Origin of the sequence: Peribacillus sp. FSL H8-0477, from assembly GCF_038002765.1 — a bacterium.
In the GTDB taxonomy this organism is placed as follows: domain Bacteria; phylum Bacillota; class Bacilli; order Bacillales; family DSM-1321; genus Peribacillus.
Window position 1 is genome coordinate 1497129 of record NZ_JBBODE010000002.1, and the last position, 57671, is coordinate 1554799.

At 39.7% G+C, this 57671-nt stretch carries 50 protein-coding genes (1 of these 50 only partly in view); 49 read left to right on the forward strand and 1 reads right to left on the reverse strand.

The window, feature by feature from the left end:
• Positions 1-158 precede the first annotated feature (158 nt).
• The 28 genes from MHI18_RS19045 to MHI18_RS19180 all read left to right on the forward strand — a co-directional run bounded on the left by MHI18_RS19045 (position 159) and on the right by MHI18_RS19180 (position 33997).
• Entirely contained in the window at positions 159-932 is a 774-nt protein-coding gene (locus MHI18_RS19045) for an isoprenyl transferase (protein WP_340849703.1), read from the forward strand.
• A 26-nt stretch (positions 933-958) separates the two neighbouring features.
• Positions 959-1747 (forward strand): phosphatidate cytidylyltransferase, encoded by a 789-nt coding sequence (locus MHI18_RS19050; protein ID WP_340849705.1) that lies wholly within the window; start codon positions 959-961, stop codon positions 1745-1747.
• Positions 1748-1819: 72 nt separating this feature from the next.
• The gene (gene dxr / locus MHI18_RS19055; protein ID WP_340849707.1) at positions 1820-2977 is read left to right on the forward strand and encodes a 1-deoxy-D-xylulose-5-phosphate reductoisomerase; all 1158 of its coding nucleotides are present in this window, start codon (positions 1820-1822) and stop codon (positions 2975-2977) included.
• A 7-nt stretch (positions 2978-2984) separates the two neighbouring features.
• Positions 2985-4253, forward strand: coding sequence for an RIP metalloprotease RseP (gene rseP, locus MHI18_RS19060; protein ID WP_340849709.1), 1269 nt, complete (start codon positions 2985-2987; stop codon positions 4251-4253).
• Between the two features lie 194 nt (positions 4254-4447).
• Positions 4448-6142 carry a proline--tRNA ligase gene (locus MHI18_RS19065; protein WP_340849711.1) on the forward strand — a complete coding sequence of 565 codons (1695 nt, stop codon included), beginning with the start codon at positions 4448-4450 and terminating at the stop codon, positions 6140-6142.
• A 204-nt stretch (positions 6143-6346) separates the two neighbouring features.
• Positions 6347-10666, forward strand: a complete 4320-nt coding sequence (locus tag MHI18_RS19070; protein WP_340849712.1) for a PolC-type DNA polymerase III — start codon at positions 6347-6349, stop codon at positions 10664-10666.
• Positions 10667-10865: 199 nt separating this feature from the next.
• Complete coding sequence (rimP, locus tag MHI18_RS19075) at positions 10866-11336, forward strand: ribosome maturation factor RimP (protein WP_040374837.1); 471 nt, start codon at positions 10866-10868, stop codon at positions 11334-11336.
• A 58-nt stretch (positions 11337-11394) separates the two neighbouring features.
• The gene (nusA, locus tag MHI18_RS19080; RefSeq protein WP_340849715.1) at positions 11395-12516 is read left to right on the forward strand and encodes a transcription termination factor NusA; all 1122 of its coding nucleotides are present in this window, start codon (positions 11395-11397) and stop codon (positions 12514-12516) included.
• A gap of 17 nt (positions 12517-12533) precedes the next feature.
• Positions 12534-12809 (forward strand): RNase P modulator RnpM, encoded by a 276-nt coding sequence (gene rnpM / locus MHI18_RS19085; protein ID WP_040374839.1) that lies wholly within the window; start codon positions 12534-12536, stop codon positions 12807-12809.
• 5 nt (positions 12810-12814) lie between these two features.
• The gene (locus MHI18_RS19090) at positions 12815-13117 is read left to right on the forward strand and encodes a YlxQ family RNA-binding protein (protein WP_340850333.1); all 303 of its coding nucleotides are present in this window, start codon (positions 12815-12817) and stop codon (positions 13115-13117) included.
• Between the two features lie 20 nt (positions 13118-13137).
• Entirely contained in the window at positions 13138-15312 is a 2175-nt protein-coding gene (infB, locus tag MHI18_RS19095; RefSeq protein WP_340849717.1) for a translation initiation factor IF-2, read from the forward strand.
• Positions 15309-15590, forward strand: a complete 282-nt coding sequence (locus tag MHI18_RS19100; RefSeq protein WP_040374841.1) for a DUF503 domain-containing protein — start codon at positions 15309-15311, stop codon at positions 15588-15590. The genes infB and MHI18_RS19100 overlap by 4 nt, the downstream gene beginning before the upstream one ends.
• Positions 15591-15608: 18 nt before the next feature.
• A complete protein-coding gene (gene rbfA / locus MHI18_RS19105) occupies positions 15609-15977 on the forward strand; it encodes a 30S ribosome-binding factor RbfA (RefSeq protein ID WP_040374842.1) in 369 nt (122 codons plus the stop codon).
• 79 nt (positions 15978-16056) lie between these two features.
• Positions 16057-16974 (forward strand): tRNA pseudouridine(55) synthase TruB, encoded by a 918-nt coding sequence (gene truB / locus MHI18_RS19110; protein WP_340849720.1) that lies wholly within the window; start codon positions 16057-16059, stop codon positions 16972-16974.
• Between the two features lie 35 nt (positions 16975-17009).
• The gene (ribF, locus tag MHI18_RS19115; protein ID WP_340849722.1) at positions 17010-17960 is read left to right on the forward strand and encodes a bifunctional riboflavin kinase/FAD synthetase; all 951 of its coding nucleotides are present in this window, start codon (positions 17010-17012) and stop codon (positions 17958-17960) included.
• Between the two features lie 127 nt (positions 17961-18087).
• Complete coding sequence (gene rpsO / locus MHI18_RS19120) at positions 18088-18357, forward strand: 30S ribosomal protein S15 (RefSeq protein WP_340849724.1); 270 nt, start codon at positions 18088-18090, stop codon at positions 18355-18357.
• A gap of 287 nt (positions 18358-18644) precedes the next feature.
• Positions 18645-20759 carry a polyribonucleotide nucleotidyltransferase gene (gene pnp, locus MHI18_RS19125; RefSeq protein WP_340849726.1) on the forward strand — a complete coding sequence of 705 codons (2115 nt, stop codon included), beginning with the start codon at positions 18645-18647 and terminating at the stop codon, positions 20757-20759.
• A 247-nt stretch (positions 20760-21006) separates the two neighbouring features.
• Positions 21007-21984: a polysaccharide deacetylase family protein gene (locus tag MHI18_RS19130; RefSeq protein WP_340849728.1), complete on the forward strand. Its 978-nt coding sequence runs from the start codon at positions 21007-21009 to the stop codon at positions 21982-21984.
• Between the two features lie 42 nt (positions 21985-22026).
• Positions 22027-23253, forward strand: a complete 1227-nt coding sequence (locus MHI18_RS19135; RefSeq protein WP_340849730.1) for a M16 family metallopeptidase — start codon at positions 22027-22029, stop codon at positions 23251-23253.
• A gap of 367 nt (positions 23254-23620) precedes the next feature.
• Entirely contained in the window at positions 23621-24523 is a 903-nt protein-coding gene (dpaA, locus tag MHI18_RS19140) for a dipicolinic acid synthetase subunit A (RefSeq protein ID WP_340850334.1), read from the forward strand.
• The gene (locus MHI18_RS19145) at positions 24520-25116 is read left to right on the forward strand and encodes a dipicolinate synthase subunit B (RefSeq protein ID WP_340849731.1); all 597 of its coding nucleotides are present in this window, start codon (positions 24520-24522) and stop codon (positions 25114-25116) included. The genes dpaA and MHI18_RS19145 overlap by 4 nt, the downstream gene beginning before the upstream one ends.
• Before the next feature lie 163 nt (positions 25117-25279).
• On the forward strand, positions 25280-26335 hold the full coding sequence (gene asd / locus MHI18_RS19150) for an aspartate-semialdehyde dehydrogenase (RefSeq protein WP_340849733.1): 1056 nt from the start codon (positions 25280-25282) through the stop codon (positions 26333-26335).
• A gap of 58 nt (positions 26336-26393) precedes the next feature.
• On the forward strand, positions 26394-27638 hold the full coding sequence (gene dapG / locus MHI18_RS19155) for an aspartate kinase (protein ID WP_340849735.1): 1245 nt from the start codon (positions 26394-26396) through the stop codon (positions 27636-27638).
• Between the two features lie 24 nt (positions 27639-27662).
• Complete coding sequence (gene dapA, locus MHI18_RS19160) at positions 27663-28532, forward strand: 4-hydroxy-tetrahydrodipicolinate synthase (RefSeq protein WP_340849736.1); 870 nt, start codon at positions 27663-27665, stop codon at positions 28530-28532.
• 212 nt (positions 28533-28744) lie between these two features.
• The gene (locus MHI18_RS19165) at positions 28745-30418 is read left to right on the forward strand and encodes a ribonuclease J (protein WP_340849738.1); all 1674 of its coding nucleotides are present in this window, start codon (positions 28745-28747) and stop codon (positions 30416-30418) included.
• Positions 30419-30538: 120 nt separating this feature from the next.
• Positions 30539-31273 carry a ClpP family protease gene (locus MHI18_RS19170; RefSeq protein ID WP_340850335.1) on the forward strand — a complete coding sequence of 245 codons (735 nt, stop codon included), beginning with the start codon at positions 30539-30541 and terminating at the stop codon, positions 31271-31273.
• Complete coding sequence (locus MHI18_RS19175; protein ID WP_340849740.1) at positions 31270-31494, forward strand: YlzJ-like family protein; 225 nt, start codon at positions 31270-31272, stop codon at positions 31492-31494. The genes MHI18_RS19170 and MHI18_RS19175 overlap by 4 nt, the downstream gene beginning before the upstream one ends.
• A gap of 160 nt (positions 31495-31654) precedes the next feature.
• Entirely contained in the window at positions 31655-33997 is a 2343-nt protein-coding gene (locus MHI18_RS19180; protein WP_340849741.1) for a DNA translocase FtsK, read from the forward strand.
• A 41-nt stretch (positions 33998-34038) separates the two neighbouring features.
• On the opposite strand, the gene MHI18_RS19185 is transcribed toward MHI18_RS19180, so the two are convergent.
• Positions 34039-34365, reverse strand: a complete 327-nt coding sequence (locus MHI18_RS19185) for a DUF6509 family protein (protein WP_445670020.1) — start codon at positions 34363-34365, stop codon at positions 34039-34041.
• 355 nt (positions 34366-34720) lie between these two features.
• On the opposite strand from MHI18_RS19185, the gene MHI18_RS19190 reads away from it, so the two are divergent.
• The 21 genes from MHI18_RS19190 to tdh form a co-directional block, all read left to right on the forward strand.
• Entirely contained in the window at positions 34721-35446 is a 726-nt protein-coding gene (locus MHI18_RS19190; RefSeq protein WP_340849743.1) for a GntR family transcriptional regulator, read from the forward strand.
• A gap of 90 nt (positions 35447-35536) precedes the next feature.
• Positions 35537-36628 carry a BMP family lipoprotein gene (locus tag MHI18_RS19195; protein ID WP_340849745.1) on the forward strand — a complete coding sequence of 364 codons (1092 nt, stop codon included), beginning with the start codon at positions 35537-35539 and terminating at the stop codon, positions 36626-36628.
• Positions 36629-36789: 161 nt separating this feature from the next.
• Complete coding sequence (locus MHI18_RS19200; protein WP_340849747.1) at positions 36790-38325, forward strand: ABC transporter ATP-binding protein; 1536 nt, start codon at positions 36790-36792, stop codon at positions 38323-38325.
• Entirely contained in the window at positions 38318-39364 is a 1047-nt protein-coding gene (locus tag MHI18_RS19205; RefSeq protein ID WP_340849749.1) for an ABC transporter permease, read from the forward strand. Before MHI18_RS19200 ends, MHI18_RS19205 begins: the two co-directional genes overlap by 8 nt.
• Before the next feature lie 39 nt (positions 39365-39403).
• Positions 39404-40324, forward strand: coding sequence for an ABC transporter permease (locus MHI18_RS19210; protein WP_445670047.1), 921 nt, complete (start codon positions 39404-39406; stop codon positions 40322-40324).
• A 178-nt stretch (positions 40325-40502) separates the two neighbouring features.
• Positions 40503-41780 (forward strand): EF-P 5-aminopentanol modification-associated protein YfmF, encoded by a 1278-nt coding sequence (gene yfmF / locus MHI18_RS19215; protein WP_340849754.1) that lies wholly within the window; start codon positions 40503-40505, stop codon positions 41778-41780.
• The gene (gene yfmH, locus MHI18_RS19220) at positions 41780-43066 is read left to right on the forward strand and encodes an EF-P 5-aminopentanol modification-associated protein YfmH (RefSeq protein ID WP_340849756.1); all 1287 of its coding nucleotides are present in this window, start codon (positions 41780-41782) and stop codon (positions 43064-43066) included. Before yfmF ends, yfmH begins: the two co-directional genes overlap by 1 nt.
• A 54-nt stretch (positions 43067-43120) precedes the next feature.
• On the forward strand, positions 43121-43843 hold the full coding sequence (ymfI, locus tag MHI18_RS19225) for an elongation factor P 5-aminopentanone reductase (protein WP_340849758.1): 723 nt from the start codon (positions 43121-43123) through the stop codon (positions 43841-43843).
• A 78-nt stretch (positions 43844-43921) separates the two neighbouring features.
• Positions 43922-44179, forward strand: a complete 258-nt coding sequence (locus MHI18_RS19230) for a DUF3243 domain-containing protein (RefSeq protein ID WP_340849760.1) — start codon at positions 43922-43924, stop codon at positions 44177-44179.
• Positions 44180-44468: 289 nt separating this feature from the next.
• A complete protein-coding gene (locus MHI18_RS19235; protein ID WP_040374102.1) occupies positions 44469-45260 on the forward strand; it encodes a DUF3388 domain-containing protein in 792 nt (263 codons plus the stop codon).
• A 17-nt stretch (positions 45261-45277) separates the two neighbouring features.
• Positions 45278-46174, forward strand: a complete 897-nt coding sequence (locus MHI18_RS19240; protein ID WP_340849763.1) for a helix-turn-helix domain-containing protein — start codon at positions 45278-45280, stop codon at positions 46172-46174.
• Positions 46175-46238: 64 nt separating this feature from the next.
• Complete coding sequence (pgsA, locus tag MHI18_RS19245) at positions 46239-46823, forward strand: CDP-diacylglycerol--glycerol-3-phosphate 3-phosphatidyltransferase (protein ID WP_340849765.1); 585 nt, start codon at positions 46239-46241, stop codon at positions 46821-46823.
• A gap of 19 nt (positions 46824-46842) precedes the next feature.
• Complete coding sequence (locus tag MHI18_RS19250) at positions 46843-48090, forward strand: competence/damage-inducible protein A (RefSeq protein ID WP_340849766.1); 1248 nt, start codon at positions 46843-46845, stop codon at positions 48088-48090.
• 453 nt (positions 48091-48543) lie between these two features.
• Positions 48544-49590 (forward strand): recombinase RecA, encoded by a 1047-nt coding sequence (gene recA / locus MHI18_RS19255; RefSeq protein WP_340849768.1) that lies wholly within the window; start codon positions 48544-48546, stop codon positions 49588-49590.
• A 320-nt stretch (positions 49591-49910) separates the two neighbouring features.
• Positions 49911-51473 carry a ribonuclease Y gene (gene rny, locus MHI18_RS19260; RefSeq protein WP_340849769.1) on the forward strand — a complete coding sequence of 521 codons (1563 nt, stop codon included), beginning with the start codon at positions 49911-49913 and terminating at the stop codon, positions 51471-51473.
• Between the two features lie 96 nt (positions 51474-51569).
• Positions 51570-52367, forward strand: coding sequence for a TIGR00282 family metallophosphoesterase (locus MHI18_RS19265; RefSeq protein WP_340849771.1), 798 nt, complete (start codon positions 51570-51572; stop codon positions 52365-52367).
• Positions 52368-52563: 196 nt separating this feature from the next.
• Positions 52564-52824: a stage V sporulation protein S gene (locus MHI18_RS19270; protein WP_040376540.1), complete on the forward strand. Its 261-nt coding sequence runs from the start codon at positions 52564-52566 to the stop codon at positions 52822-52824.
• 75 nt (positions 52825-52899) lie between these two features.
• Complete coding sequence (locus MHI18_RS19275) at positions 52900-53823, forward strand: dipeptidase (protein WP_340849773.1); 924 nt, start codon at positions 52900-52902, stop codon at positions 53821-53823.
• 211 nt (positions 53824-54034) lie between these two features.
• Positions 54035-55786, forward strand: a complete 1752-nt coding sequence (locus tag MHI18_RS19280) for a 2-oxoacid:acceptor oxidoreductase subunit alpha (protein WP_340849775.1) — start codon at positions 54035-54037, stop codon at positions 55784-55786.
• Positions 55773-56639 carry a 2-oxoacid:ferredoxin oxidoreductase subunit beta gene (locus MHI18_RS19285; protein WP_340849777.1) on the forward strand — a complete coding sequence of 289 codons (867 nt, stop codon included), beginning with the start codon at positions 55773-55775 and terminating at the stop codon, positions 56637-56639. The genes MHI18_RS19280 and MHI18_RS19285 overlap by 14 nt, the downstream gene beginning before the upstream one ends.
• Before the next feature lie 612 nt (positions 56640-57251).
• A protein-coding gene (gene tdh, locus MHI18_RS19290; protein WP_340850337.1) for an L-threonine 3-dehydrogenase crosses the window boundary here: on the forward strand, positions 57252-57671 show its 5' end (the start). 630 nt of this gene lie beyond the right edge of the window; only the first 420 of its 1050 coding nucleotides appear in the window; its start codon is at positions 57252-57254; its stop codon lies off the right edge, out of view.

Genomic DNA, 57671 nt, shown 5'->3' on the forward strand with positions numbered 1-57671 from the left:
GACATATTTCGTCTGTTGTGAGATTTTTTTTCATCATAATAATAGGATAAGGTAAATTTTTTTGTTATTATTATATGGATTCTGTAATTCTTTTTACATAATACAGAGAACTAGAAAATATGGTTGAGATAGAGTACAACTTAATGGGGGACACTAGCATGTATTCACTATGGAAGCGTTGGTGTAAAAAGGATGCTTCTTCTGCTTTAGACCAAAGAATTATGGATATAAAAAAATGCGAAGTGCCGCAGCATATAGCCATTATTATGGATGGTAATGGTCGTTGGGCGAAGAAACGAGCACTTCCGAGAATTGCTGGACATCACGAAGGCATGAAAACTGTAAAAAAAGTGACGAAGCTCGCCAATCAATTAGGTGTAAAAGTCCTAAGTGTTTATGCGTTTTCTACTGAAAATTGGAAACGACCAAAAACTGAAGTAGACTTTTTAATGAAATTACCCCAAGAATTTCTCGGAACGTTTCTTCCAGAGCTTATTTCTGAAAACGTACGAGTGGAGATGATCGGTGATAAAGATTCACTTCCTGCTCATACAATTGCAGCTGTAGAGAAAGCAATGGAGGAGACCAAGGATAATACCGGTATGATACTCAATTTTGCGTTAAATTACGGAAGTCGGGCTGAAATACTTGCTGCGGTTAATAAGGCGGCACAGGACATTAAGTCTGGAGGCATCGAATCTGATATCACTGAAGAAGTGTTTAATCGTTATTTAATGACGGATAAATTATCAGATCCTGATTTATTAATCCGAACAAGCGGTGAAATCCGGTTAAGTAATTTTATGCTATGGCAGTTGGCTTATTCTGAACTCTGGTTTACAGATGTACTTTGGCCAGACTTTAAAGATGAGCACTTAGTAGAAGCGATTGAAGTATATCAAAAGCGTTCTCGCCGCTTTGGCGGTGTGTAGTTTAGAAGGTGAGGAAATAACTAGTTATGAAACAACGAATTATCACGGCTGTTATAGCAGCAGCAGTATTTCTGCCAATTATCATAGCAGGCGGCCTGCCGCTTTTAGCTTTAGTGTATTTAATGGCCACTATCGGTTTATATGAATTAATCAGAATGAAAAAAACACCTTTATTTTCTGTTCCTTCGGTGATTTCCTTTATTCTATTATGGATCCTGCTTCTTCCTGCCGATGGTGAGATTCTCAACTATTTGACTTCTCATGGGTACGATAAGAGTCAAATGGTGTTAATAGGAATATTGCTGTATTTACTAGCTTCTGTTATTACGAAGAATAAATTTACGTTTGACGACGCAGGATTTATGGTGATTTCTGTCTTATATGTAGGTATGGGCTTTTATTATTTATTCGAGACACGTGAAGTGGGAATTATGTATATATTCCTTGCGCTCTTTACCATCTGGGCTACGGATTCCGGTGCGTATTTTATTGGGAAGGCGTTTGGGAAAAACAAACTTTGGCCGACAATTAGTCCTAATAAAACCGTTGAAGGTTTTGTAGGAGGAATTATCTCTGCTCTTGTGGTAGGTGTGCTGTTCTTATTATTTACGGACATGAGCGCTGTCAAATTGCTGACAATGAGTATTGTTATAGCTATTTTCGGACAATTGGGCGATCTTGTACAGTCCGCATATAAACGTCATTATGGGGTAAAGGATTCAGGGAAAATCCTTCCGGGTCACGGAGGCATACTTGATCGGTTCGACAGTTTACTTTTTATCCTGCCGATTCTGCATTTTTTACATTTTTTATAAAAAAGTTCTATTAGCGGTATTGAATGACGTATCATTAATTGGACATCATTTTGGTCAGGAGATGAACAGGAATTGAAATGTATTAGTCTTTTAGGAGCAACAGGATCAATAGGGAAGCAAACGGCAGCAGTTGTCAGGGAGCATCCTCAAGATTTCAAGATTGTTGCTTTATCTGCCGGCAGAAATATTAATCTAGTAAGAGAATATATTCTTGAATTCAAGCCGGAGCTTGTTTCAGTCCAAGAAAAAAGTGATTATGATCAGTTAAAGAGTGAATTTTCAAAAGAGGGAATTGCCTTCACCTATGGTGATGAAGGATTAGTTGAAACGGCTGTATATCATCGAGCGGATGTACTTGTGAATGCAGTAATTGGCAGTGTTGGATTATTTCCAACTCTCGAAGCAATTAAAGCGGGAAAAGACATTGCCATAGCCAATAAAGAAACATTAGTAACGGCAGGTCATCTTGTGATGGATGCGGCTAAACAAGCTGGTATAAGCCTGCTTCCGGTTGATAGTGAGCATTCTGCAATCTTTCAAGCACTACAGGGTGAGCAGGAAAAAAACATTGAACGATTGATTATTACCGCTTCGGGGGGTAGTTTCAGAGATCGAACACGTGAACAGCTGGCTGGGGTCACGGTTGAAGAAGCCTTGAACCATCCGAATTGGTCAATGGGTGCAAAGATTACGATTGACTCAGCAACAATGATGAACAAGGGGCTTGAAGTCATAGAGGCTCATTGGTTGTTTGATTTGCCATATGAAAAAATTGATGTACTTCTACATAAAGAAAGCATTATTCACTCAATGGTTGAATTTCATGATTCCAGTGTGATGGCTCAGCTGGGCAGTCCAGATATGCGGGTTCCGATTCAGTATGCCTTAACCTATCCGGATCGTCTGCCTCTTGCTTCAAGCAACCGGCTGAATCTTGCGAAGCTTGGATTGCTTCATTTTGCAGAGATGGATTTTAATCGTTATCCATGTTTGCGTTTTGCTTATGAAGCAGGTAAAATAGGCGGCACGATGCCAACTGTGATGAATGCAGCGAACGAAGTAGCTGCGGCTGCTTTTCTTGATGGGAAGGTAACTTTCTTAGGGATAGAAACGCTGATTGAAAAGGCAATGAATCATCATACGGTGATAGCTGTACCAGATTTAGCAACCATTCAAGAAGTTGATGAAAGTACCCGTCAGTTGGTCCATACACTAGTAAAAGAGAGGTGAGAAACACGTGCTGACCGTTCAAACAATAGTAGCCTTTATTGTGATCTTTGGGTCACTTGTCTTTTTTCATGAGCTTGGTCATTTAGTATTTGCAAAGCGAGCAGGAATACTCTGCCGTGAATTTGCTATAGGTTTTGGTCCTAAAGTATTTACTTACAAAAAAAACGAAACCGTGTATACCATCCGGTTACTCCCGCTTGGCGGTTATGTCCGTATGGCTGGAGAGGATGCCGAGAACCCAGAACTCAAACCAGGGTATCGGGTCGGTTTGCTATTTAATCCAGAAGGAATAGTTACAAAGATTGTCCTCGACAATAAGGACAAATACCCGGATTTACGGGTGATTGAAGTAGAGGCGGCCGATCTTGAACATAAAATGATGATTCAGGGTTATGAAGAAGGCGAAGAAGAGACGCTTCAAACGTTTAAAATCGCTGAAGATGCAGTGGTAGTGAGTGAGGGAGTAGAGAATCAAATTGCTCCATTTGAACGCCAATTTAACTCGAAGTCATTAGGCCACCGGACGATGACCATTTTTGCTGGTCCTATGATGAACTTTGTCTTAGCCTTTGTCATTTTTGTCATTATCGGTTTATTTCAAGGAGTGGCTGTGGATGAACCACGTCTTGGGGAGTTAACCGCAGACGGTTCAGCTATCACTTCTGGTTTGAAAAATGGTGATGAAATTCAAAGTATTGACGGCAATGAAGTTTCAAGCTGGCAGGATGTGCAGGAAGCCATCCAGAAAAATCCGGGTAAAGAAATTGAATTTGTTGTTGAGCGTGGGAATAAAACAGAAGAAATTTTAGTGGTTCCACAAGAAGTTGATCGTGAAGGAGAAAAGGTCGGTGTAATTGGAGTCTATCCTCCTGTAGAGAAGTCTCCTATTAATGCTTTCAAATATGGGTTTACAGAAACTTATTTTTGGACAAAGCAGATTTTTGTTATTCTTGGTTCTCTAATTACTGGAGGGTTCTCGCTTGATGCGTTATCCGGTCCGGTTGGCATTTATAAGTCAACGGAGGAAGTCGCTAAATCAGGAATCTTTTACTTAATGAAATGGGCAGGATTGCTAAGTATTAACCTAGGAATTATGAATCTACTCCCGCTGCCTGCACTTGATGGCGGAAGATTGCTGTTCTTCTTGGTAGAATTCTTACGAGGGAAACCGATTGATCGGCAAAAAGAAGGCCTTGTCCATTTTGTGGGCTTTGCTTTATTAATGCTCTTAATGATTTTGGTAACTTGGAACGATATTCAACGCTTTTTCCTCTAGTACGTGAGGGAAAGTAAAAACAGCCAGCTGAGACAATCTCGGCTGGCTTGTTTTTTCACTGCTTCAGCTTTTCTTATCTTGATATCTCATGTATAATTGGACGATAAGCAAGATAAGGAAAATGCAAGCAGCGCTAAGGTTATAGCGCTTTTGTTTTGATGCTTTTTAATATATGTAATTGAAGAGGTGCAAAGATGAAACAAACGATGACATTAATCCCAACTTTAAGAGAAACACCAGCAGATGCTGAAATAAAAAGCCACCAGCTTTTATTACGAGCAGGATTTATGAGGCAAAATTCAAGTGGTGTGTATAGCTTTATGCCGCTTGGAATACGAGTTCTTCAAAAAATAGAAACAATTGTTCGAGAAGAAATGGAAAATGCTGGAGCGGTAGAAATGCTAATGCCTGCTCTTCAACAAGCAGAATTCTGGCAGGAATCTGGCAGATGGTACTCATATGGACCGGAACTCATGAGATTGAAAGACCGAAACAATCGTGAGTTTGCGCTTGGTGCAACACATGAAGAAGTAATTACAAGTTTAGTACGTGATGAAGTAAAATCATATAAGCGTCTCCCGTTAACCGTTTACCAAATTCAAACGAAGTTCCGTGATGAAAAACGCCCTCGTTTTGGACTGCTGCGCGGACGTGAATTTATTATGAAGGATGCTTATTCGTTCCATGCTAATCAAGAAAGTCTGGATGAAGTGTACCAACGTTTATTCACAGCCTATACCAATATCTTTACCCGTTGTGGAGTAGATTTTAGAGCTGTAATTGCCGATTCCGGTGCTATGGGTGGAAAAGATACGCATGAATTCATGGTCTTATCTGAAGTCGGTGAAGATACAATTGCCTACTCTGATACTTCTGACTATGCAGCCAACGTTGAGATGGCACCAGTTATCTTAACTAAAGAAAGAAGTACTGAAACAGAAAAACCGTTAGAAAAAATTGCAACACCTGGACAGAAAACGATTGAGGATGTAGCAGCATTTCTTAAGGTATCTCAGCAGCAATGCATCAAAACGTTATTATTCAAAGTGGATGATAAGTATGTTGCGGTTCTAGTTCGCGGCGATCATGAAGTAAATGATATTAAATTGAAAAACTTCTATGATGCTGGATCTGTGGAGCTTGCTTCACCAGCAGAAACACAAGAGATACTAGGCTGTTCAGTGGGCTCTTTAGGACCTGTGGGATTAAAAGAAGTAGAAGTACTAGCCGACCAAGAAGTTGAATTCCTTGTTAATGCGGTGACAGGTGCAAATGAAGAAGATTTCCATTATATGAATGTGAATCCAAATCGTGATTTTGAAGTATCACAGTATACAGATCTTCGTTTCATTCAAGAAGGAGACAATTCACCAGACGGTCAGGGTACGATTAAATTTGCTAAAGGTATCGAAGTAGGACATGTCTTTAAGCTCGGTACTAGGTATAGTGAAGCGATGAACGCTGTTTATCTGGATGAAAATGGCCGCTCCCAACCAATGATCATGGGTTGTTATGGCATTGGAGTCTCTAGAACACTTGCTGCTGTCGCTGAACAATTTAATGATGAAAACGGTTTGCTATGGCCATCGAATTTAGCTCCGTATCAAGTACATTTGATTCCTGTTAATATGAAGGATGATACACAAGCAGCTGTTGCTGAAGAATTGTATCAAGACCTTAAGACACAAGGATTAGCTGTTTTGATGGATGATCGTAAAGAGCGTGCGGGAGTTAAATTTGCTGATTCTGATTTAATTGGTTTACCTGTTAGAGTGACGGTTGGTAAAAAGGCAGCCGATGGAATCCTAGAAGTGAAAATTAGAAAAACTGGTGAAGTTCTCGAGGTAACTAAAGCAGAACTTGCTGAAACGCTAAAAGGGCTTCTGTAAAAAAATAAAAAAGCATCAGTCATCATGATGATGCTTTTTTTATTGGCGTAGGCCTGTATTTGTTTTACCAGCAACATATCAAAAAAATATCTAGGAACTTCATTAGCGAATGTTGTCGATATGTTATAATTACCTCTCTATTACTTAGTGATTATTAGCGAAACAAACAATAGATTAACTAGAGAATATAAGGGGAGAGCGGAAATGGATCAAAATCCGAATACGGGAAGAGAAAGATTTCAACTCTTGCTGCAGCAAATGGATCTAACAGAGGATGCGTTTGTTACCTATTTTTATCAAGCTGAAATTGTGAAGCTGTCTATAGACCGGGATGCAAAGTCTTGGCATTTTATTTTTAAATTGAATGATGTGCTGCCATGCAGTGTGAACACTCGCTTTGCCAACCATCTTGCGGCTACTTTTGCGCATCTTGCTAGAGTGACTTTTTCGTTTCAAGTAGAGAATCCAAACATTTCTGATGAATTGGTGAAAGAGTATTGGCGGCACTGTATTAGTGAACTTGACGGAATGTCACCAGCCTTACTCTCATTATTAAATGATCAAGAACCAAAAATTGTTGGGAATCGAATTTTTGTGAAGGCAAGAAATGGAGCGGAAGCGGGACAGCTGAAGAATAAATATTCAGGATTGATTTCAAATATCTATCAATCACTTGGTTTCCCAGCTTTCTCTCTTGATGCAGAAGTGTCTGAAATGAAGGAAGATAAGGATTATCAGCAGTTCCTTGTAGACAAACAAAAAGAAGATGAAGCCAAGGGACTTGCAGCCTTGACTGAGATGCAAAAGAAAGAATCTGAAAAAGGCAGTGATGATCAATACCACGGACCCGTTAAAATTGGTTATACCATCAAAGAAGATGCCGATTTCCGTAGAATTGAACAAATTATTGACGAAGAACGTAAAATTGCGATTGAAGGGTATGTTTTCCACTCAGAACTTAGAGAGCTTCGGAGCGGAAGAACACTGTTAACATTCAAGGTGACTGACTACACAAGTTCCATTTTAATTAAGGTGTTTTCTCGTGATAAAGAAGATGCTGCTATTTTAGCAAATGTGAAAAAAGGAATGTGGGTCAGAGCGCAGGGTAGTATTCAAAATGATACATTTGTTCGTGACTTAGTGATGATTGCCAATGATATTAATGAAATCACGAAAATAGGTCGGCTTGATCATGCACCCAAAGATGAAAAACGTGTTGAGCTGCATTTGCATACCCCAATGAGTCAAATGGATGCTGTCACCCCAGTTGGGAGCCTTGTTGCCCAAGCAGCAAAATGGGGGCATAAAGCGATAGCAGTAACTGATCATGCAGGTGTGCAATCTTTTCCTGATGCGTATAGTGCTGGAAAGAAACATGATATAAAAATTCTATATGGTGTAGAAGTTAACCTTGTCGATGATGGAGTGCCAATTGCTTATAATGATTCGCATCGTTTATTAGCAGACGAAACGTATGTGGTGTTTGACTTTGAAACAACAGGTCTTTCAGCAGTATACGATACGATTATTGAACTCGCGGCCGTGAAAATTCATAATGGGGACATCATTGACCGTTTTGAATCGTTTGCGAACCCGCATCATCCTTTATCAACCACAACGATTGACTTAACAGGAATTACAGATGATTTGGTTGAAAATGCTCCAGAAGTATCAGAAGTTCTTGAGAACTTCCGTAACTGGGCAGGCGATGGAGTACTTGTCGCACATAATGCCAGCTTTGATATGGGATTTCTAAATGTAGGCTACAAAAAATTAGGCTATCCGAAAGCAGAAAACCCGGTTATTGATACGCTCGAACTCGGCCGTTTCTTGTATCCTGAATTTAAAAATCATCGCTTAAATACGTTAACGAAGAAATTTGACATTGAACTGACTCAACATCACCGGGCGATATTCGATGCTGAAGCAACAGGTTATTTATTGCTCAAAATGCTGAAAGATGCCACTGAAAAAGGAATCATTTATCATGATCAGTTTAATGAAAATATGGGACAAGGTAATGCGTATCAACGTTCACGTCCGTATCATTGCACGTTGATTGCACAAACTCAAGCAGGGTTAAAGAACTTATTTAAACTTGTGAGTCTAGCCCATATTGACTTTTATTACCGAGTGCCTCGAATTCCACGTTCGAAACTGGCTAAACTTCGTGAAGGTATTTTAGTCGGTTCAGGTTGTGATAAGGGCGAAGTGTTTGAAGGAATGATGCAAAAGGGCTTTGAGGAAGTTCTGAAGATTGCCGAGTTTTACGATTATATTGAAGTACATCCCAAAGAGGTGTACCAGCATATGATCGAACGAGAGTATGTACGCGACCAAAAATCATTGGAGAGTATCCTCGAGAATCTGGTTGACTTGGGTGAAAAATTAAACAAGCCGGTTGTAGCAACAGGTAATGTTCATTATCTTGATCCTAATGATAAAATTTACCGAAAAATCTTGATTAATTCACAAGGTGGTGCAAATCCACTTAATCGCCATTCATTGCCAGACGTTCATTTCCGCACCACAGATGAGATGCTTAAATCGTTCTCATTTTTAGGTGAAGAGAGAGCTAAAGAAATCGTTGTTACAAACACGAATAAAATTGCCGATATGATTGATGACATTAAACCAATCAAAGACGAACTGTATACACCGAAAATTGAAGGCGCCGAAGAAGAAATGAAAGAAATGAGTTACACAATGGCAAGGAGCATCTATGGTGAAGAATTGCCTGAAATTGTTGAAGCACGTCTTGAAAAAGAATTAAAAAGTATCATCGGCCATGGTTTTGCGGTTATTTATCTCATTTCGCATAAATTGGTTAAGAAATCATTGGATGATGGATATTTAGTTGGTTCACGGGGATCAGTCGGTTCATCTCTAGTTGCAACTATGACAGAGATAACAGAGGTAAATCCGCTTCCGCCGCATTTTGTCTGCCCCAACTGTAAAAAATCGGAGTTCTTTGATGACGGGTCAGTTGGTTCAGGTTTTGATCTACCTGATAAGAATTGTCCGAACTGTGGGACGCGCTATAAAAAGGATGGCCATGACATTCCGTTTGAAACCTTCCTTGGGTTTAAAGGGGATAAGGTACCCGATATCGATTTGAACTTTTCCGGTGAGTACCAGCCCAAGGCCCATAACTATACGAAAGAACTGTTTGGTGAGGAATACGTCTTCAGAGCAGGAACGATAGGAACGGTTGCTGAAAAGACTGCATATGGTTATGTTAAGGGGTACGCGGCAGATAATAATATGATTATCCGCGGCGCTGAAACGGACCGGCTTGTATCTGGATGTACCGGTGTGAAACGAACAACTGGACAGCATCCAGGCGGTATTATCGTAGTACCTGATTATATGGATATTTACGATTTTACGCCGATTCAATTTCCGGCAGATGATCGGAATTCAGAATGGAAAACGACTCATTTTGATTTCCACTCCATCCATGATAATATCCTAAAACTTGATATACTTGGCCATGATGATCCAACGGTTATCAGAATGCTTCAGGATCTGAGCGGAATTGATCCAAAAACGGTTCCGACTGATGATCCAGAGGTAATGAAAATCTTTAGCAGTACGGAATCATTAGGTGTAACACAAGATCAAATCATGTGTAGAACAGGTACTTTAGGGATTCCCGAATTCGGAACGAAATTTGTACGTCAGATGCTTGAAGACACGAAGCCGACAACTTTTTCCGAACTTGTTCAGATCTCAGGTCTGTCACATGGTACAGATGTTTGGCTTGGAAATGCACAAGAACTTATTCATAATTCAATTTGTACCTTGAGTGAAGTAATCGGTTGTCGTGATGATATCATGGTATACCTGATTTATCAGGGACTCGATCCATCGCTTGCCTTTAAAATCATGGAATCCGTTCGTAAGGGTAAAGGACTGTCAGATGAATTTGAAGCGGAGATGCGTAAGAACGAAGTGCCGGAATGGTACATCGATTCATGTAAAAAAATTAAGTATATGTTCCCGAAAGCCCATGCCGCTGCGTATGTTTTGATGGCCGTACGGATTGCCTATTTCAAAGTTCATTTACCTTTAGTCTATTATGCAGCGTATTTCACTGTCCGTGCAGAAGACTTTGAAGTTGATGCGATGGCTAGGGGTTCACATGCCCTGCGTACCAAAATTGAAGAGATTACAGTTAAGGGTCTCGATGCGTCAACAAAAGAAAAAAATACCCTGACAGTACTTGAACTCGCATTAGAAATGTGTGAACGTGGTTTTTCATTCCAGAAAATTGATTTATATAAATCAAGTGCTGATGAATTCATTATTGACGGAAATACGTTGATACCACCTTTTAATGCGATTCCTGGTCTTGGTACGAATGCTGCAATTAATATGGTTAAAGCCCGTGAAAACGGTGAGTTCTTATCAAAAGAAGATTTACAACAGCGTGGGAAAGTTTCAAAAACTATTATTGAGTTTCTGGATAAGCATGGCTGCCTGGGTGACTTACCTGAACAAAATCAGCTGTCACTTTTCTAAAAAACGTATATTGTACCGGCAGACTAACAGTCAAAGCCGCTTCATTTGCATAAATAAGGCGATTATGATATATTTTAATTGGAAATACTTAAGAAGATTCAATGGCAAGAGTGGGGAAACCCGCTCTTTCTTGTTGTACTCTACTAAAAATTCGAATCCATTACACAGAACGTACGACGAAACATGTATGGAGGAACACATGAGCAAAGTAATTGATACAGTAGAAGAGCTTGTCACACCAATACTTGAAGAGCTGAAACTAGAACTAGTCGAAGTCGAGTATGTAAAAGAAGGAAAGTCTTGGTTTCTTCGTGTTTATATCGATAAAGAAACAGGCGTCGATATCGAGGACTGCGGCATAGTTAGTGAGAAATTAAGCGAAAAGCTGGATGAAACCGATCCAATCGAGCAGAATTATTATCTTGAGGTTTCATCACCTGGAGCAGAACGTCCGCTTAAGAAGGACAAAGACTTCCAAAAAGCGATTGGGAAACATGTTTACATAAAAACATATGAACCAATTCTTAATGAAAAAGAGTTTGAAGGAAAGCTTCTAGAGTTTGACGGCACACAAGTAACACTAGAAGTTAAAATCAAAACAAGAGTTAAATTAATCGTCATTCCGTATGAAAAAGTTGCAAAAGCACGCTTGGCCGTTACATTTTCCTAATAGATAAACTTAGGAAAACGTCAAAAATTTTTATGTGAATGCATAAGGGGGATCAACCATGAGCAAGGAGTTACTTGATGCTCTCTATATTTTAGAAAAAGAAAAAGGCATATCAAGGGATATCTTAATTGATGCCATTGAAGCTGCACTTATATCGGCATACCGCCGTAATTTTAACCAAGCACAAAATGTTCGTATTGACATGAACTTTGATAAGGGATCGATGAGAGTCTTTGCCCGCAAAGATGTTGTTGATCAAGTATTTGATGCAAGGTTAGAAATCTCTGTTGAAGAGGCCCAATTAATTAACCCGAACTACATGCTTGATGATGTTGTGGAAATGGAAGTAACGCCGAAGGACTTTGGCCGCATCGCTGCTCAAACGGCTAAACAGGTTGTTACTCAACGCGTGCGCGAAGCTGAACGCGGCATTATCTACTCCGAATTTATTGATCGGGAAGAAGACATCATGACGGGAATTGTACAACGCCAAGATTCACGTTTTATCTATGTCAGCTTAGGTAAAATAGAGGCGCTTCTTCCAATTAATGAACAGATGCCAAATGAGTCGTACAAACCACATGATCGTATAAAAGTATTTATCACGAAGGTTGAGAAGACTTCAAAAGGCCCTCAAATCTTTGTTTCACGTACACATCCTGGTTTGTTGAAACGCTTATTTGAAATTGAAGTACCAGAAATTTTTGATGGTACAGTTGAAATAAAATCAGTAGCCCGTGAAGCTGGAGATCGTTCGAAGATATCTGTTCACTCGGATAACGAAGAAGTCGATCCAGTAGGTTCATGCGTTGGTCAAAAAGGACAGCGTGTCCAAGCGATTGTTAATGAGCTTAAAGGCGAAAAGATAGACATTGTCAAATGGTCAGAAGATCCAGTTGTATTCGTAGCCAATGCATTAAGCCCTTCTAAGGTGCTTGAAGTATTGATTAAAGAAGACGACAAAGGAACGACCGTGATCGTGCCTGACTATCAGCTTTCTCTTGCTATCGGTAAGCGAGGACAAAACGCTCGTCTTGCTGCTAAACTAACAGGCTGGAAAATTGATATTAAGAGTGAGACAGAAGCCCGCGAAGCTGGAATCTATCCACTTGAAGATCAAGAACCGCTGCTTAGCCAAGACAGCTATGATAACGATGAAGACTTTGATGTTGAAGAATAAGTAAGAGGTGATCGACAATGAATAGCCGAAAGAAAATACCGATGCGCAAATGCATTGCTAGCGGTGAAATGAAGCCGAAAAAAGAGCTAATTCGTATCGTACGATCTAAAGAAGGGGAAGTCAGCATTGATCCCACAGGCAAAAAGTCTGGGCGTGGAGCCTACTTGACGCTTGACCGGGAAATCATTTTGTCAGCACAGAAGAAAAATGTGCTGGCTAATCAACTCAGCGCACACATCGATCCTTCCCTTTATGAACAATTACTTGCAATAGTGGATAAGGAGCAACAGTGACCATCATGATCCAACAAAAGTGGATGTCTCTATTAGGTTTGGCCAATCGAGCGCGTAAATTGATTTCTGGAGAAGAATTAGTGCTAAAAGATATCAGAAACGGCAATGCCAAATTGGTGATTTTAGCTGCCGATGCTTCTAAGAATACAGAAAAAAAACTAACTGATAAATGTATCTTCTACAAAGTTCCTCTCAAAAGAGTCGAAAATCGGGAATTACTGGGAAAAGCAATAGGCAAGGAAGCACGTGTCGCCGTTGCAGTTCTGGATGAAGGTTTTGCTAAAAAACTCCAAACGTTGCTCGATTGAATTTTTCCGGGGGTGAACGTATGACTAAAATGCGCGTGTACGAATATGCAAAAGAGAAAAATGTTTCAAGTAAAGACGTAATAAATAAACTCAAAGAAATGAACATAGAGGTATCCAATCATATGACAGCATTAGACGATTCTACGGTTAATAAATTAAACGATACATTAAATAAAAATCAATCAACTACAGCAGACAGCACAAACAGCCAGCCGGCTTCAAAAGTCGTTGAAAAATACGAAGAAGAAGCGAATGAAAAAGGTACTGGTACAGCAAGCAAAGAAAAACTTAAGAAAAAACCACCTGTTAAACCGGCTGCAGCTGGGTCAAAACCTTTTAATAAAGGCGGACGCGGCAACAATCGTAACCGGAATAACGTGAAGCACAAGCCTTCTCATTCACCACAGGCTGCACCCGTGCAAAAAAGAAAAGAAAGAGAGCTTCCAACCAAAATTTCATTTACAGAGTCTCTGACTGTAACGGAATTAGCTAAGAAGCTGCACCGTGAGCCTTCTGAAATCATCAAAAAACTCTTCATGCTTGGTGTAATGGCAACCATTAACCAATCACTTGAAAAAGATGCAATTGAATTGATTGCTAGTGAGTATGGCGTAGAGGTTGAAGAAGAAGTACTGGTCGATCTTACGGATCTTGAGTCATTGGTAACAGAAGACAATGCCGACAATCTAATTGAACGTCCATCAGTTGTTACGATCATGGGACACGTTGACCATGGTAAAACAACATTACTAGACTCTATTCGGAATACAAAAGTAACCGAAGGCGAAGCCGGTGGAATTACACAGCATATCGGAGCTTACCAAGTTGAGATCAAAGGAAAGAAAATTACATTCCTAGATACTCCAGGACATGCTGCGTTCACAACGATGCGTGCCCGCGGTGCTCAAATTACAGATATAACAATCCTAGTTGTTGCAGCTGACGATGGTGTAATGCCGCAGACAATTGAAGCAATCAACCATGCAAAAGCGGCTGAGGTTCCAATTATTGTAGCTGTTAATAAAATGGATAAACCATCAGCTAATCCTGATCGTGTTATGCAAGAATTAACTGAACATGGCCTTGTTTCTGAAGCATGGGGCGGAGATGTTATCTTCGTACCGATTTCAGCGAAAAATGGCGAAGGAATCGAAAGTCTTCTTGAAATGATTCTTCTTGTTGGTGAAGTGAATGAATACAAAGCTAATCCAGAGCGTAACGCTATTGGTACAGTAATTGAAGCGCGTCTAGATAAAGGCCGCGGAACAGTTGCTACACTTCTTGTTCAAAATGGTACCCTTAAAATCGGAGATCCGATCGTAGTAGGTAACAGCTTTGGACGTGTAAGAGCAATGCTGAATGATTTAGGACGCCGAGTAAAAGAAGCAGGCCCATCAACACCTGTTGAGTTAACAGGTCTAAATGAAGTTCCGCAAGCAGGAGATCGTTTCATCGTCTTTAATGATGAAAGGACAGCTCGCCAAGTTGGGGAAACAAGGGCTCAACGCCAATTGGCTTCACAACGTAATGAAAAATCAGTTGTTACATTAGATAACTTGTTTGAACAAATGAAACAAGGCGACATCAAAGAATTGAATATCGTATTAAAAGCGGATGTTCAAGGTTCTGCTGAAGCCGTTGCTGCCTCACTGAGAAAAATTGAAGTAGAAGGTGCAAAAGTTAAAATTATTCATACAGGTGTCGGTGCGATTACTGAATCCGATATTATTCTAGCGGCGGCTTCTAATGCAATCGTTATTGGTTTCAATGTACGCCCAGATGTAAATGCGAAACGTGCAGCTGACTCAGAAAATGTTGATGTTCGTCTACACCGTATCATTTACAAAGCAATTGAAGAAATTGATGCAGCGATGAAAGGGATGCTTGATCCTGAATTCGAAGAAAAAGTCATCGGCCAAGCAGAAGTACGGACTACGTTCAAAGTATCGAAAGTGGGTACAATTGCTGGATCGTACGTAACTGAAGGTAAATTAACTCGTGACTCGGGTGTCCGCTTAATTCGTGACGGCATCGTTATTTTTGAAGGCGAACTTGATACCTTAAAACGCTTCAAAGACGAAGTAAAAGAAGTTGCACAGAACTATGAGTGTGGAATTACGATTAAAAACTTCAATGATCTTAAAGAAGGCGACATTATTGAAGCTTACGTAATGCAGGAGATCGAACGTAAATGATCGTCGGCTCTGCCGAATTTGAATGTATCATCTATGATGCGCATTCTTTAAAAGAAAAACGGGCCGTGCTGCAGCGTATTATTTCAAGACTTAAGCAGAAATTCAATATTTCTGTGGCTGAGGTTGGGTACCAGGATCTTTGGCAGCGAAGTGCGCTTGCCATTGTTACTGTATCCTCCTCCCGAATGGCAACTGAGAGAGAATTACAAAATGCCCTTCTATTTCTGGATTCATTTCCTGAAATAGAGCGCACACTAACAAATATAGAATGGCTATAAGTCAGCGAGGTGAATAGTATGAGCCTTCGTGCAAATCGTGTTGGTGAACAGATGAAGAAAGAAATGAGTGACATCATTGGCCGGAAAATCAAGGATCCCCGCATCGGCTTTGTTACCGTAACAGATGTAGAGGTTACTGGTGACTTGCAGCATGCTATCGTTTATATTTCTGTTTTAGGAGACGAAGAGCAGAAAGAAAAAACACTAAAAGGTCTTTCCCAAGCTAAAGGATTCATTCGTTCTGAAATTGGACAACGAATTCGCTTACGGAAAACTCCGGAGATTTCTTTCGAGTTTGATGAATCCATTATGTATGGACACCGGATTGATACGTTAATCCATCAGATTAATTCAGATGATAAACCTGCAAAAGACGAAGAAGAATAATGTGTTAAGCGGAAAAAGGATAGACATCAATTTGTCTATCTTTTTTTCTGCCCACTTCATGAAAAGGAGACCTTCACAAATGGATGGAATTTTACCACTATTAAAACCTAAGGGAATGACATCGCATGATTGTGTGTTCAAATTAAGAAAAATCTTAAAGACAAAAAAAGTTGGTCATACTGGCACACTTGATCCCGATGTGACCGGAGTATTGCCCATCTGTATCGGCCGAGCGACAAAGGTTGCGGAGTACATTACGGAAGCTGGGAAGTCGTATGAAGGAGAAGTGACTTTAGGGTTTTCTACTACAACAGAAGATGCCAGCGGTGAAGTAGTAGAAGAACGAGCAATTGTGGAGGAGTTCTCCCGAAAGCAAATTCTCGATGTGTTAAAAGATTTCACGGGCATTATTCGTCAAACACCTCCTATGTTTTCAGCGGTTAAGATCAATGGCAAAAAGCTCTATGAATATGCTCGAGCAGGCATAGAAGTAGAAAGACCGTCAAGGGAAGTAACGATTCATGAATTAACACTGCTTGATGACCGTGAAGTATTTACTGGAGAACGAATTTCTTTCCGCTTCAGAGTAAGCTGCTCTAAAGGGACGTATATACGCACACTAGCTGTTAATATTGGTGAAAAACTTGGATATCCTGCTCATATGTCAAATTTAATAAGAACCGAAAGTGCAGGGTTTACACTGGCAGATTGCCAAACGTTAGAAGCAGTTTCTGAATTGATGGAACAGGGAAAAGAAGCTGAGTTTTTACAGCCAATTGAACGAGGTTTGTATCATTTGCCGAAATATCAGATTAATGATACAGTAGCAAAGAAAGTACTAAATGGAGCGGTTTTACCGCAGCCAGCCGATTTAACCGTTCAACGGGGTGTTCCGTTTGTTATGGTAGATTTAAATGAGAAGGCATTAGCCATATACCAGCTGCATCCTGAAAAGGACCAGTTGATTAAACCTGTAAAAATATTGGAAATTGGATAATAGCAGTCTGTAATGTAAGAAAGAGGAGATTTGTCGTGGAAGTTATTGTCATTGAGCATCCCCAATCGTTTAACCAAGCCGATTTCCCGAAACTTTCAATCGCACTTGGTTTTTTCGATGGAATACATATTGGACACCAAGCGGTCATTCAAACAGCAAGATCGAAAGCAGAGGAATTTGGCTTAAAATCTGCTGTTATGACCTTTGATCCCCATCCTTCTGTCGTGTTAGGCAAGAGGGATGAAAACATCCGTTACATCACACCTCTCGATGATAAGATAGACATAATCAGGGATACGGGTGTAGATTATTTATTCATTATTAGATTTACTAAGGAATTTGCACGCCTCTTACCAGAGCAGTTCGTTGATCAATATTTAATCGCGATAAACGCTAAGCATGTTGTTGCGGGTTTTGATTATACATATGGACACTATGGTGAAGGAACGATGGAAACGCTCGAAAGCCACTCAAAAGGTCAGTTTTTCATTACCGTGGTGTCTAAACAAACACTAGAAGATGAAAAAATCAGTTCGACACGAATTCGGTCCATCTTAAAGATGGGAGATTTCACTGGTTTTTATCATTTAACTGGTCGTTATTATCTTTCTCAAGGCATTGTTATTCATGGAGAAAAGCGGGGAAGGAAACTTGGTTTTCCTACGGCTAACCTCAGAATAGATGATGAGTATATATTCCCAGCCACTGGAGTGTATGCGGTTCGTGCGAAAATAAACGAAACTTGGTTCAACGGTGTTTGTAATGTAGGCTATAAACCCACATTCAATGAAGAAAAACCGGAGTTCCCGGCTGTCGAGGTCCATATTCTCGATTTTACTGGAGACCTGTATGGACAGAAGCTGCAGGTTGCTTGGCATAAACGAATTAGGAGCGAGCAGAAGTTCTCTGGATTGGATGCATTGGTTCAGCAAATTGAAGCCGATAAAGAACAAGCCGTAAACTATTTTATGCTATTAAATCAATAGACTTGCAAATGCACCGGAAAAGATGTATTCTTTATAAGTATGAAATAACCGTTTCTCGGCTAGTTGCAACTCCGGCGCTGGCTCAGTAATTGGTGATTTTACAAGAAACTTTAGGAGGAATTTAACAATGGCAATTACACAAGAACGCAAAAACGAAATTATCGCTGAGTACCGTACTCACGACACTGACACAGGATCTCCAGAAGTACAGATTGCTGTACTTACTGCAGATATCAACAGCTTGAACGAACATTTACGTATTCACAAAAAAGATCATCATTCACGTCGTGGACTTCTTAAAATGGTAGGTAAGCGTCGTAATCTTTTATCTTACCTTCGTAACAATGACGTAGCACGTTACCGTGAATTAATTACACGCTTAGGCCTTCGTCGATAAGCAATCAGGAAAAGCGGGAATTTTCCCGCTTTTTTGATGTTATTAGAAGTAAATACCGTATAGTAAAAACGGTTTTATACATAAGGAGTCATGTTAAAAGCATTGAACGCTTAATAGATATTTTTTAGAAACGTTCATTTTGCTGTTAATGCACGTTTTTTTCGTGCATAATAGGAATAGTTTGGTTTAATTAGTTTTCAACAACTTAACACATACATGTAAGTAAAGGTTTAGGTAATAGATACCGAACCTCTATAGTGAAGATTTAGAGAGGGGTTTATTAAAGAATGGGACAAGAAAAACATACGTACTCTTACGAATGGGCAGGACGCACCTTGACTGTTGAAATTGGCCAATTGGCTAAGCAAGCGAACGGAGCAGTTCTAGTTCGGTACGGAGAAACAGCAGTACTAAGTGTAGCTACAGCGTCAAAAGAACCGAAAAACCTTGATTTCTTCCCGTTGACTGTGAATTATGAAGAAAAATTATATGCAGTAGGTAAGATTCCAGGAGGATTTATTAAACGTGAAGGCCGCCCAAGTGAAAAAGCAATCTTGGCTAGTCGTTTAATTGATCGTCCAATTCGTCCGCTTTTTGCTGACGGATTCCGGAATGATGTTCAGCTTATCAGCATGGTTATGAGCTTGGAACAAGACTGTTCATCTGAAATGGCTGCGATGTTCGGTTCTTCACTTGCATTATGTGTTTCTGACATTCCTTTTGGTGGTCCAATTGCCGGTGTTATTGTCGGCCGTATCAACAATGAATTTGTTGTCAATCCATCTGTTGAACAAATGGAAAACAGTGATATCAATCTGATTGTTGCTGGAACAAAGGATGCAATCAACATGGTTGAAGCCGGAGCGAAGGAAGTACCGGAAGAAACAATGCTTGAAGCAATCATGTTCGGACATGATGAGATTAAGAAGTTAATTGAATTCCAAGAGATGATTGCTGCTGAAATCGGCAAACCAAAAATGGAAGTTAAACTGTATCAGCTTGATCAAGAATTAGAAGCTGAACTTAAAGGCATGTGTGGAGCTGACTTGAACAAAGCTGTACAAGTTCAAGAAAAGCATGCACGTGAAGCAGCAATAAAAGTGGTTAAAGACAGTGTAATGGAAAACTATACTGAAGAAACCGATGAAGATAAACTAAAACAAATTAAAGAAATCTTAAATAAACTGGTTAAATCTGAAGTCCGCCGTTTAATTACGGAAGAGAAAGTACGTCCAGATGGCCGTAATCCGGATGAAATTAGACCTTTATCTTCAGAAGTAGGGATTCTTCCACGTACTCATGGTTCTGGATTATTCACTCGCGGACAAACTCAAGCACTTTCAATTTGTACACTTGGTGCCATGGGCGATGTTCAGATTCTTGATGGTCTGGGTACAGAAGAGTCAAAACGCTTTATGCATCATTATAACTTCCCGCATTTCAGTGTTGGTGAAACTGGACCATTACGTGGACCAGGCCGTCGTGAAATCGGACATGGTGCATTAGGTGAACGAGCTCTAGAGCAAGTTCTTCCGGATGAAAAGGATTTCCCTTATACCATTCGTCTTGTTTCTGAAGTTCTTGAATCAAATGGATCGACTTCACAGGCTAGCATTTGTGCAAGCACATTGGCAATGATGGATGCTGGAGTACCACTTAAAGCACCAGTTGCTGGTATTGCAATGGGCTTGGTGAAAACTGGAGAAGATTATTCGATTCTTACTGATATCCAAGGAATGGAAGATCATCTTGGCGATATGGACTTTAAAGTGGCCGGAACAGCTCAAGGTGTAACTGCCCTGCAAATGGATATTAAAATCGAAGGACTTTCAAGAGAAATCCTTGAGGAAGCATTACAGCAAGCAAAACGCGGTCGTTTGCATATCCTTGAATCAATGCTGGCTACGATTAATGGACCACGTGTTCAGCTTTCTAAATACGCTCCAAAAATATTGACGATGTCAATCAATCCTGATAAGATTCGCGATGTTATTGGACCAAGCGGAAAACAAATCAACAAAATCATCGAAGAAACTGGTGTGAAGATTGACATTGAACAAGATGGAACAGTCTTCATTGCGTCTACTGAACAAGATATGAATGAAAAGGCTAAGAAAATTATTGAAGATATCGTTCGTGAAGTAATGGTTGGCGAAGTTTATCTCGGTAAAGTAAAACGGATTGAAAAATTCGGTGCCTTCGTTGAAATCTTTACTGGTAAAGACGGGCTAGTCCATATCTCTGAGCTTGCTGAGGAAAGAGTCGGCAAAGTAGAAGATATCTTGGCAATTGGTGATGAAATTGAAGTGAAAGTTACTGAAATTGATAAGCAAGGGCGGGTTAATCTTTCTCGCAAAGCCGTTTTAAAAGCTCAAAAAGAAGCAGCTAATTCTCAAGAATAATGAGAATTAAGGAAAAAGGCAGGCGGTTCCTTGTGAATTCGCACTGCCTTTTTTGCTATGCTAAAGACCCATTCAATGTTCTACGCCACTGCTCTATTTCATACTCTTTTTAATAAGGACAAGGGAATAGAGCTTTTTTCTTTTCTTTGGGAAAAAAGAGTGTATATCTTTTATGACTAAAGAGGTTGAGCAAAGCCATCCTAAGGGTACTTGCGAAAGCAAGCTATGTATGAAGGAGGCAGTGGAAATGGGCAATAAGTGGAAACGTTTAGTTGCGATTTGTATGATAGCAGGTATATCATGGTTATTGGTGCAAAATCCTTATACTGATCAATATGTAGCTGGTTTAACAAAACCATCTGTTGTCGTCACAGGTACGGTTAAAGAGAAGGATTCGCTTTATTTAGAAATTGAACAAAGTGCCTCTAAATATGAGGTAGCTCCACAAGACGCACGAATTGATCGGGTATGGAAGTTGGTTCCGGGGTTAAATGGCCTGCAGGTAAACGTTAAGGACTCCTACAAGCTAATGAAAAAGAACGGGGTATTCGATAAAAAGAAACTCATTTTCAATCAAATCCCTCCTGCTGTTCATATGAATGAACTAGAACCAGTACCTATTTACCGAGCCCATCCAGAGAAACCGACCGTATCCTTGCTGATTAATGTGGCTTGGGGGAATGAATATCTTCAGGACATGTTGGCAGTCCTCAAAAAACATCAAGTGAAAGCGACCTTTTTTTTAGAAGGAAGATGGACTAAAAACAATCCAGAATTGGCTAAGATGATAGCAGAGGGCGGGCATGAAATCGGCAACCATTCGTATTCACATCCGAATATGGAGCGGATTTCCAGTCAAGCTTCCAAGGATGAAATTCTAAAGACGACTGAAGTAATAAAAGCAGTTACGGGCAGGGATGTCACCTGGTTTGCTCCGCCGAGTGGAAGTTTTCGAGAAGAAACAGTCAAAATTGCAGACTCACTCGGTTTAAATACGGTATTATGGAGTGTGGACACCATTGATTGGCAAAAACCGAGTCCGGAATTATTGCAAAAGCGGGTCCTTTCCAAAATTCACCCTGGTGCCTTTGTGTTAATGCATCCGACAGAATCGACAGCAAACTCACTTGACCAGTTAATTACGGAGTTTAAGAAACAAAATTTTCATGTTGTAACTGTAACAGAAGCAGTAGATGAAAAGAGAATCGTTCATACGCATGAGTAAGTGAGAGCGAAATGAGCAACAAGAACTAGGGAGGAATGTTTGTTGATTAAGAAATATACATGCCAAAACGGAGCAAGAGTTGTACTAGAAAATATCCCAACAGTCCGCTCAGTTGCAATTGGTGTATGGATTAAAACCGGTTCAAGAGATGAAACACCTGAATTAAATGGTATTTCTCACTTCTTGGAACATATGTTCTTTAAGGGGACAGCGACTCGAAATGCTAGAGAAATTGCTGAGGCGTTCGATAGCATCGGAGGGCAGGTTAATGCCTTCACTTCTAAGGAATATACTTGCTACTATGCGAAAGTCCTTGATACGCATGCTAGTTTTGCATTAGAGATTCTGGCCGATATGTTCTTCAATTCTACTTTTGATGAAGAAGAAATGAAAAAAGAAAAAAATGTTGTCTACGAAGAGATCAAGATGTATGAAGATACACCTGACGACATTGTCCATGATTTATTAAGCAAAGCTGTTTATGAGGATAACGCACTTGGTTATCCAATACTCGGAACAGAAAGTACGCTCGAAACATTTACAAGCAGCACAATGAAACAATATGTCCATGATTTTTATACTCCAGATCGTGTAGTCATTTCAATTGCTGGAAATGTAGATGAAAAATTAATTAAGGAAGCGGAAGATTTCTTTGGTTCTTATACCGGCGGTACAACGAATCATGTTCTGGATAAACCCGTTTTCCATCAAAACAAATTAACACGTAAGAAAGAAACAGAGCAGGCTCATTTATGTCTCGGTTTTGAAGGACTGCCAATAGGTGATCCTGATATGTACAGCCTGATCACGTTAAATAATATTCTTGGCGGCAGTATGAGCAGCCGGCTCTTCCAGGAAGTGCGTGAACAAAGAGGACTAGCATACTCAGTGTATTCGTATCATTCTGCATATCAAGACAGTGGAATGGTTACTGTCTATGGAGGAACAGGTGCTAATCAACTCAACAGCTTGTTCGAAACGATTCAATCGACGATTGCCTTATTAAAGAAAGATGGCATAAGTGAAAAAGAACTAAGAAATAGCAAAGAGCAGCTAAAAGGAAGTTTAATGCTAGGATTAGAATCAACAAACAGCAGAATGAGCCGTAATGGTAAAAATGAGCTGCTCCTTAAAAACCATCGTTCACTAGACGATATCATATACTTAATTGACGAAGTTTCAATTGAAAGTGTCAACATGCTTGCTAATCGTATTTTCACTGATCATTATTCAATATCCCTAGTCAGTCCGATGGATGACTGGAAATAAATCACTCAAAACCTGTACTTGAGACAGGTTTTGAGTTTTTTTGCTTATACCTAGATTTTGTTGAATATAGGGCATATCGACCAGGTGCTCTACCTGCCTGCATGTCTGTCTAATTATGTGCACTTCAGGTGCTTTTCAGTGCGGAAGGCTGTATCAAGGCAAGGCAAGAGAGGTTTTACTTTCATCAACTGAATAGTCTCGCTGATTGAAGCCGCTATCAAGCGGCTTTTTATTTTGCTTTGCTAGTGAATCTGCGGAAGATAAAATCATTCCCTACAGTCCAAACACTCATTTTTTTTAACCACATACACTGTGAATGTACGAATTACGGAAAGAAGCCATTTTCAATAAAGAAGGTGACCGTTTGATGCTAACAGGCATGCAAATTGCAGTAATAGGTGGAGATGCGCGTCAGCTTGAGGTTATCCGTAAATTAACCGAAATGGATGCGAAGCTTAGTTTAATAGGCTTTGAACAACTCGATCACGCCTTTACTGGTGCAGTCAAAGAGAAGGTTGAAGATGTTGATTTTTCTGAAGTAGATACCATTATCCTGCCTGTTCCTGGAACGAATCTCGAGGGAAAGGTGGAAACCATCTTTTCGAATGAAGAAGTGTACCTTACAGATGAAGTCCTTTCTAAAACTCCGTCGCATTGTACGATTTATTCCGGAATCAGCAATACTTATTTAGATACGCTAGTTAAAAAGACCAATCGTCGTTTAGTTTTGCTATTTGAACGAGATGATGTCGCTATCTATAATTCCATCCCTACTACAGAAGGGACAATTATGATGGCCATTCAGCATACTGACTTTACCATTCATGGTTCTACTATTGCCGTGCTCGGACTTGGACGTGTTGGAATGACGACCGCTAGAACCTTTCAAGCTATGGGGGCAAAAGTAAAGGTAGGGGCACGCAAGAGTGAAGATATCGCCCGCATCATAGAAATGGGGTTAACGCCATTTCATTTTAATGAGTTGGTTCATGTGATGAGGGATGTGGATATTTGTGTAAATACTGTACCCCATCCGATTCTTACAGCTAGTGTACTTGCAGCCATGCCAGTTCATACACTTATTATTGATTTAGCCTCAAAGCCTGGAGGCACTGATTTTCGCTATGCTGAAAAAAGGGGGATTAAAGCATTACTTGCACCGAGCCTTCCAGGAATTGTTGCTCCTAAAACGGCAGGACGAATCTTAGCTAATGCCTTATCACAGTTGATTCAAGAAGATTTGAAAAATGAAAGGGGAAAGAAAAAATGAATCTAAAGGGTGTCAGAATTGGTTTTGGGTTAACGGGTTCCCATTGTACCTATGATGATGTGTATCCTGAAATAGAAAAGCTGGTTAATGAGGGAGCAGATGTCATTCCTATTGTATCTGGGACAGTAAAGAATACGGAAACTCGGTTTGGCAAAGGGGAAGATTGGGTTGCCCGTATTGAAAAATTGACGGGTTATCCTGTTGTCGATACAATTGTAAAAGCAGAACCGCTGGGACCTAAAATGCCGTTAGCTTGCATGGTCATTGCTCCTATGACGGGCAATTCGATGAGTAAGATGGCTAACGCATTGACTGACAGCCCTGTATTAATGGCTGCGAAGGCCACAATGAGGAATCACCGGCCAGTAGTTCTTGGAATTTCCACCAACGATGCATTAGGTCTTAATGGTGTTAATTTAATGAGGCTTATGGCAGCAAAAGACTTATATTTTGTTCCCTATGGGCAGGATGATCCGATTAATAAACCGAACAGTATGGTTGCAAGAATGAGTTTAATTAGAGAAACCATCGTGGCCGCGTTAAGCGGAGAACAATTGCAACCGGTCATTATTGAGCGCTATAAAGAAGAATAAGTAAATGAGTTCCATATCAACTGCTATATATCCCGAATATTTAGTAAAAGTCTATTTCTTTGAGACGTTAATATGTTAAAATGGGTGATATTCTAACATAAAAATGATAATTAACGCTTTTGGCTTTTTACAGTCAAGGTTTGATGAAAAGGGGAAATAGACAATGGTAGAGATACAGGGACTAAACATAGCAGTTATTGGAGCAACCGGTGCGGTTGGAAAGCAGATGATTAAAACACTTGAATCTAGAAATCTGCCGATAAAAAATCTTCTTCTCTTATCCTCGGCTCGTTCAGCAGGGAAAAAAGTTACCTTTAAAAATAAAGAATACGTTGTTCAGGAAGCAAAACCTGAAAGCTTTGAAGGAATAGATATTGCTTTATTCAGTGCAGGAGGAAATGTATCAAAAGAATTAGCTCCTGCAGCCGTAGAACGCGGAGCAATCGTAATCGATAATACAAGCGCTTTTCGTATGGCAGTGGATGTTCCGCTCGTCGTCCCAGAAGTAAATGAACAGGATCTTCTTAAACATAATGGCATTATAGCTAATCCGAACTGCTCAACTATTCAAATGGTAGCAGCCTTAGAACCGCTGCGCAAAGCATATGGAATAAGCAAAGTAGTTGTTTCAACCTATCAGGCTGTGTCTGGGGCAGGAGCCGCTGCTATTGCAGAATTAAAGGAGCAGTCACGTGACCTTCTTGAAGGCAAGGAAATTGAACCTAAAATTCTTCCGGTAGGCAGTGGGGAGAATCATTACCAAATTGCTTTTAATGTTATCCCGCAGATTGATAAGTTTGAAGAAAATGGGTTTACATTTGAAGAAATGAAAATGATTAATGAAACTAAAAAAATTATGCACATGCCGGAGTTGAGTGTGGCAGCTACTTGTGTACGTCTCCCTGTAGAAACAGGTCATTCTGAGTCTGTTTACGTTGAAATTAACACGGATGGGATTTCAGCAGGAGATATTAAAGAATTACTGAAAGAAGCGCCGGGAGTTGTTCTTCAAGATGATCCGGATAATCAAGTTTATCCTATGCCTGCCACATCCGTTGGCAAAAATGAAGTATTTGTCGGAAGAATAAGAAAAGACCTTGATGAATCAAAAGGCTTCCATTTATGGATTGTCTCTGATAACCTTCTAAAAGGAGCGGCGTGGAATTCTGTACAAATTGCAGAAAGCCTGCTTAAATTAAAATTAGTGACTAGTAAATAAATGTACTATGAAAACGCAGCGCCAGGGGTAAACTTGGCTTGTATTTGAGGTGTGCTAAATGAAAATCATCGTCCAGAAATTCGGGGGAACCTCTGTCCGTGACGAGGGAAGCCGTTCACATGCTAAGCGACATATAAAAAAAGCAATAAGTGAAGGCTATAAGGTAGTGGCTGTAGTCTCAGCAATGGGCAGAGCAGGGGAACCGTACGCAACTGACACACTACTTTCTCTTGCGGGAGGAACTGAAAGTAAATTAACCAAACGTGAACAGGATTTAATGCTCTCGGTCGGAGAGACAATTTCTTCCATAGTTTTTACGAATATGCTTCTTCAGCATGATATAAAAGCTACAGCTTTTACAGGTGCTCAAGCTGGTTTCCATACGAACGGCGATCATACCAATGCTAAAATAATGGAAATGAAGTGTGAACGGCTGGTAAAAGAATTAGAGACCAATGATGTTGTTGTGGTTGCCGGGTTCCAGGGAGCTGCGAAAACGGGTGACATTACGACAATTGGCCGCGGTGGCAGCGATACCTCTGCAGCTGCACTAGGTGCAGCACTTTCCGCTGAATGGGTTGATATCTTTACTGATGTTGAGGGAATCATGACAGCCGATCCTCGGATAGCTGAACATGCAAGACCGCTTTCAGTCGTTACGTATAATGAAGTATGTAATATGGCATACCAGGGAGCTAAAGTGATTCATCCTAGAGCGGTGGAAATCGCTATGCAGGCAAAAGTTCCGATTCGAATTCGATCCACTTATACAGATGGTATCGGAACACTGGTAACTAATGTGACCAAGGGTACAAAGGGCAGCGATATCCGCGAAAGGTTAGTAACCGGTATTGCTCATGTTTCTAATATCACCCAAATTAAGGTGAAAGCAAAAAAAGATCAATACAACTTGCAATCAGAGGTCTTTAAAGCCATGGCAAAAGCTTCAATCAGTGTTGATTTTATCAATATATCACCAAATGCGGTCGTTTATACGGTGACGGAAGAAATGACTGAACGAGCTATTGAAACATTGACGAACATGGGCTATGAGCCTTTTGTTGAACGAAACTGCGCGAAGGTGTCTGTTGTCGGCGGCGGGATAAATGGTGTGCCAGGAGTAGCGTCTAAAATCGTCACAGCCCTTTCAGAAAAAGGAATTGGAATTCTTCAGTCTGCAGACAGCCATACAACTATTTGGGTGCTGGTAAAAGCTGAAGACCTAGTGGAAGCTGTAAACTCACTTCATGATGCTTTCCATTTACATGAAGATGCGTCGGCATCTCCACTGACAGAAAGATAGTATTTTTATAAAGAGGTGTGTTTAATGATTGACTTTGGAAGAGTGTCAACAGCGATGGTTACGCCATTTGATAAAAAGGGTAACCTTGACTTTGGCAAGACTGCCACGCTGATTAATTACTTAATTGAAAACGGCTCAGATTCATTGGTTATTGCTGGAACGACAGGGGAATCTCCAACGCTTTCAGCAGAAGAAAAAATTGCTCTGCTCCGCCATGTTGTAAACGTCGTGGATAAGCGGGTTCCTGTTATTATGGGGACAGGGAGTAACAACACATATGCTTCAATCGAGTTAACGAAAAGGGCAGAAGCGAACGGTGCGGATGCAGTGATGCTGGTAGCTCCTTATTATAGTAAAACGAATCAAGAGGGACTGTATCAGCATTTTAAGGCGATTGCAGAAAGTACTGCCCTGCCGGTAATGCTGTATAATATTCCCGGCCGTTCCGCTGTTAATATTGAACCTGAAACGATTTGCAGGCTTTCTAGAATCACTAATATTGTCGCAGTTAAAGAAGCGAGCGGTAATTTGAACGCCATGACTGAAATAATTGCGAATACGGACGAAGACTTCCGATTATACAGCGGGGACGATGCACTTACCCTTCCTGTGTTAGCCATTGGAGGCGCAGGGGTAGTATCTGTTGCTTCTCATGTTGTAGGAAATGATATGCAGCAGATGATTCAATCCTTCGTAACGGGCGACCTAAGGGAGGCTGCTAGAGAACACCAGAGGCTCTTGCCGCTGACTACTGCTTTGTTTGCAGCACCTAACCCTACGCCTGTTAAAACCGCTCTACAGCTCTCTGGTATTGATGTCGGAGGTGTACGGCTTCCGCTGGTTCCACTAACTGAACAAGAAAGAACAACTTTAAGCGATCTGTTGTCTAAATAAGTTTTTTTACTTAAACAAGTCGATTCTAAGTGAATTGACTTGTTTTTTTATAAAAGATGAAGGCGATTACTATTTTTCTCTTGCGACTTTTCAGTATTTTATAAACTTACATAAATCCGTAAAAAAGTAATAAGTTGTCATGTTTTTTCTTCTTCGGTTATAATGGGTAGAGAATAACGTGCACGGCGATATATTTGAAGGAGGAAACCCGATTGGCTAGAGACAAAAAGAACCAAGGCATCAAAATTATTTCCCTTGGCGGACAAGGGGAATTAGGCAAAAATATGTATGTGGTAGAGGTAAATGAAGATCTATTCATGCTTGATGCAGGATTGATGTTTCCAGAAGAAGAAATGCTGGGTATTGACGCTGTCATTCCAGATATAAGTTATATTATGGAGAATAAACATAGATTAAGAGGGATTTTTATCAGTCATGGTCATGAAGATCATATGGGCGCCCTTGCTTATGTTTTGAAATATATTGATGTACCTGTTTACGGAGCAAAGCTTACACTTGCACTTATACAAGCCCATCTTAAAGAAGCAGACTATTATGAAGATGCGGAATTTGTAGAAATTACATCTGACACTGTTCTTGAGTTTCCTGAAGCAAACATTACCTTTTTTAAGACCAATCACAGCATTCCGGATTCAGTAGGGATTGTCATTCATACATCAGAAGGCGCAATTGTCTATACGGGTGATTTTAAATTCGATCAAGCAGCTGCTGGTATTTATAAACCTGAAATTGGGAAAATGGCAAGAATCGGGGAAGAAGGAGTTCTCTGCTTAATGTCTGACAGTACAGGGGCGGAAAAACCAGGCTATACCCCATCAGAAGCTCTAGTTGCAACGGAAATGGCCCAAGCCTTTTATAATGCGCCAGGTCGAATCATAGTAGCCTGCTTTGCTTCGAATGTGAATCGTATTCAACTCGTGTTTAATGCTGCTGTTCAGACGGGCAGAAAAGTTGCGGTTGTTGGCAAGAGTCTTCAACGTGTATACGAAACAGCCTTAAACCTTGGTTATTTAGATGTGGAAGAAGAGAGTATTATTCCCGTATCGGAAATCCATCACTATGAAGACAAAGAGATTGTCATCCTTTCAACAGGGCATCAAGGAGAGCCTATTACGGCACTTCAAAAGATGGCTAAGCAATCACATAAACAAGTAGCAATTAAGCAAGGAGATACAGTCTTAATTGCAGCTTCACCGCTTCCAGGGGGCGAATTAATTCTGTCTAAAACCGTAGATATGCTCTTTAGAGTCGGCGCTAATGTCGTTTCATCTAAACAGCGTGTTCATGTATCAGGCCATGGCAGCCAAGAAGAATTAAAAATGATGATTAATTTAATGAAACCTAAATACTTAATTCCCGTACACGGGGAATATCGTCATCTATTTTCTCATGAAAAAGTGGGAATCGCTGCAGGAATCCCGAAAGAGAACATTATCGTTGCAGATAAGGGCGATATCATTGAAGTGAAAAAAGACAGAATTCGACTAGCGTCCAAAGTTACAGCAGGAAATGTTCTGATTGATGGCAGCGGAGTTGGAGATGTTGGGAATATCGTTCTTCGTGATCGCCGTCTGCTTTCGCAAGATGGAATATTGCTTGTAGTTGTAACCTTGAATCGATCAGATAAATCGATTGCAGCGGGACCTGAAATCATTTCACGAGGCTTTGTTTATGTTAGAGAGTCTGAAAAATTACTTGAAGAAGCAACGGAAGTTGTTACAGCAGTAGTTAAGAAAAATGGCTCGCGCCAGCCGTTTGATTGGTCGACCCTCAAGCAGGATATGCGCGATACCCTTAACTCGTTTTTATATGAAAAAACAAAACGCCGCCCGATGATTTTACCAATCATTATGGAAATTTCATAAACGTATCAATGAAGCCCTTGACTGGTTCAGTCAGGGGCTTTTTTGATTTAGTTATAAAAGGGATGAACTTTTGCAACAGGGACAATAATAAATTCATACGCAAATAGAAAGGGGAACGTTATAGTGGAGCAAACACCAAGCCCAGATGAAGGGCGTCAAGAAGTAAAAAATTCAACGTTAATTGAAAAAATTCAACAGCTGGGTCAAACCAATGTCCCGCAATTGTCTAAAGACTCAAAAGTTCATTGCTTAACGATCATCGGGCAAATTGAAGGTCATATGCAGCTGCCGCCGCAAAATAAAACAACTAAGTATGAACATGTTATCCCTCAAATCGTAGCGATTGAACAAAATCCTTCGATTGAAGGCTTATTAGTTATTTTGAATACGGTGGGGGGAGATGTCGAAGCAGGATTGGCAATTGCAGAAATGCTCGCATCACTTTCTAAACCGACCGTTTCTATCGTTTTAGGAGGAGGTCATTCAATAGGCGTGCCTATTGCGGTCTCTTGTGATTATTCATTTATTGCGGAAACAGCTACAATGACCATTCATCCAATCCGGTTGACAGGAATGGTTATCGGCGTCCCGCAAACGTTTGAATATTTAGATAAAATGCAAGAACGAGTGATTAAATTTGTAACAAGACATTCAGCTATAGAGGAAGAAACATTTAAGGAATTAATGTTTGCCAAAGGTAATTTAACGCGAGATATTGGAACAAACATTATCGGTCAAGAAGCAGTTGACAATAAATTAATGCATGCGGTTGGCGGTGTTGGTCAAGCTATGCGAAAACTTGATGAATTGATGAATAAAAAAAATGAACTGACGAATGGAGGACTCATACAGTGACCATTTATACGATTGTACCTGAGGAACAAATCTTTGCTGAAGCAGCACCTTCGTTATCACAGGTATTTGAAGTTCAATATCAAGGTGTTCCTCTTCAGGTGCACTATCAAGGAGGGCGTTCGTTTAGAGTGGATCGCGTTTTAAGTACAGATCCAGCCGATTACCTGAATCAGTCTGTACAACCAGGCGTTTTTCTTCCGGTTATTCAGTTTGAAAACTAGAATAACACGGCGAAACTGGTGAAATTATGATATACTGGGACTACTATTGAATATCAGCAGCCATCTGGCTGCTTTCTTCTTTCTATACGATAATTTACATACATAAACCGTTTTTAAAATGATAGAGGAGAAGATAATCAGGAAAAGTAAGGTGATTAAATTGGCGAAAAATAAACGTAAAAAAACAAAACGTACGGATACACTAAAAAGTACGATGAAATTTGAAGTAATGGGTCTCGTATTAATTGCATTAGCGGCCATTGCCATTGCAAATTTAGGAGCTGTAGGAAAAAGCAGTGTATTATTTGTTCGTTTTTTTATGGGTGAATGGTACATCTTACTCCTTTTAGGCGTTATGGTCAGCGGGTTTTATTTAATGATTAAACGATCCATTCCCGTATTCTTAAAACGCCAGCTGATTGGTATTTATTTTCTTACGGCAAGTATTCTGCTTCTCAGTCATGTGAAATTATTTGAGAATTTAGCAGGAGGAGGCCCATTTGAAAAACCGAGTGTCATCAGCAATACTTGGGAATTATTTTGGATGGAAGTTAGAGGAGCCGCGAGTACCAGCGATTTAGGCGGAGGGATGTTTGGGGCAATTCTTTTTGCAGCTTCTTACTTTTTATTTGATCAAGCTGGTTCTAGAATATGTGTCTTGATCTTTATCCTAATCGGAATTATTTTGCTGACGGGGAAATCTCTTGGCGATACGCTGGGAAAAGTGTTTGGGACAGTGACCAGGTTTATGTCTGAACAATGGCAGGCTTTTATAGATGACATGAAGACATGGAATCAAGATAAAAAAGAAAAAAAGAAAAAAGAACGTGCTAAACCAAAAGAAGTACAAAAACCTGAAAAACGAAAACCCGTACACGAAGAGGAAACGGAGCAGGAGTCTGCGGAGGTAGCAGCTGAACGTCTTATTTCTAACTTTGCTGACACAGCCTATGCCGGCGTGCCGGTACCTGAGGAACCCGTTTCAAGTGTTCAAAAGTCGACCGAACAAAGCAAGGCATCGGAAGAAAATGATTCACCGCCAAATATAACGTTTACTGAAGTAGAAAATAAAGAATACAGCCTTCCACCCTTAACCTTACTTACTGAACCAAAAAAAGCAGATCAAAGTGGTGAATATCAATTAATTCATGAAAACGCAGCGAAATTGGAAAGAACCTTCACAAGTTTTGGTGTCAAAGCAAGAGTGACACAAGTACACCTAGGTCCTGCGGTTACCAAATATGAAGTTCATCCCGATGTCGGTGTAAAAGTGTCTAAAATTGTTAGTCTCTCAGATGACTTAGCGCTAGCCTTAGCTGCAAAAGATATCAGGATTGAAGCACCCATCCCTGGTAAGTCAGCCATTGGTATTGAAGTGCCAAATGCTGAAGTGGCCATTGTTTCTTTGAGAGAAGTTTTAGAGGCAAAGGACGTAGATAAGCCTGAATCGAAGCTGCAAATTGGACTAGGACGAAATATTTCTGGTGAAGCGGTCAAGGCTGAATTAAATAGAATGCCCCATCTTCTTGTAGCAGGTGCAACTGGAAGCGGGAAATCCGTCTGTATTAATGGAATTATCACGAGTATTTTAATGCGGGCTAAACCTCACGAAGTCAAGATGATGATGATTGACCCTAAAATGGTAGAACTGAATGTCTATAATGGAATTCCACATTTATTGGCTCCTGTGGTAACGAATCCTAAAAAAGCAGCTCAGGCTTTGCAAAAAGTTGTTAGTGAAATGGAGCGCCGATATGAGCTCTTTTCACATACTGGAACCCGTAATATTGAAGGCTATAATGAATATGTGAATCATTTTAATATTGAGGAAGATGATAAGCAGCCATTGCTTCCTTATATTGTCGTAATTGTCGATGAGCTGGCAGATTTAATGATGGTCGCTTCTTCTGAGGTAGAAGATGCTATTACGCGATTAGCTCAAATGGCTCGTGCAGCGGGAATTCATTTAATTATTGCGACACAGCGTCCATCTGTCGATGTTATTACCGGAGTCATTAAAGCAAACATACCATCTCGGATTGCCTTTAGTGTATCTTCAATGACGGATTCCCGAACCATACTTGATATGGGGGGAGCAGAGAAACTCCTAGGTCAAGGCGATATGCTATTCTTGCCGGCAGGGGCATCCAAACCCGTCCGCGTGCAAGGGGCATTTCTTTCAGATCATGAAGTAGAAGAAGTGGTCGAATATGTAATATCACAGCAAAAAGCTCAATATAACGAAGAAATGATACCAGATGAAATTGTAGAAACAACAGGGGAAGTCGAAGACGATCTATATCAGGATGCGGTTTCTTTAATTATGGAGATGCAGACAGCTTCAGTGTCGATGCTTCAGAGACGTTTCAGGATAGGCTATACAAGAGCAGCAAGGTTAATCGATGAGATGGAAGCGAGAGGAATTGTCGGTCCTTACGAAGGAAGTAAGCCAAGACATGTCTTAGTTTCTAGAGATCCAAATAGTGAAGCAAATTTATCATAGAATGAAAACTCCCCCCTGTTTATAGGGGGGAGTTTTCATTCTTACAATTCTTCTTCTTTTAAATGTTCTTTGCAAAATTGAGCGACCATGGCTAATTCATCATCTTCTAAATCAAATTCTAATAATTGTTCAGTTTCACGCTCTAACAGGTCATATTTTACAACTTTAGAAGTGTTGTCGTCTACAACATAAAGAACACGTATGTACAATCCTTTTTCACTTGCCAGTTCATCATCTTCAGGCACCTCGATATCAAGGAATAGTTCATAGCGATCCCCAGTTAAGATATCAAACGGGTCTTTTAATTTTTCAACTTTATAACCAGTAATGGTTAACATGTAATCATCCTTCCAAAAAAAATATTTCATTTTATTATACAACAAAAGTATAAGCCGCATCCAAGGATAAGGTATCTTTGTCAGGATTGACCGTAAAAAGTATACAAAAAACTGAATAATTCTTTATCAATAGCAACCAGTTATAAGCTAAAATACGGTTATATTGCCATTATATGACTAATGTAGTATGTATAAATATACATATAGGATGATGTTCACATATCCGGAAAAGTATGGATAGGATAATGTTCCTAAAATGATTTTTTTGTGAATTCGCAAAACGCTATTTATTTTGAATCAAATTAATGATATAGTATGTTCGATTAGAGGAATTGATAATACATCAGAGGTCTGATGTCTTAAGAACTTAGTTGGGGGAAGCTGCATGTCTATTAAGTCAGATAACAGGCACTTATATTTACAGGTTATCGATCATTTGAAGCTCGATATTGAAAAGGGTGTTTATAAAGAGAAAGAAAAACTACCCTCTGAATTTGAGCTGGCAAAGAAGCTGGGTGTAAGCCGAGCTACACTGCGTGAGGCCCTGAGAATTCTTGAAGAAGATAATGTAATTGTTCGCAGGCATGGGGTTGGTACTTTTGTGAATACCAAACCGATGGTTTCTTCAGGAATAGAACAACTTAACAGTGTCACTGACATGATTGAACAAGCAGGCATGAAGCCTGGCACTATTTTCTTAAGCTCTTCAACCCAGGAATCAACGGATGACGATACTCGCCGATTTAAGAGTAATTTGGATAGTGGAATGGTTTTAGTCGAGCGTGTCAGGACAGCGAATGGGAAGCCGGTAGTTTATTGTGTGGACAAGATCCCTACAGATATTCTGCCTGAAAGTTCTATTCAGGGTGATGAATCGCTGCTGGATATCTTAGAAAAAGAGGCTGGCAGGAGAATCAGCTATGCTGTAGCGAATATTGAGCCAATGGGCTACCATGAAAAGGTTTCGCCTATTTTGGAATGTGAACCTGAAGCATCGTTGCTTGTCTTAAAACAAATGCATTACGACAGCTCGGATGAACCAATTCTTTATTCAGTTAATTACTTTAAAACGGATATGTTTAGTTTTCATGTCCTTCGTAAGCGTGTCTAAATAATTTTTATGGAGATATGTAAACGGAAACAAGATTTCCTTTTCAGAAAATTCCTATCTAATCAACCAAAACCTTAGGGGGTAAACATTTTGAAAAAACGTAAATTAGGCTTAGCGTTGTCCGTCGTTCTTGCTGCTGGTACATTACTTGGTGCTTGTGGGAACAAAGAAGAGGATACAAAAGAAAAATCAGAAGGCGGGAAAGATAACTTTAAAGTAGCTATGGTAACAGATATTGGCGGTATTGATGATAAATCCTTTAACCAATCTTCTTGGGAAGGCTTACAAGCCTTTGGTAAAGAAAATGGAATTAAAGAAGGTCCCGATGGATATACGTACCTACAGTCTAAATCTGATGCTGATTATACAACCAATCTTCAAAAATTAGCTCGTCAAGATTTTAATCTTGTTTTTGGAATTGGATATGCACTTGCAGAATCTTTAACAGAAGTAGCTGACAGCAAAAAAGAGACAAATTTTGCGATCGTTGACTCTGTAGTAGAAAAGGACAATGTTGCAAGCGTTAACTTTAAAGAAGATCAAGGATCATTCCTTGTAGGTGTTATCGCAGGCTTATCTACTAAATCAAACAAAATTGGTTTTGTAGGTGGAGTAGATGGAGAACTTATCAATAAATTTGAAACTGGATTCATTGCCGGTGTTAAAACAGTTAATAAAACGGCCGATGTAAACGTACAGTATGCTGCAAGTTTTGGTGATGCTGCTAAAGGGCAAGCCATTGCAAACAGTATGTATGGATCAGGAATCGATATCATCTACCACGCTGCCGGCGGAACAGGTAATGGTGTATTCTCTGCAGCTAAAGAATTGAAGAAGAAAGATCCTGAAAGCAATGTTTGGGTAATCGGTGTTGACCGTGACCAAGTAGAAGAAGGTAAAGTGACTGTAGATGGAAAAGATTATAATGTAACATTAACTTCAATGGTAAAACGTGTAGATGTTGCTGTTCAAGATTTATCTAAACAAGCTCTTGAAGATAAATTCCCAGGCGGTAAAATCATTCAGTATGGTATTGAAGAAAATGCAATTATGGTCTCGGATTCAAAAGACAATGTTTCTCCAGAAGCATTGAAAGCGGTTGATGAATATACAGCGAAAATTAAATCCGGTGATCAAAAAGTTCCGAGCACACGTGCAGAGCTTAAAGAAATGGGATTTTAATAGACTGATATGGGAGTAGGAGGGCGCTTTTGCCCTCTGTTCCATACATTGCTGAAAAACTGAATGAAAGACTATAACAGTTTATAGTTTTTCCTTTGTTTTTTTAAGGCAAACCGTTTGGTCTTTAGAAAGACTCATATTCTTGTAGGGGTTGATTAAAAGTGGAACATATTATTGAGATGCTCAATATCCGTAAGGAATTCCCTGGAATCGTTGCGAATGACAATATTACTCTGCAGTTGAAAAAAGGAGAAATTCATGCTCTATTAGGGGAAAATGGAGCAGGAAAATCAACTCTGATGAACGTTTTGTTTGGATTGTACCAACCTGAGGAAGGCGAAATTCGCGTAAATGGAGAACCTGTTAAGATTACTAATCCTAACATTGCCAATGATCTTGGCATTGGAATGGTTCATCAGCATTTTATGCTAGTCGATCCTTTTACGGTCACCGAAAATATTATTCTCGGAAAAGAACCATCCAAAGCTGGACAGATTAATTTGAAAAAAGCAAAAAAAGAAGTTAGAGAGTTATCTGAGCAATATCATTTACATGTTGACCCAGATGCGAAAATTGCCGATATATCTGTAGGTATGCAGCAACGTGTCGAAATTTTAAAAACATTATATCGAGGAGCAGAAATTCTAATATTTGACGAGCCGACTGCTGTTCTTACGCCTCAAGAAATTAAAGAATTGATTTCTATTATGAAGGCACTTGTGAAAGAAGGAAAATCGATTATCCTCATTACTCATAAGCTTAAGGAAATTATGGAGGTTTGTGATCGAGTTACCATTATTCGTAAAGGAAAAGGAATTGGGACTGTTAACGTCAATGAAACGAACCCAGAAGAACTTGCTAGTTTAATGGTAGGTAGAGAAGTAGTTTTCAAAACAGTCAAAAAAGAAGCCAGCCCCACAGATGTTGTTTTAGCAATAGAAGAGTTAAAGGTAAAGGACTCTAGAGGGATTGAAGCAGTTAAAAACTTATCTCTTACGGTTCGATCCGGAGAAATTGTCGGGATTGCAGGTGTAGATGGTAATGGACAGTCGGAACTAATTGAAGCGATTACAGGATTGAAAAAAGTTACCGATGGAAAGATCAAGCTGAAAAATAAGGAAATTCAGAATTTAAAACCAAGAAAAATAACTGAATCCGGTATCGCACATATTCCCCAAGATCGTCATAAGCATGGTTTGGTCCTTGATTATACAATTGGAGAAAATATGGTGTTACAAACCTATTATCAAGAACCTATCTCCAAAATGGGGATTTTAAATGATAAGAATGTGTATGACAAAGCAAGAAAACTAATTAAAGAATTTGATGTTCGTACCCCAGATGAGTATACTCCGGCGAGAGCGCTGTCGGGAGGTAATCAACAAAAAGCGATTATTGGCCGGGAAGTCGATCGTAATCCGGATCTACTAATTGCTGCACAGCCTACCCGAGGTCTAGACGTAGGAGCGATTGAATTTATTCATCAACGTCTTATTGAGCAGCGTGACCATGGGAAAGCGGTATTGCTGATTTCGTTTGAATTAGATGAAATTATGAACATCAGCGATCGAATTGCAGTGATTTATGAAGGTGAAATTGTGGCTATTGTTAACCCTAAAGAAACTACAGAACAAGAACTAGGGCTGCTTATGGCAGGAAGTAAGCGTAAAGAAGCGGGGGATACAGCAAATGTCTAACAAACTAAAAATGATAAGCATCCCAGTGCTTTCGGTCGTTTTAGGATTTATAGCTGGCGCAATAATTATGTTGGTAAGCGGTTACGATCCTGTAGCAGGTTACTCGGCTATGGTAACAGGGATCGTCGGTGACTCGTTTAATCTAGGAGAATCAGTCAGACAGATTATCCCTTATATTCTTGCAGGTCTTGCTGTCGCATTTGCTTTTAGAACCGGTCTTTTCAACATAGGTGTTGAGGGACAGCTAATTGTAGGGTGGCTGGCATCTGTATGGGTTGGAATCACATTTGATCTTCCAGCGATCATTCATTTACCAGTGGCTGTTCTTGCCGGCGGTCTTGCCGGTGCTTTGTGGGCATTCATCCCTGGGATCTTAAAAGCAAAATTCCGAGTACATGAAGTTATCGTTTCGATTATGCTCAATTATACCGCCCTTCATGTTACGAACTATATCATTAATAATGTTTTGACAGATAAAATGGATAAAACGGGTGTAATAAAAGACACGGCTAGTCTCCGTTCCCCTTTCTTTGAAAGTCTTACAGAAGGATCACGGATGCACTGGGGTATTTTCGTAGCGATTATTTGTGTCTTTATCATGTATTTTATTCTTGAAAAAACAACCACAGGTTTTGAATTAAAGGCAGTAGGATTTAACCAGCATGCTTCTGAATACTCAGGTATGAGTGTGAATAAGAATATTGTTCTTTCAATGGTTATTTCCGGTTCATTTGCAGGTCTTGCCGGTGCAATGGAAGGCCTTGGAACCTTCGGATATGCAGCGATTAAAACCGGGTTTACCGGTATCGGTTTTGACGGTATTGCCGTAGCTTTGCTGGGTGGAAATACAGCCATTGGTGTTGTATTTGCTGCCATCCTTTTTGGAGGCCTAAAGGCAGGAGCTTTAAATATGCCATATGAAGCTGGAATTCCGAGTGAAATCGTTGATATTGTCATTGCCTTAATTATTTTCTTTGTAGCTTCTAGCTACTTTATCCGTTACATCATTGGCCGCATTACTAAAAAGGGGGTGAAATAAGTGGACTTATATCAAATCTTAGGAATTATTGTACCAGCAATGATCGCGCTGGCAGCGCCACTTATTTTCACTGCGCTTGGCGGTGTATTTTCTGAACGAAGCGGTGTCATAAATATTGGTTTAGAAGGATTAATGGTTATTGGGGCATTTACGGGTATTGTTTCTAACCTGGTTTTGGCCGATTCTCTGGGAGCATGGACCCCTTGGGTTTCAGTGTTGATCGCAATGGTTGTGGCCGCACTCTTCTCCATCTTACATGCCGTGGCAGCCATTACATTTAGGGCAGACCAAACAGTCAGCGGGGTGGCAATTAACCTTCTGGCTGTCGGATTAACGGTCTTTCTTGTGAAGAAAATTTACGGCAAGGGTCAAACGGATATTATAACAGAACCGTTTCCAAGAGTAGATATTCCAATTCTTAGTGATATTCCGTATATTGGTACTATATTCTTCTCAAATGGTTACTATATTTCTTATATTGCTATCCTTTTAGCTTTTGTAGTTTGGTATATTATCTATAAAACACCATTTGGTTTGAGGATTCGTGCCGTGGGAGAGCATCCGATGGCTGCTGATACAATGGGGATCAGTGTTACTAAAATCCGGTATGCTGGGGTTATTATATCTGGAGCCCTTGCAGGTATCGGTGGTGCCATATATGCGATCTCATTCTCTAATGATTTCAGTCATGCGACAATTAATGGTCAAGGGTTTATGGCTATTGCCGCAATGATCTTCGGTAAATGGCATCCACTGGGTGCTATGGGTGCTGCTTTATTCTTCGGACTTGCGCAGAGTTTAAGTGTTGTTGGTGCGAGCCTTCCGTTCTTTAAAGATATTCCAGCTGTGTACTTGTTAATTGCTCCTTATGTATTAACAATTATTGCCTTAGCAGGATTTATCGGACGAGCAGATGCTCCGAAAGCATCCGGTTTGCCTTATATTAAAGGGAAAAGATAATATAGAAACGGCCGGACAGATTTCTTGTCTGGCCGTTTTTTCGTATACATATGAAAAAAGTCTTCAAGCTTGCATGAATTTTCCTTTTGACGGTATATTTTAAGTAGATGATTAAAAGGGTTTTGCTAGACAAATAATAGAAACATTACTTCAAATACATATATATAGGAGGATTTGTATGGCAATAGCTACAGATAACGTAAAAAGTATGCAGGGATATACACTGCATACAATACAAACGACCCAATATAAGACGAATACCTTAGTACTTAAAATGAAGGCTCCCTTATCGGAAAAAAGTGTCACGCAGCGTTCTTTGCTTCCATATGTATTGCAAGCGAGTACGAAGAACTATCCAACCACCCCTCAACTTCGCTCCTACCTTGATGAATTATATGGTGCCAGCTTTTATGTGGATGTAGGTAAAAAAGGAGAATACGATGTTATCAGCTTTACAATGGAAATTGCGAATGAAAAATTCCTTAGTGATCCTGCACCTTTACTCGAAAAAGGATTTGCGCTGCTTGCTGATATTCTCTTAAAGCCTAACAGTACGGATACTGCATTTGATGAACTATCCTTTACGAATGAAAAACGTTCACTTAAGCAAAGAATTCAATCACTTTTCGATGATAAAATGCGTTTCGCATCGACTAGACTCATTGAAGAAATGTGTCAAGGGGAACCTTATAGCCTAGAGACGCTGGGGAATAACAAAGACCTTGAGGCAATTACTGCAGAATCGCTGTACAGTTACTACAAACAAGCGATTGCAGAAGACGAAATCGATTTGTATGTAATCGGCGATGTGGAACAAACACAGGTAGAGCAGTTTGCAGACCGCTACCTTCAGCTGGAGCCGCGTCAGCCTGTGCAGATGCGTTCGATTCAAAAAGACGTGGTAGAGGCAAAAGAGGTATTGGAGAAAGATGATGTTAAACAAGGGAAGTTAAACATCGGATATCGGACGCAAATCGTTTATGGTGATCCAGATTATTACGCCCTTCAAGTATTCAACGGTATCTTTGGCGGTTTTTCCCATTCTAAGCTCTTTATTAATGTTCGTGAAAAAGCAAGTCTTGCGTATTATGCTGCTTCTAGGCTGGAAAGTCATAAGGGATTATTGATTGTGATGAGCGGGATAGAAACGGCCAATTACCGTCAAGCTGTTCAAATTATCTCAGAACAGATGAAAGCCATGAAAAACGGTGAATTTTCAGAGCAAGAGCTAGAACAAACAAAGGCTGTTATCCGAAATCAGATTCTTGAAACGATAGATTCTCCGCGCGGACTTGTGGAAATTCTTTATCACAATGTCATTGCAAAAATTGATATTCCATTAGAAAAATGGCTGCAAGCTACCGAGAAGATAACAAAGTCGGAAATAGTTGAAGCAGGGAAGAAAATCGAGTTGGATACGGTATATTTCTTAACTGGGACGGAGGTACCGCAGTAATGGAAAAAATCAAATTTGATCAATTACAGGAAGAAATTCTGCATGAAACAATGGCGAATGGCTTAGAGGTGTATGTCATTCCTAAAAAAGGTTTTAATAAATCGTTTGCAACCTTTACGACCAAATACGGATCCATTGATAATCATTTTGTCCCGCTAGATAAGGACGATTATACGAAGGTACCAGACGGAATTGCACATTTTCTTGAGCATAAGCTATTTGAAAAAGAAGATGGTGATGTCTTTCAGCAATTCAGCAAGCAAGGAGCGTCAGCAAATGCCTTTACTTCGTTTACTAGAACAGCCTATCTTTTCTCAAGTACATCTGAATTTGAACTAAACTTAAAAACATTAATTGATTTTGTCCAGGATCCTTATTTCTCCGAAAAAACAGTTGAAAAGGAAAAAGGGATTATTGGACAAGAGATTAATATGTATGATGATAATCCTGATTGGCGTTTATATTTTGGCACGATACAAAATATGTATCATACCCATCCAGTAAAAATCGATATTGCCGGGACGATTGATTCGATTGCTGGAATTACCAAAGATATGCTTTATGAATGTTATCATACGTTTTATCATCCAAGTAATATGCTTCTATTTATTGTTGGAGAAGTAAATGGAGAAGAAATCATGGATAGGATTCGCTCGAATCAAGAAACAAAAGATTACCAGCCTCAGCCGGAAGTTAAACGGCAGTTTGCAGACGAACCGAGTGAGGTGGCTGTGAAAAAGAGTCAGCTGAAGATGAATGTTCAGACACCTAAGGTTATGCTAGGAATAAAAGCTCGTCATGTAAATCTCCAAGGTAAGGAGCTTCTAAAGACTGAATTAAGTGCTAATATTCTTTTGGAAATGCTATTCGGCAAGAGCTCTCCTATCCATGAAGATCTTTATTCGACTGGATTAATAGACCAATCCTTTTCTTATGACTATACCCAAGAGCAGGGATTTGGGTTTGCGCTTCTTGGAGGCGATACGCTCCATCCAGATGAGCTGTCAGAAAAATTGACCGATCTATTACTTCAAGCTAAAACAGGAACAGGTCTTGATGAAAAAAGCTTGGAGCGGATTATTAAGAAAAAAATTGGTTCTTTTCTTCGCTCCTTAAATTCACCAGAATACATTGCTAATCAATTCACCAGATATGCATTTAATGATATGAATTTGTTTGATGTGGTTCCAATCTTAGAACAAATCCGTTTTGACGATATTAAACAAACGGCTGCAACATTAATTGATGAATCACAAATTACGGTCTGTCAGGTTATCCCAAAATAAGAGAGCGCCTTGTCATTACGACAAGGCTTTTTGAATGATTAAAGGAGCAGGAAAATGGAAAAAAGATTTGCTTTAATTACGGGAGCGAGCGGTGGGATAGGCAGGGCAATTGCTTTAAAACTTGCTGAAGATCATTACTCCCTTTATCTGCATTATAATCAAAATGAAAAATTGATTACGGAACTAATGAGTGAGCTTGAACGATTTGATATTGAAGTCATTCCCATCCAAGCTGATTTAGGGAAACCTGATGGCTACAAACAAATAGCGGCTCAAATTTTTTCTTTACACGCTGTTGTTTTGAATAGCGGCAATAGTTTTTATGGATTAATGAGTGATACAAACGATCAAATCGTGCAGCAGATGACACAACTTCATGTGGCAAGTCCTTTTCAGTTAACACGTGAATTGCTGCCAAAGCTTATGTCTGCAAACAATGCTTCCATAGTCGCTGTAACGTCCATTTGGGGTCAGGCTGGTGCAGCTTGTGAAGTGTTTTACTCTATGGTAAAGGGAAGTCAAAATGCCTTTGTTAAAGCACTGAGTAAAGAGTGTGCACTGAATGATATCCGCGTAAATGGAATTGCACCAGGTGCTATTTCAACAGCCATGCTGGATGGGTTTACCGAAGAGGAATTTGATCAATTAAACGATGAAATTCCGATGGGGAGAGTAGGGAAACCTATTGAGATTGCTGAAACAGCTGCCTTTTTGTTATCGTCTAAAGCTTCTTACATCACCGGTCAAATAGTGGGGGTTAATGGAGGTTGGTACTAACTCATCTGAAACATGCATAAATTAAATCGCTTCTTCACAAACTAACTATGTACGAATTGAAAGAAGGGATGATGAAAGATGTCTGTATTAGATAATTGGGATCAATGGAAAAACTTCTTAGGAGATCGCTTGCATCAAGGGGAGCACCAAGGCCTTCAGCAAGATACTGTAAGTAATCTTGCTTTTGAAATTGGCGACTACTTGGCTAAACAAGTGGAACCTCAAAATGATCAAGAGAAAGTGCTTGCCGACTTATGGTCAGTAGCGAGCGATGAAGAAAAGCATTCAATTGCGAGTATGATGGTTAAATTAGTGGAAAACAATGGTACACAGTAACTGGTTTAAGGCCCTGTCATTTGATGGGGCTTTTTTTATTGTTATTAGCTGGATGCATGAGGGTTTTATTTACCTGTTCATAATTACCTGCCGCGGTGCAAGAATTATTTTAAATTAAGTAAAGATTAGCCTGAATTTTAAAATGTTTTCGCTTTTAACTTAACCCATTATGCTATATTATAGAAAATAGACAATCATAGGGGTAGTTTTCCGCGATTCCGGGCACAAATGCGGGTTTTTCAAGAAACTACCTTATAAATAAGATCCTGTCACTTAAGGAGTGTTTGGATTGGAAAAAAAAGAATGGTATTTTGAATATGAAATACAAAAGAATCGTCCAGGTTTGTTAGGGGATATTTCTTCACTGCTCGGTATGCTCTCGATTAATATCGTTACCATTAATGGTGTAGATGAAGGCAGACGGGGCATGCTATTAGTGGCAAATGACAACTGGAGTATTGAAAGATTTGAATCGATATTGTCGACAATGGACACCATAACGGTGCATAAAATAAGAGAGCCGAATCTCCGTGATCGCTTAGCTGTCAGGCATGGTAGATATATACAGCGTGATGCCGATGAAAGAAATACGTTTCGTTTCGTCCGGGAAGATTTAGGGTTGTTAGTTGACTTTATGGCAGAGCTATTCAAACAAGATGGCCATAAGTTGATTGGCATTCGCGGGATGCCGAGGGTAGGAAAAACAGAATCAATTGTTGCCTCGAGTGTCTGTGCAAATAAGAGATGGCTATTTGTTTCATCCACTCTCTTAAAACAGACCATTCGAAGTCAGTTAATTGAAGATGAGTACAATGACAATAATTTATTCATTTTGGATGGGATTGTGTCAACTCGACGTGCTAATGAACGTCATTGGCAGCTTGTACGTGAAATTATGAGAATGGATGCGGTGAAAGTAGTCGAGCATCCTGATGTATTTGTTCAGAATACAGAATATACATTAGAAGATTTCGATTACATTATTGAGTTACGAAACAACCCTGAAGAAGAAATTACATACGAAGCAGCAGACCAAAACGATCAGTTCGGTGCAACTGAATTTGGTTCAATCGATTTTTAAAATGGCAGGTGTTTTAATTGACGGAATTAGGAAATAGACTGAAAGAAGCAAGAACAGCCAAGGGGATGACCCTGGATGATCTACAAGAAGTGACTAAGATTCAAAAACGTTATTTGGTAGGCATCGAAGAAGGTAACTATGGTATGATGCCCGGCAAATTTTATGTTCGTGCTTTTATAAAACAGTATTGTGAAGCAGTTGGTCTTGAGTCAGAAGAAATTTTTGAGCAGTACAAAACAGAAGTACCCGCGATAGCGAATCAAGAATTACCAGACCAGCTGTCACGAGTGCGAACAAGAAAGTCATTATCTCCATCTACTTCGAAATTTATGGAGGTATTCCCAAAAATACTCGTTTCGATTTTCGTTCTTGGTGCTATTATTCTCGTTTATGTCTTATGGGTAAACTATAATAACGATAACAAAAGCAGCGGCAATCCTGAAGTGAAAAATGAAGACAATGTTAATTATGGAGAGACTAAGAATTCTCCATTAGAGAAAGAGAAAGAAGAAACTAAAGAACCTGAAGAAGAAACAACGGAACCTGCAGTGGAAGAGTCAGAAGGAACAGAAGAGGAACCGGAGCTTGAACAGGAACTCAGCTCAGTGAGCAACGCGGGAACCAATAGTACGTATGAACTTAAGAATACGGAAAAATTTCTCTTGAAACTTTCTTCAAAAGGTGAAACGTGGGTAAGTGTTAAAAATGCAAACGGCAAGTCATTATTTGAAGGTATTTTAAAGGACAGTGAAAGTAAAGAAATTGATTTTTCAGAAGAAACAGAGGCAAAAGTTAGAATTGGTAATGCAGCCGCAACCGAAATTTATGTGAATGAAGAGCTGCTTGAATATTCGGTTTCACCAACGAAAAGTACTACACAGACTGTAACAATACAATTCACGAAACCTGAATAGTCATCTTATTGGTGGCTATTTTTCTTCATGAGTGTTTAATGCGAATTTTTTGGAGGGTAAAGAAGTGAATCTACCGAATAAAATTACAATATCGAGAATCTTTTTAATACCAATCTTTTTATTAATTATGCTCCTGCCATTGTCATGGGGAGAACTAAATGTAGATGGGCATGTACTCCCAATTACGCATCTTGTAGGGACGCTCGTTTTTATTATCGCCTCCACTACAGATTGGATCGACGGGTATTATGCTCGTAAGTTGAATATGGTCACTAACCTAGGGAAATTCTTAGATCCTCTAGCGGATAAATTGCTCGTCCTTGCTGCACTTTTGGTTCTAGTAGACCTAGATTTAATTTATGGACAAACTTGGATTGCCATTGTCATTATCAGCAGAGAATTAGCCGTAACAGGATTAAGAGCCATTTTAGCTGGGTCCGGAGAAATTGTAGCCGCTGCTACATTAGGTAAAATTAAAACATGGGCACAGATTATTGCCATTTCCGCATTATTGCTTCACAATCTGCCATTTGCCTTGTTCTCTTTCCCATTGGCATATATTGCGCTATGGATTGCGTTGATCTTCACTGTTTGGTCTGGTTGGGAATATTTCGCGAAAAATAAATCTATATTTATTAATTCGAAGTAAGGAACGGAGTGACTGGGAGATGGATGCAGAAATTATCGCGGTTGGATCAGAACTGCTGTTAGGGCAGATTGTAAATACAAATGGCCGTTTTTTATCACAGCAATTTGCAGAAATGGGTATTAACGTTTATTATCATACGGTCGTAGGGGATAACGACAAGAGACTGCAGGATGCAGTCGATATTGCCAAGAAACGTGCGGATTTAATTGTTTTTACCGGCGGTTTAGGACCTACAAAGGATGATATGACGAAAGAAACCATTTCAAGAATGCTCGGTAAAGAACTTGTTTTTGATCAAGAGGCCCTTCAATCCATTGAAGCCTATTTCACTAAATCAAACCGAGTCATGACTGAAAATAATAAAAAACAAGCACTTGTACTTGATGGATCTGACATATTAGCCAATGATCATGGCATGGCACCCGGAATGGTTCTGACGGTTGAGAATATTACCTATATGCTTCTGCCAGGCCCTCCAAGTGAGATGGAACCAATGTTCTTGAAATACGGTTATGAAACGCTTATGAAATTGATGGATAAGCATGAACGAATCGAATCTAAGGTTCTGCGCTTTTTTGGGATTGGTGAAGCTAAGTTAGAAACAGTGATTGAGGACTTAATTGAAAAACAGTCCAACCCGACAATCGCGCCGCTTGCAGGAGATGGGGAAGTAACGCTTAGGATAACAGCAAAGCATGAAACAAAAGAAAAGTGCGAAGAGATGATTGCTGAAGCTGAAAAAGAAATTTTAACCAGAGTCGGACAATTTCATTATGGAAATAACCAAACTTCACTTATTAAGGAATTAGTGAAGGAACTTACTGTTCGCAAGCTGACCATTGCAGGAGCAGAAAGCCTGACCGGAGGGATGTTTCAAGAACAGCTGACAACAATTCCAGGTGCGGGCAAAGTCTTTAAAGGCGGTATTGTCAGCTATACAAATGATGCGAAATCAAATGTGCTCAATGTTAAAAACAAAACAATTGAACAATTTGGGGTCGTCAGTGAAGAATGTGCAATTGAAATGGCTGAAAACGTCAGCGCTCAGTTTAAAGCTGACATCGGAATCAGCTTCACCGGCGTTGCTGGACCTGATACCCAAGAAGGAAAACCTGTGGGTACAATATTCATCGGTATTGCCTTTCGTAATGGAAAATCACTGGCTAAAAAGCTGAGTCTTTCGGGCAGCCGATCTCAAAATCGCGTTCGCAGTGTGAAATACGGTTGTCATTTTTTGATGCAGGAATTAGAAAATAATCTATCATAAGATTGATTGAAACATGGAGATGGCATTGCTGCCGTCTCTTTTTTTTGAGTTCATGCTGAAAGGTTTTCATAATGGGAAAAGGGGAATCAGTAAATAGAGTTCAGGAAGCAGTGTTGATAAGTGCTTACCTCATAGAGAAAAAAATTTCAGCCTCGTAAATTTACATTTCTTTTAGATATGAACCCATAAAGATGCATTTTACTAGTAGGAAAAGAGCAATTTTGAAGGAAAAAGTCAAACGAAAAAAACGAATGAATGTTCGACTTTTTACTTGGCAAATGAATGAAAACAGTATATAGTAAGGATAAGCTTTAAAGGATAGGAAACACTCCTTTTTGGATGCTGGTACAACAAAATTGTTAATGTTCGGCCTCAACAAAAGAGGTTTTATAGATAGTGAATTTACTATTAGCTGGTTATAGCTGGTTAATTAAATATTGAGGAGGAAATTGAGTGAGTGATCGTCAAGCGGCATTAGAAATGGCTTTAAAACAAATTGAAAAACAATTTGGTAAAGGTTCAATAATGAAAATGGGTGAAAAGACAGATACAAGAATTTCTACTAGTTCAAGTGGATCTTTGGCAATTGATGTAGCTTTAGGGGTAGGCGGCTACCCAAGAGGGCGTGTAATTGAGATATACGGGCCGGAAAGTTCAGGTAAAACGACAGTTGCCTTACATGCTATTGCTGAAGTTCAGAAGGCTGGGGGCACGGCTGCCTTTATTGATGCTGAACATGCATTAGATCCTGCCTACTCTTCAAAACTTGGAGTAAATATTGATGAATTGCTGCTTTCACAGCCAGATACTGGTGAACAAGCACTTGAGATAGCTGAGGCTCTTGTCCGCAGCGGCGCCGTAAATATACTTGTTATTGATTCCGTGGCAGCTTTGGTTCCTAAAGCTGAAATTGAAGGTGAAATGGGAGATTCCCATATGGGTCTGCAGGCAAGAATGATGTCTCAGGCACTTCGTAAGCTTTCAGGTGCTATTAATAAATCAAATACAATTGCTATTTTCATTAATCAGGTTCGAGAAAAAATCGGTATTATGTTTGGTAATCCGGAGACCACTCCAGGAGGCCGGGCGCTTAAGTTTTATTCAACTGTACGTCTTGAAGTTCGTCGTGCTGAACAATTAAAACAAGGAAATGATATTGTTGGTAATAGAGCAAAAGTAAAAGTTGTGAAAAATAAAGTAGCACCGCCGTTCCGTGTAGCTGAAGTTGATATCATGTACGGAGAGGGTATTTCACGTGAAGGTGAAATTATCGATATGGCTTCGGAATTGGATATTGTTCAAAAAAGCGGATCATGGTTCTCATATAATGGTGACCGTCTTGGACAAGGACGCGAAAATGCAAAATTATTCTTGAAATCGAATCAAACGCTTCAAGATGAAATTTACAAGAAAATTCGTGAACATTATAATTTAGACGGCCAACATATTGCCGTAAAGGAAAATGACAAAGAAAAAGAACTTGAGTTAGATTTAGATTGATCAAAAAACCAGGCTTTTTTTAGCCTGGTTTTTTTCAAATAAACTCGAAAACTGTAAATTCTTTGTGGTGTTAAATTGGATAATGAAGGGTAATTTATCGTTTATTTTCTATTTTAGGTACTAAAAGGAACAAAACATATGAATATTCGTGTATACGAGTGGTCAGCTACTTGACAATAAAAATTCACAACTATACAATTAATATGTATAATTTACATTTTTTCAAATTGAGATTTTTAAAAGCCAAGTACTCAAAGTACTTGCCGAAAGTTCAAATTTAACCATGTAAAAAAAGTTCATAAGCAAGGGGAGGTGAAACGATGGAACCTATAACAGTCATCATCTCCATTTTGCTTGGCCTAATCGTCGGTGCAGTTGTTGGTTATTTTATCTTCAAGACTACATTTGAAAATAAGATAACGGGGGCAAAAGGTTCCGCAGAAGCGATTTTGGATGATGCCAAACGTGAAGCGGAAGCCACTAAAAAAGAAGCCCTATTGGAAGCAAAAGATGAGATTCATAAAGTGCGTACTGATGCTGAGCGCGAAGTTCGCGAACGAAGAGCAGAATTACAAAAACAAGAAAATCGGTTATTGCAAAAAGAAGAGAACCTTGATCGAAAAGATGAAACGTTGGACAAACGTGAAAGCCTTTTAGAAAAAAAGGACGACTCTCTAAACCAAAGACAACAGCATATTGAAGAGATGGAAAGCAAAGTGGATGAAATGGTTCAGAAGCAGCAATCAGAGCTAGAACGTATATCAGCTTTAACCCGTGATGAGGCAAAAGCAATTATAATTGATCGTACGGAGAATGAGCTGGCTCATGATATTGCGCTTATGGTAAAAGAAACAGAAAATCGTGCAAAAGAAGATGCCGATAAGAAAGCGAAAGAAATTCTTTCGATTGCAATTCAGCGTTGTGCAGCAGATCATGTAGCAGAAACCACCGTTTCTGTAGTGAATCTTCCAAATGACGAAATGAAAGGGCGTATTATCGGTCGTGAAGGACGAAATATTCGTACTCTTGAAACGCTTACAGGTATTGATTTAATTATTGATGATACGCCTGAAGCAGTCATTCTTTCAGGATTCGACCCAATTCGCCGTGAAACAGCTCGTTTAGCTCTTGAAAAACTTGTTCAGGATGGTCGAATCCATCCAGCACGTATTGAAGAAATGGTCGATAAAGCAAGACGTGAAGTTGATGAACAAATCCGTGAATTCGGTGAACAAACTACCTTTGAAGTAGGCGTTCATGGTCTTCATCCGGATCTAATCAAAATTCTTGGCCGTCTGAAGTTCCGTACAAGTTATGGTCAGAACGTGCTGAAACATTCTGTAGAGGTTGCTCAATTATCAGGCTTGCTGGCTGCGGAGCTTGGTGAAGATGAAACGCTTGCACGCAGAGCAGGGCTGTTACATGATATTGGTAAAGCAATTGATCATGAAGTTGAAGGAAGTCATGTAGAAATTGGTGTGGAACTTGCAACGAAGTACAGAGAACATCCAGTTGTTATTAACAGTATTGCATCACATCATGGCGATACTGAACCAACATCTGTTATTGCTGTGCTGGTTGCTGCTGCAGATGCGTTATCAGCTGCAAGGCCTGGCGCTCGTAGTGAAACACTAGAAAATTATATTCGCCGCCTGGAAAAACTTGAGGAAATCTCGGAATCTTATGATGGTGTTGAGAAATCATTTGCTATCCAAGCAGGACGAGAAGTGCGTATCCTTGTAAAACCAGAGCAAATTGATGATTTAGAGGCACATCGTCTCGCTCGTGATATCCGGAAACGGATTGAAGAAGAACTAGATTACCCTGGTCATATCAAAGTAACCGTGATTCGGGAAACTAGAGCCGTTGAATATGCTAAGTAAGCAAAGTGGAGAAATCCACTTTGTTTTTTTTGTTCTTATTTTTTTATGGTACAATAATAAAGCTTACTAAATGTGCGAAGAGGAAGGGTTTTTTTCATGAAATTGCTATTTATAGGTGATGTAGTTGGATCACCGGGCCGTGATATGGTTAAGGAATATCTCCCGAAAATTAAAGAAAAGTACCGTCCCCACATTACCATTATTAATGGTGAGAATGCTGCTGGAGGACGTGGAATTACAGAGAAAATTTATCGTGAATTCCTTGAATGGGGAGCACAGGCAGTGACGCTGGGTAACCATACATGGGATAATCGTGAAATTTTTGAGTTTATTGATGATGCCAAGTATCTGGTACGTCCGGGGAATTTTCCTGAAGGAACTCCAGGAGAAGGCTTGAAATTTTTAAAACTAAATCATCTTGAAATCGCTGTAATTAATTTACAGGCAAGAACGTTTATGGCACCGCTCGATGATCCATTCTTAAAAGCAGAGGAATTGGTTGCTGAAGCTAAGAAGCGGACTCCTATTATCTTCGTCGATTTTCATGGTGAAGCTACTAGTGAAAAACAAGCAATGGGTTGGTTTTTAGATGGTGAAGTATCGGCGGTTGTTGGTACACACACACATGTACAGACTGCAGATAATCGTATTCTCCCTAATGGTACTGCTTTTCTTTCTGATGTGGGAATGACAGGCCCGTATGACGGAATACTTGGCATGGAGAAGGAAGCAGTCATTCATCGCTTTTTAACTAGCTTGCCGGTTCGTTTTGAAGTTCCTAAAGAAGGCCGAACCGTTTTAAGTGCTGTTATCATTGAAATTAATGATCAAACGGGAAAAGCTAAGAAAATAGAACGTTTATTAATTAACGAAGATCATCCTTTTTATCATTAAGAATCATAAATTGCTTATGCATACGTGCATAGGCAATTTTTTTTGAACATAAATATAAAGACAAACTACATTTTGTACAGGTAATTTAGATTTACAGTCATACGTGTTTCACCTAGTGAATATAGTAGCAATGGAATGGAATCACTTCTTTTGAGTCAGTCTTCACCAAGGTAAGGGAAAACAAGGAGGACTAGGGATGGAAATATTAAAAGTTTCAGCAAAATCTAATCCTAATTCTGTAGCAGGTGCACTCGCCGGGGTTCTCAGGGAAAGAGGAGGAGCAGAAATCCAAGCAATTGGTGCGGGTGCAATAAATCAAGCTGTAAAGGCTGTAGCGATTGCACGAGGATTTGTCGCCCCTAGTGGAATGGATTTAATCTGTATTCCTGCCTTTACAGATATTAAGATTGATGGAGAAGACCGAACAGCAATAAAGTTGATTATTGAACCTCGGTAGAACCTACTATATATTATCTCCTGTTTGCTTCGTTGCAAGCAGGTTCTTTTTTTATGCTGATAAAGGAGGAATGTAATGAGGATATTCGATGCTCATTGTGATGTTTTGATGAAACTCTTTTTGGACCGGAATCTACTGTTTACCGATCATTCGAAGCTGCAAGTGAGTTATCAATCTCTCATTCATTCACCTGGAAGTATTCAATGCTTCGCGGTATATATTCCAGAAGCTGTTCATCCAGATCTACGCTATATGGCTGCGTTAGCTATGATTGATATTTTTTATGAAAAAGTCCTAAACTTGCCGAACGTCAAACATATAAAATCTAAAAATGATATTGACGCAATGAAGGGCGATGAAATTGGAGCTATTCTGACGCTGGAAGGCTGTGATTGTGTCGGAGGGGATTTGCTTAAATTAAGTACACTCATACGTCTTGGCGTATCTTCTGTAGGGCTGACATGGAACTATGGTAATCTAGCGGCTGATGGTGCCCTGGAGAAGCGTAATAGTGGTCTGAGTATATTTGGTGAGCATTTAGTCAGGCTATTAAACAACAAGTCAATCTGTACGGACGTTTCCCATTTATCGGAGCACTCATTTTGGGATGTTTTAGACCTTGCTGATTATCCAATTGCCTCGCACTCCAATGTATATAAACTTTGTCCACATCCAAGGAATCTACGAGATGATCAAATTAAAGGACTTTTAAAGAAACAAGGAATAATAGGAATCGCATTTTTCCCGGATTTTTTACGATCATCAGATGGTGCACAGATAAAAGATATTCTGAAACATCTTGATTATATTTGCGGATTAGGAGGGGAGAACCAAGTTGGTTTCGGTTCAGACTTTGACGGAATCGATCGGACTGTTGAAAACCTTGCTTCGTATGAGGGGTACGGCTTATTAATTGAAGAATTAGAGAAACATTATTCAGCGGATTTAACTAAAAAAATTACCTTTATGAATTTCGCTTCACACTTTCCGGAACGTTAACCTTAAATAAATTAGAAAGAATAATAAATAACTAATTATTCAGTTATTTATTTAATAATGGAAGGAAATGGTTGCTTTTTCGAATGTAAAAAGCTAGAATGAAAACGATTACCGAGGGCTTAAAATAGTGTAATGCAGCCCTATTATTCTGATAAAAAGTAATTCTAGAACCATGTAGACTAGTAGATATCGTAAAAGGGGTGTAAGGAATATGATCAATCAACTTTCATGGAAAGTTGGCGGACAGCAAGGCGAAGGGATTGAAAGTACAGGGGAAATATTCTGTATTGCTTTGAACCGGCTGGGCTATTACCTATATGGTTACCGTCATTTTTCTTCGCGTATCAAAGGCGGTCATACCAATAATAAAATTAGAGTCAGTACAACCCAGAACCGATCAATTTCAGATGACCTTGATATTCTGATTGCTTTTGATCAGGAAACGATCGACGTTAACTACGAAGAACTTCATGACAATGGAATTATCATTGCTGATTCAAAATTCAAACCTGTTCCACCCGATACAAAGGCGGTGCTAGTCAGTATTCCTTTTACTGAGATTGCAGCAGATTTAGGAACCTCATTGATGAAAAATATGGTGGCTATTGGATCTACATGTGCTGTTCTTGGTATGAATATTGATGTGTTCAGCGGAGTGGTCAATGAAATATTTGGTCGTAAAGGGGAAGAAATTGTCAAAAAAAATATGGCTGCCATTGAGGCAGGCTATGAACATATGAAAGAAGCGTTGGCTGGAAACGTTGGAAAGATGATGCTTGAAGAAGCAGACGGCAAGAAGCGAATGTTTATGATAGGTAATGATGCAATAGCTTTAGGAGCCATCGCAGGAGGCTGTCGATTTATGGCTGCTTATCCTATAACTCCTGCTTCTGAAATTATGGAATATTTGATAAAGAAATTGCCGCCATTAGGCGGTACGGTAATACAAACGGAAGATGAAATTGCTGCCGCAACGATGGCTATAGGAGCGAATTATGGTGGTGTAAGAGCAATTACTGCATCAGCAGGACCAGGGTTATCTTTGAAAATGGAAGCAATCGGTTTGTCCGGTATAACGGAGACGCCGCTGGTGATTGTTGATACACAGCGTGGTGGTCCTTCGACAGGATTACCAACTAAACAAGAGCAATCTGATCTTATGGCGATGATCTATGGAACACATGGAGAAATTCCCAAGATTGTCATGGCTCCGAGTACCGTGGAAGAGGCATTCTATGATACAGCTGAGGCATTCAATTTAGCTGAAGAGTATCAGTGTCCAGTGATCATTCTCTCTGATTTACAGTTGTCGCTTGGAAAGCAGACTGTTGAGCCTTTGGATTATGGACGAGTTGAAATTAGACGCGGTAAACTTCAGCAACAGGGTACACTCCCAGTGCTTGAAGGCAATGAGTATTACAAACGATACGAAGTAACGGAAGATGGTATTTCGCCTCGTGTAGTACCAGGTATGTTTAACGGCATTCACCATGTGACCGGTGTCGAACATGATGAATCAGGAAAACCATCTGAGTCAGCGGTCAATCGTAAGAGTCAGATGGATAAACGGATGCGGAAGATTAAAAAGCTATCTTTTAAAACACCGGTATACAAAAATACCCCTCATTTGGAACCTGATCTGTTAATCGTCGGTTTTATATCAACAAGGGGCGGAATTGAAGAAGCGATTGGACGGCTTGAGGCTGATGGACTGAAAGTGAATCACGCACATATACGGCTGCTTCACCCATTCCCTGCTGATGAAATGTTCCCGCTGGTTCAGTCTGCTATGAAAGTAGTTGTAATTGAAAATAATGCGACAGGTCAGCTTGCTAATATTTTGAAAATGAATGTTGGGCAAATCAACAAAATCAACAGTATCTTAAAATATGACGGCAACCCGTTTCTGCCGCATGAAATCTATGCACAATGCAAGGAGTTGTTCATTGATGGCGACGTTTAAAGAATTTCGTAACAATGTGAAGCCTAACTGGTGTCCAGGATGCGGAGATTTCTCTGTTCAAGCTGCCATTCAAAGAGCTGCAGCTAATGTAGGCCTTGTACCCGATGAATTAGCGATTGTCTCCGGAATCGGCTGTTCTGGACGTATTTCCGGGTATATTAAATCATATGGCTTCCACGGCATTCATGGACGCTGCCTGCCTATCGCGCAGGGTGTTAAAATGGCTAATCGAGAACTGACCGTCATTGCATCAGGAGGGGACGGCGACGGATTTGCTATTGGTATGGGGCATACCATTCATTCAATTCGACGGAATATTGATATCACGTATATTGTGATGGATAATCAAATCTATGGGCTAACAAAGGGACAGACATCTCCACGTTCAGCAGCCGGCTTTAAAACAAAATCAACACCGAAAGGGTCAATCGAACAAGCCGTTTCTCCAATGGAATTAGCATTATCCGCAGGAGCAACTTTTGTTGCACAAAGTTTTTCTACTGATTTGAAAGATTTGACAGCTATTATTGAAGCGGGCATTCGGCATAAGGGTTTTTCCCTCATCAATGTATTCAGTCCGTGTGTAACCTATAATAAAATTAATACGTACGAGTGGTTTAAAGAAAACCTGACCAAACTGAGCACAATCGATCAGTATGATCCTTCCGATAAACAACAAGCGATGCAAACCATTATGGAACACGATGGTCTTGTCACGGGTATCATTTATCAAGATACAGATCGTCAATCCTATCAAGAATTAATTCCTGGATTTAAAGAGGAAGGATTGAGCAAAGCTGACCTCAATTTTAGTCAGGAAGCGTTTGATCAAATGGCAGGGGAATTTATGTAAGGATGAAACGGACAAGGAGATAAGCCGCCTTGTCCGTTTCACTTTATTTTCTTGAATATAAAAGCTAAATGGAGGGGGACTTCAGTTTAGCTGTTTGATGTCTTTATGATTAGTAGGAACCATTACAGCCGCAGTTATGATTATTGTTGTTGTTGTTGTTGTTGTTGTTGTTGTTATTTTGTCGTCTGCAACCACAGTTTAATCGAAACAACCAGCAGTTATCGTGGTTGTGGTTTCGATTGGAGTTATTGTTGCTGTAGTTATTATTGTTCTGATTAGAATTTTGGCTGTAGTTCGTATTTGAGTTATTTTGCGAATTAAATCGGCATTGACAAGTAAAGCTGTTATTGGAATTTGAGTTAGAATGATGATTGTTATTGTTTGAATAATTGGACATGAAAAACACTCCTTTTTGATTGACTACAAGATAGAGTATTCAAAGATGGACAAGGTGTACAAGATATCTATCATTATATTGAAAAATTGTGCGCGCATTTTACACTCCTTATTGTATTTCTCAATCGGACAGTCATGTTTATCGATGTTTTTTCATATTGATAAAACAGCTGATTAACACTGATTAAGTGGGTAGGATTAGGGAGAGTGTCCATGGTGAATGGGAAAATGCAAGCCATTATAAAACATCAATATGGCTATGGTGCTGAATTACAAATGATCGATATTCCGGATTATACGGATGATGAGGTTTTAATAAGAGTAAACGCAGCTTCTATCTGCGGCACTGATGTTCATATTTATACTTGGGATGAATGGTCACAGAATCGAGTACATCCACCCTTTATATTTGGTCACGAATTTTCTGGTGAAGTGGTCGGTCTCGGTGCCAAAGTAACTTCTCTCAAGAAAGGTGACTTTGTATCTGCAGAAACACATTTAGTCTGTGGATTTTGTCAGCAGTGTTTGGCAGGTCTTTATCATATATGTAAAAATACCAAAATTATTGGGGTAGATACTCATGGTTGCTTTGCTGAATATATTGTTTTACCAGCAAAAAATGTCTGGAGAAATCCA

Excerpts from the sequence above, each read along its gene's own strand:
- MHI18_RS19100 (WP_040374841.1), top strand. The coding sequence starts at position 15,309 with ATGATCGTCGGCTCTGCCGAATTTGAATGTATCATCTATGATGCGCAT.
- MHI18_RS19065 (WP_340849711.1), top strand. The coding sequence starts at position 4,448 with ATGAAACAAACGATGACATTAATCCCAACTTTAAGAGAAACACCAGCA.
- dpaA (WP_340850334.1), top strand. The coding sequence starts at position 23,621 with ATGCTAACAGGCATGCAAATTGCAGTAATAGGTGGAGATGCGCGTCAG.
- MHI18_RS19265 (WP_340849771.1), top strand. The coding sequence starts at position 51,570 with ATGAAATTGCTATTTATAGGTGATGTAGTTGGATCACCGGGCCGTGAT.
- truB (WP_340849720.1), top strand. The coding sequence starts at position 16,057 with ATGGATGGAATTTTACCACTATTAAAACCTAAGGGAATGACATCGCAT.
- dapG (WP_340849735.1), top strand. The coding sequence starts at position 26,394 with ATGAAAATCATCGTCCAGAAATTCGGGGGAACCTCTGTCCGTGACGAG.
- pnp (WP_340849726.1), top strand. The coding sequence starts at position 18,645 with ATGGGACAAGAAAAACATACGTACTCTTACGAATGGGCAGGACGCACC.
- asd (WP_340849733.1), top strand. The coding sequence starts at position 25,280 with ATGGTAGAGATACAGGGACTAAACATAGCAGTTATTGGAGCAACCGGT.
- rbfA (WP_040374842.1), top strand. The coding sequence starts at position 15,609 with ATGAGCCTTCGTGCAAATCGTGTTGGTGAACAGATGAAGAAAGAAATG.
- MHI18_RS19185 (WP_445670020.1), bottom strand. The coding sequence starts at position 34,365 with ATGAAATATTTTTTTTGGAAGGATGATTACATGTTAACCATTACTGGT.
- MHI18_RS19045 (WP_340849703.1), top strand. The coding sequence starts at position 159 with ATGTATTCACTATGGAAGCGTTGGTGTAAAAAGGATGCTTCTTCTGCT.
- rnpM (WP_040374839.1), top strand. The coding sequence starts at position 12,534 with ATGAATAGCCGAAAGAAAATACCGATGCGCAAATGCATTGCTAGCGGT.
- MHI18_RS19145 (WP_340849731.1), top strand. The coding sequence starts at position 24,520 with ATGAATCTAAAGGGTGTCAGAATTGGTTTTGGGTTAACGGGTTCCCAT.
- MHI18_RS19210 (WP_445670047.1), top strand. The coding sequence starts at position 39,404 with ATGATCGCGCTGGCAGCGCCACTTATTTTCACTGCGCTTGGCGGTGTA.
- rimP (WP_040374837.1), top strand. The coding sequence starts at position 10,866 with ATGAGCAAAGTAATTGATACAGTAGAAGAGCTTGTCACACCAATACTT.
- dapA (WP_340849736.1), top strand. The coding sequence starts at position 27,663 with ATGATTGACTTTGGAAGAGTGTCAACAGCGATGGTTACGCCATTTGAT.
- MHI18_RS19280 (WP_340849775.1), top strand. The coding sequence starts at position 54,035 with ATGATCAATCAACTTTCATGGAAAGTTGGCGGACAGCAAGGCGAAGGG.
- MHI18_RS19090 (WP_340850333.1), top strand. The coding sequence starts at position 12,815 with ATGATCCAACAAAAGTGGATGTCTCTATTAGGTTTGGCCAATCGAGCG.
- nusA (WP_340849715.1), top strand. The coding sequence starts at position 11,395 with ATGAGCAAGGAGTTACTTGATGCTCTCTATATTTTAGAAAAAGAAAAA.
- ymfI (WP_340849758.1), top strand. The coding sequence starts at position 43,121 with ATGGAAAAAAGATTTGCTTTAATTACGGGAGCGAGCGGTGGGATAGGC.
- MHI18_RS19205 (WP_340849749.1), top strand. The coding sequence starts at position 38,318 with ATGTCTAACAAACTAAAAATGATAAGCATCCCAGTGCTTTCGGTCGTT.
- rpsO (WP_340849724.1), top strand. The coding sequence starts at position 18,088 with ATGGCAATTACACAAGAACGCAAAAACGAAATTATCGCTGAGTACCGT.
- MHI18_RS19275 (WP_340849773.1), top strand. The coding sequence starts at position 52,900 with ATGAGGATATTCGATGCTCATTGTGATGTTTTGATGAAACTCTTTTTG.
- MHI18_RS19070 (WP_340849712.1), top strand. The coding sequence starts at position 6,347 with ATGGATCAAAATCCGAATACGGGAAGAGAAAGATTTCAACTCTTGCTG.
- infB (WP_340849717.1), top strand. The coding sequence starts at position 13,138 with ATGACTAAAATGCGCGTGTACGAATATGCAAAAGAGAAAAATGTTTCA.
- MHI18_RS19230 (WP_340849760.1), top strand. The coding sequence starts at position 43,922 with ATGTCTGTATTAGATAATTGGGATCAATGGAAAAACTTCTTAGGAGAT.
- yfmH (WP_340849756.1), top strand. The coding sequence starts at position 41,780 with ATGGAAAAAATCAAATTTGATCAATTACAGGAAGAAATTCTGCATGAA.
- MHI18_RS19130 (WP_340849728.1), top strand. The coding sequence starts at position 21,007 with ATGGGCAATAAGTGGAAACGTTTAGTTGCGATTTGTATGATAGCAGGT.
- MHI18_RS19250 (WP_340849766.1), top strand. The coding sequence starts at position 46,843 with ATGGATGCAGAAATTATCGCGGTTGGATCAGAACTGCTGTTAGGGCAG.
- MHI18_RS19050 (WP_340849705.1), top strand. The coding sequence starts at position 959 with ATGAAACAACGAATTATCACGGCTGTTATAGCAGCAGCAGTATTTCTG.
- rny (WP_340849769.1), top strand. The coding sequence starts at position 49,911 with ATGGAACCTATAACAGTCATCATCTCCATTTTGCTTGGCCTAATCGTC.
- MHI18_RS19270 (WP_040376540.1), top strand. The coding sequence starts at position 52,564 with ATGGAAATATTAAAAGTTTCAGCAAAATCTAATCCTAATTCTGTAGCA.
- yfmF (WP_340849754.1), top strand. The coding sequence starts at position 40,503 with ATGGCAATAGCTACAGATAACGTAAAAAGTATGCAGGGATATACACTG.
- MHI18_RS19285 (WP_340849777.1), top strand. The coding sequence starts at position 55,773 with ATGGCGACGTTTAAAGAATTTCGTAACAATGTGAAGCCTAACTGGTGT.
- MHI18_RS19190 (WP_340849743.1), top strand. The coding sequence starts at position 34,721 with ATGTCTATTAAGTCAGATAACAGGCACTTATATTTACAGGTTATCGAT.